The sequence below is a fragment of the Paenibacillus paridis genome, from assembly GCF_006345825.1.
Classification (GTDB): domain Bacteria; phylum Bacillota; class Bacilli; order Paenibacillales; family Paenibacillaceae; genus Pristimantibacillus; species Pristimantibacillus paridis.
On the sequence record NZ_VCIX01000092.1, the window covers coordinates 2,130,899 to 2,188,569 of the forward strand.

Here is a 57,671-nt window from a genome sequence, read left to right on the forward strand (position 1 = left end):
AGTCTCGCGGCTAGTTGCTCTGACTGCTGAACCGAGGTTGTACCTACGAGAATAGGTGCTCCACGTTGATGCAGAGCTATAATTTCCTTTACCAGACGTTGAAACTTAGCTGCCTTGGTGGAAAAAACAAGATCAGGAGCGTCCTTCCGAACGATCGGCCGATGTGTGCTTATCGGCATCACTTCCAAACCGTAGGTATGCCTGAGCTCTTCGGTTTCTGTCTGTACCGTGCCAGACATGCCGATTAAATGCGGGTACAGGCCAAAATACTTTTGAACTGTGATTGAAGCATTAGTGCGAGTTTCTTCGCTGAGCCGCAGCCCTTCTTTCACTTCAATCGCTTGGTGCAATCCGTCGCCAAATTCCCTACCTTCCAGCACTCTGCCCGTAAATGCATCGATTATATGTACTTTTCCGTCTGTAATTAAATAATCCCGGTCAACTTCCATTAATACCTGAGACCTTAAGCTCTGAAGCAAATAGTGGTAAACCGTCATTTGATCCAAATCAAATAAATTATCAATCATAAACACCGTTTCAATCTTTCGAATTGCCGATTCGGTGAACATGACTTGATTGGTTTCGACATCGCGCTCGTAATCTCTATGCTCCCGTAAGCCTCTGACAAACTTGGCGCATATGTAATAAAGGTCCGGTGCGGCTTTTGACTTGCCTGCGATAATCATAGGCGTTTTAGCTTCGTCAATAAGCACACTGTCAATTTCGTCAATTATCGCGTACGCCAGCGGTCGCTGAACCTGATGCTTAGGATCATATACGAGATGGTCCCGCAAGTAATCAAAGCCAAATTCCGACCAAGTGCCATAAGTTATTTCGCATTCGTATACGGACTGTTTCTCCTCCATACGAAGCTCTGACCTGTTAAGACCGACTGTCATACCCAAAAAATGAAACACTTCTCTTGCCTGCATGTAATCCCGCTCCGCTAAATAAGGGTTGACCGTAATCATATGGACGCCCTTGCCTTGCAGCCCGAACCAAAAAAGAGGAATGAGTGACGTCAGAGTCTTTCCTTCGCCGGTCAGCATCTCCGTGACGTTTCCTTTGATCATCATGTAACCGCCCAGTAACTGCTCATCATGCAGGATCACGCCCAACTTGCGTCTAACCGCTTCCTTAACAATTGCAACAGTCGTGTAAGTTACATGACGAGGCTGCATATGCTGGACAACCTCTTCTCTGAGCCGCTCAATCTGCTGTTGAAGTTCTGGCTCCGATAAATGACGCAGGAGTTCGTATTTTCGATTAATCAGAGGTAATGCTTTTTTGATACCCGCTTCATTGTGCTTTACCAGCCCTTTTGCCCACCATGCCCCACTCAGTCGTATGCTCTAAACCTCCCGACAAAAGAATATAGTAAAATATTCGCATATTACGAGCCTATTCGACTATCTATATACATCTATCGACCTACTACAACAATAACTTTAGAACTATAATCATATTAGTCCATAAGTTTGAAGAAATATTTTAAAAAATAACCAAAAATCATCTTTCCTTTCTTAAAAGTTAACTGAAACTATTAAATTTAAGTCTAGATTCAATTTGATTTTCTTCTAATTAAAAATAATGATACTTATTAACTATTAATCATTGAGAAAAAGCATTACTTATTAATCAGTCTCCATCAGACTTTTGGCTCAGGAGAAGTATAATACAGCCCAATGACGGCAAAATGACAAACTTTTATATAAAATCCAAATAGAGAATATAGCATAAAGAAGTGGGGACGGAGAACAACAACTGCCGTTTCAAAAAAAACTTGTCATAAACAAATACAGCCAACCTCTCAAGAGGTTGGCTGTATTTGTTTTAAGACTTTTAATTGGATGGAATGATGCGAATATCCTTATCTAAATTGGCAAGCATCATGTAATTGCGATTGAAAGTAAAGATGCGTTTTACTTGATAATAGGACATGGTCACAGCAGTGAATGCCTCGCTGAGCGAAAATCGGAGTTCGGGCCTATCCATCAGCAGCCTGCGCGATTCCCCATCAAATTCAGGGCCGTTGGAGATAACCGCCAGCTTGCCTTTACTTACCGCTTTATCGATGGCCTTCAAAAAATATTCCGCCTGCTGATAGCTGTAGTCATTGCGCAGCCATTCGTGAAGATCAAATATAATGGAATTGGTCGTCACGTAATTACGTTCTAAGTCATGCAAATCTAGAAACAGGGAACGCGCTTTTACATAACGGGGATCTTCAGGGTTCATTAAAGCGGCCAAAGCAGTTCCGTCCAGAAAAATGGTATCCTGTATATTCAAGTCGTTATCCATAGGTCAGCACTCCTTAATCCACTATTTTGCAAATGCCATCCAAATAAAGTAGTGGGTTATCTTCTTTTTGATCCACTGAAATGGTGGTTCTTTCATCAGGGATACTTGCCAGGTATTGAACAATGATTCCATTTACGATCGCTTGTACGGTCGTTTGCTGCTTATCAGCGATTGATTTCAATTCAACATAATATTGCGTATTGAGTTCTATCATACTTTCTTCTTGTTCTTCACTTTTTGATGAAATGAATTCGGAAGCTGTAGATTTCGCTTTTTCGAATTGGTTCTGAATGAAGCGTTTGTAGTTTTTCACCATCGAGATTCACTCCTTATGTATAGCTTCTATAGAGATTCGTCGAATTTTGTCGATTTCAGGGGGTAATATGAAAATTAATGCCTGCAGCTACTTTGAAACAAAAAAGATTACCCGTTCGCGAAAATGCAAAGTACCGCCCATAGAGGTGGGCGGCGCTAGGTTATATAGTTATGCTTTTAGTAGACAAGCTTACAGTGATCCCTTAGCTGCTTATCTTTGGACAGTTAGAGCAGTATTCTTTAATGCTGGACACTTCATAATAGAAGCAGCAGGTTTTGCGAATACGGATGGGCGGATTAGAATCAGATGAACAAGTCCGTTTGCCATAGAAGCGGCTGAGCGGGTTTTTCTTTTCCCCGAATAAAACGCCAGGAGCCTGATGAATTAAATACTGAAAGTCGGCTTGGCCGTGGGAATGCTCTCGCATTTCTTCCCTTACCCCGATTCGCTTCTCGTAAAGCGAGAATACCCGAACTGCAACATTTTCCCATAATATTGATTTTGGTACGTTGGACACTCTGGACATGACTGCTATTAACTTCCCAATGTTCCCGGCAAAAAGAGCTAGAAGAACCTGATCGCGCCAAACATGCCGATCGATCATTTCCGGCATTGCAGTGCCAATATCGGTTAGGCTGACATGCTCAAGCCAAGACTGATTCGGCGAAGATTCAAGATAGCAATTCTCCGCAGACAGATCCAGTCCCTGGTTATACACGGACATCGCATACAACAGCGGAACGGAAGTTACGAAGGCGTACCTTTTAAAAAACTGCGAAGCCGTGATCATCCTCGACGGGGATTGTAGAAGCACTGTCAGCCTGTCTAAATAAGCAGAGCATATCTCCGCGTCGAGCAAGTCTGCCGCTCTTATCGAATAATCAGGACGGGCTGAACCATATTCACTCAAGCCAAATTGAGAGTTTAAATAATCCCATTCTTCCTGCATGATTCGTGACTGCTTGTTCATGCGCACCCCCTAGCATTCTCTGGTCAACAGGAATTAGTTAAGTGCATCAGCGATCTGATCGACAATCAAATTGATTGCTATTGGCCCATAATAACCGATCCATTGCGCTGTATTCTCTGCATATACTTGGTTTTCCTTAACTGCTTTCTGACTTTTCCAGATCATCGTATTCTGAAATTCAGTCGTGAGCTCTACATTCGTATCGTCCTGAAGAAGGAACAAATGATCAGCAGCTAGATCCGGGAGAGCTTCAAGCGAAATCATCATACTTGAATCTTTGCTGTTGACTGCCATTTGGGGTGGAGCTAGGCCTAAATCATCATATAAAATCTGAGAAGTCCGATGCGATGAAGTTTGGAGACGAATCATTGCATCCCGTGGCCTGATCAATGCCACCGTTTGGCCCTTCATTTTGTCTGTCAGCTCCGCTTTTAGATCGCTTACTTTTTGTTTGTAACCATCAACCAGCGCTTGCGCCTCTTGGGGCTTATTCAAAATTTGCCCAAACTTCAACAGTACGGTTCGCCAATCCTCATTGCGTTCCAGTACAATCGTCGGTGCGATTTTGAGTAGATCTTCGTAGATATCGTCATGGAATTCCGTTGCGATGATAAGATCTGGCTCTATCGCAATGATTCCTTCCAGATTCGGTTCGATATACGTTCCGAGTAGCGGGATATCTCCCATTTTATCGCCCAAATATGGCGGAAGTCCGTTATCGGTTTCAGCAATTACGCTGCCCGCGGGTTGAACGCCCAGAGCCAGCATTTGATCTGCGTACTGCACGTCCAACACGACAATTTTCTCCGGTATCTTCTCAAGCGTTATTTCACCTTTTAAATGCTGGATAGTGACTGGTGGTGCGAGGATGGGCTCCACAACAGCGCTGCTATTTGTAGACTGCTCATTTGTTGCTTGAGGTTGATTTGTCGTTCCTGCTCCAACGTTATTGCTTTCTTGTTTTGAGCTGTCTGAGCATGCGCCTAGAAGTATGACTAAACATACGAACAGGCTAAAGGTCCATGCTAATTTAATCTTGGGATACATATGTGTAATTCCTCCGTTTCTTAATTGAGAATGACACTCATCGTCACTTACAACACTATAACGACTTGTTCCGTTATCATCAATGGATATTTGCGCCAAAGACACTGGATTATGACGACAAAAAAACACTGCTGCTCGGATCGGAATATCCGCAAACAACAGTGTTAGTATAAGAAATAGATGAGCGATGCACTCGTAGTTCCCTATGTTTTAAGGTAAAACAATTTATTTCGCATCCAAGAAAACCTCAGCCACTTGATCAACCACCTGATTCAATGCGATAGGGCCGTAATAAGCAATCCAAATGCTCGCTTTGGCATGGTAGATTTGATGATGCTGAACCGCACGCAAACTTTTCCATGTCGTCGTTGTCTGAATCTCATCCGACCAAGCCTTACATTTATGGTCGGTCAACAAAAAATAATGATCTGCATCGAGCTCCGGCAAGCCATCCAAAGAGATGAGTGAGCTGGTTCTTTTACGGTCAACCGCTAGTTTCGGCGGATATAGACCCAGATCCCGGTATAGAATCGCTGCCGTCCGATGAACGGATGTATGCAGCCGAATGCTATTTTCCCGCGGCCGAATCAGCGTAACGGACTGACCATGCAGCTTTGTTGCCAGTGACGATTTCAGGCCGCTGATTTTGTGTTTATATTGCTGCAATACCTGTTCCGCCTCATGTTTTTTGCCCAAAATTCTCCCAAAGATTCGCAAGGTTTCTCTCCAGTCGCGATTTCGCTCAAGCATAATTGTCGGCGCGATATAGGTAAGGCTTTCATATATGTTTTTCTGAAACTCCGTGCAGATGATTAGATCGGGCTCCAAATCACGCAGTGCATCGAGATCGGGTTCATCCAACGTTCCCAAAGGCTGGAACTTGCGCAGCTTGCCCATCAAATACTCCGGATAGCCGGTAAGATCCCCGGTTACCATGACGCTGCCGGCAGGTTGCTCGCCTAGTGCCAGCATATGGTCCAAAAACTGAGGATCGAGCACCGCAATTTTCTCAGGCCGATGCTGGAGCACTACCTCACCTTTAAGGTGAATGATCGACCGCAGCGATCGACGAATAGCAGCATGCAACGGATCTGACGACCCCTGATTTTCTCTGTCAACTGCTTCCCAATTAAATGCGTTTACATCCATATTCTCCACTTCAGTACGTCTAGCATGCTGCATCGAATCTCGGTACGTACTTGGCGATACACCCGTGTAACGCTTAAACAATCGGCTAAAGTAGTAGCTGTCCATATAACCGATGGCTTCGGAGATATCCTTAAGCCCTTCATTCGTGCGACTTAGTAATTCCTTAGCCTTGTCTATACGGATCTGCATCAGGTAGTCAATTGGACCAAGCTCCAGCCGCTTGTTGAACATTCGCTGTATGGTCCGCGGGCTGCAATTCAATAACGCTGCAAGTGTATCTGCTGTAATCGGATCGGCATAGTGTTCATCCATATATCTAGCAGCCTGCAGTACCAAATCTGGCGAAGCCTGCTCCAATTGCTGCTGCTGCAGTTCTCCCATCAGCTCGCAAATGAACTGATAAAACCATGATTTCACCTGCAGCTTCGCCATTGCTTCCGGCCGTGCCCATTCCTGCTCCATACGAGACAGGGACAGGAGCAGCCGAGCAGGATGGCTGACCACGAAACCGTAGTGGATCTCAAACGGTTCGGTGCTAGTCATTAATTGAAGCAGATCTGGACTGCATGGCTGAGGTAGAGAGGCGTTATATTGAATCGCATAATATTCCAAATGGTCGGTAATGTCCAAAATCGTAAGCACCGATCCACTGCCGGCATGGAAAACATATCCATTCCCCATTTGGTGCTCAACCCCATCTACCATAAGTCGCGCACGACCTCGTATCGTATACAATAAAGTACTGTACGAGAGCTCATAAGTATGCGAATTCTCGTCAATCGGATGCATAGAGCGCTGTACGTTCATTATATTCAAAGTTACCTGGTTCCAAAGGGTAAGGTGATTTTCCACAATCATAAGATGATGTCAACTCCCAAGAGATTCTGTCGCTCACTTGAAGACTAAAGTCAGTCTAGTCAGCATACCATCATTTTTGACGATTTCAAATCACACTATCGAGCGTTAGATAGATAGCTTCATTGGATTAATTCCATTAACTCATAGAAATATTTAGAGTCATGAGTCTTATACAGACCATACCATGCATCTAATGTTTCTATGGAAAACACACCCAGAGCTTTCAAGACATGAAACGAAAATTCCAAAGGAGCTATCCCAGAAGCAGTAATCAGAGTTCCATCCGTTACAGCAGGCTCCATTTTGTATTCCTTTTCGCCCGTGTACGCAGGGCAAATCATTTGTAAGTATCCGAGATCATTGCTTGTATGGCTGCGCGAATTCAGCAATCCTCTCTGAGCAAGCGCGGTTGTAGCCCCACAAATCGCCGCAACTACTATCCCCTCCTCAAGACACCTCTCAGCGAATGCTAAAATGGGTTGATGCGTTATTTCTGTCCAAGTATTTCCACCGGGTAAAATCAATGCGTCTGCGCTTTCTATGCTGCACTCATCCAGTTGAATATCAGGCAATATTTTCAATCCGCCCATGGTTGTGACAGCAGTCTTCTCCAGTCCCACAGTAACTATTTTTGACGGGCTTAGACCCTTTTTATAATATCTTCCCGAGTTCAGTTCGGCAGTCAAGTAACCTATTTCCCAGTCTGCCATTGTGTCAAACACATAAAGATATACCATATTATTCATTTGCAACTCCTCCTCTTTTTCACCATTCTGCACGCGATACCAGCCCTCGAACAGAAATCAATGACTATTATCATTATAAAATAGCTTCACTGACAGCTGCTGTCAGTGAAGCTATTAAAGTTGATAATATTCCAATAGCTCCGACGCAACGGCAGCCAGCTTCACTTTTAAACTCTGTGGTTCGATGACTTGAATGGATTTTCCATAGGATAGGAGAAAATGAGGAACATAAGCATGAAGGGACTCTTCCTCCAGTTGGAAGACTGCTTGATTGGATGTCCGCTCTTTCAAATAATGCCCCATAAACCAATGCAAGCATAAATCATCCAATGCCTCTGATCTGCCTGTGATCGTTACAGCAATTAAACCATCCTTGCCTGCTAAATCAGGCAACAGATTTTTCATAAATAATTCACGCGCAGAAAACGCTTCTGAACGTTTAAACAGGATTGGTGTACGTTTGATTTGTAAAATCCGATCTGCCCGAAAGCTGCGGATCTCATTTCTAAGGTGGCAAAATGCAACGGTATACCATTTATTTTTCCAATATACGATTCCATATGGGTCTATCACCCTTTTCTTCGGTTGTTCGTCACGGCTGGTGCGATAATCCATGTCGATTGCGTATTCATTAGCTACGGCCTGCTCCAATTCCGCCAGTATCGGCTGAATGGAAGGATCTCTTTTCAGGTTTATAACTTCAAATCCGGCTACATGATGGCCGAGCATACTTTCTTGCTCTTGATTCGAATACATTTTTAGTTTTAACGTCGCATTGCCTAACGCCTCGCTCAAAGGATATCCAGCCTCTTCTGCAAATGCAGCAGCATGAAGCAGTGCCTTTTTTTCTTCCATATCAAATAACAGAGGCGACTTAATAAATGTATTCAGCAGGCTATATCCGCCATGATGACCTGAATCAGATATAATCGGTACTCCACTCGCGTTAAGCGCATCCATATACCGATATACGGTCCTTATATTGATTTCCAACTTTTCAGATATTTGCTTTGCGGTTATTTTCACACCCGAATTCAGCATCCACAGAATGGCCAGCATATGATCGTTTTTCGGCATTGTTTCCTCCCTCGAATGCATTTCTATTACACCTTAACGATTCAAAAGAATCATAGATGGTTGTCAATTATTCGTATCCTTTGTAAAGACTTTGTCCAAAAATACATTCCCATGCCGAATAAAGTTACCATACCGCCTAAGAGCTGAAATAAGGATATGGTTTCTCCTAACAATAGATAAGCAAGAATAATAGCTAGGACAGGTTCTCCAATAATGCCAACCGAAACGGTAGTTGCCCCAATTGATTTCAATAATAGATTAAATAAAAATTGCCCAAAAATAGTTGGAATAATGGCAAGCATCAAAAAATATGTCCAATCGGATGAGCCATACTCCGTTAGAGAGTAGTTATTTATCAAACTATAGACGAGCAAGACGATGCCAGCAATAAAAAAAACGATAATACTGTACACATTTGCATCCATTTTGCCGCTTACCTTCTGCCCCGCCAAGAGGTATATGGAAACAAAAATTGTGCCGATTAATGATAAGAAGTCTCCGAATAACGCTTCTTTCGAAATGCTTATATCACCTGAAGCGATAAGGATTGAACCAAGAAGTGCAGCGATCAGGCAAGAAATAGTTAGTAAATGAACACGTTCTTTGAACAAGAAGTACGAACCGATCACTACAAATAACGGCTGTAAAGCGAGAATGACCATGGAGCTTGCGACCGAGGTATAGACCAATGATTCCATCCAGAATAAAAAGTGCAGCCCTAAAAAAATGCCGGCTAACATTACGATACTCCAATCTTTTTTATTCATTTCTATGGATCGAAGCAGCCTCCAAGGTACAAAAGGCAGCAGGATAACGACGGAAATAAACAATCTGTACATCCCAGCCACAGAAGTAGGCGTATCCGAAAACTTGATTAGAATGGATGAAATAGAAACGGACAATATACTGATAAATAACAAAATAAACGGATGAGATGACAAAATTGATTTCGCTGACTTTAACATAATTCCTCCATACGAATAAACAATTGCCTGTGCACGGAATTGTAAAGGTACGCTTAAGCTGGATATAATAATATCATCACGGATGATTATTTTGTGTAATTATTTCTTTCTTTTATATCGAAATATCGCCAACATAAAGGAGCATTGCTTTGAGCAAACAATTATACGAGGCCATTCAGTATCCTGACGAGACATTCCCCTACATCATGTACACCCATACTCTTCATAAATCGATTCCTGAGGGCAGAGGTTTTAACGATCTCCATTGGCATGAAGAATTACAAATGACATTAGTGTCCAAAGGGCACTTAACGATACAAATTAATGGAATGGATTATGATTTAAAAACGGGTCAGGCTATTTTTATTAATAAAAGCGTTCTACATATGGTTACACACCTTACTCATGACGGTGAATATGTCAGTTTTAACTTTCCTGAAAAGTTGCTAGCCTTCTACTCGAATAGTGCCATGGAAAAAAGCTATGTTCTTCCTTTTACCAATTCTTCTTTATTGTCTTTGGAAATCAAAGGAGAAACCGATTGGCATAATCATATTCTGCAAATTCTTTGGTCCATGAAAAAAGAATTTGAGATGAAAACAAACTGGGGATGGCAATATGAGGTTTCCATTAAGACCGTCCAGCTTTGGTTAATTTTAATCTCAAACATTTCGCTATCTTCCGAAGAGTCCACTAAATCTAACAGACTTCAACAAGAAAGACTTCAATTAATGCTTAGCTATATTCATCAAAACTATTCAACGGATATGACTTTAAAAGAAATTGCCGACACAGCCCATCTGAGCGTTTCGGAGTGTGCTCGCAGCTTTAAGAAGAGCATTCATATGACTCCTTACTCCTACTTGATTAAGTACCGTATTAAGAAAAGCTGCGAGCTGTTAGAGTCTACGGACTATACAATTACCGAAATTGCCCGAACCGTTGGTTTTAATCATGTCAATCATTTTATCCAGTCCTATAAGAAGCATCAAGGCATGACTCCTAAGGAATTTCGTAAAAATAGAAATAGCAAATAATAAAGGGAATTCGGTTTTTAGATGCTACGAAAACAAAAACCCCGCTAAAGTTAGCAAGGTCTTATTTAAATTCGCTTTATAAATTTATCCGTTCGCGAAGCTCCCTCTTTCTGTATTGGCTTGGCGATTCGGCCATTAGACGTTTGAATAAAATGGAAAAATAATTCGCATTTTCATAACCAAGCAAATGGGCAATCACCGATATTTCCAGCTTGGTTGCAACAAGCAATTGTCTGGCTTCGGCCATGCGGCGATGTAAAATATAATTGATTGGCGAGTCGTTGTACTTTCGATGAAACACATGAGAAATGTAAAATGGGCTCATATGAAACTCGGTTGAAATATCCTGTAGCGTGAGATGGCGCAAATAGTGAATATCCAAATATTCTTTTATTCCAATTGCAAGGGTCTCTGCATTCCTCACTTTATCGAATATCGTATTTTCTTTATTCAACCGATGAACCCAAATGACCAATACCGATAATAATTGATAGGCGGCCAGCTGATACTGGTCCCGTTTGTGCTGCGCCTCTTCAAATAACAGGTCAAATAAAGAGTGCACGGTATTTATGTGTTCCTTTGTTTTCATGACTGGGCAGCTTTCCAGCGGTATTAACATTTCCATATCCGGATGTATAATGCCGCAGTAGTAAAGGCCCAACGGGTTATTTTGGCTTGAATACTCCTCATGGATTACGCCTTTATTGTATACCAGCAGGTCTCCCTCCTGCACTGCGTAACGTTCACCCGCAATCGTCACAACACCTTCGCCCTTCGTTACAAAAATAAGCTCGCTGAAGTGCCCGTGCTGATGTGTTGGAAAATTCCAATCCGGCCGCTCCAATACTTTTCCGATATAGTGTAAGGTTACATTCATAACTATTCTCATCCTCAGATCTGACTGTGCTTGCTCTAACATTATTATCTTTTATCCAAGTAGAAAAAAGCAAGATCTATCACATTTAGCTGAAGGAAGCCAAGATGTTGCATTGTAATTTCATTCATCAAAAATTATGATTATATCCTGCATAATAAATAGAGAAAAAGACAGGATAGGAGAATTTTATATGTTAAACCCACAATCCCTTGCTGGCGTACAGTCGCAGCCAAAGGAGAAGATGCCGGCCTCGCTTGCATGGTTAACGATAGGAGCCTTTGCCATTGGCATGACCGAATTTTTAGTCATGGGACTGCTGCCTAACGTAGCTTCCGATCTTAACGTAACCATCCCTCAAGCCGGCCAAATTATTACGAGTTATGCTCTGGGCGTTGCAATCGGAGCACCCATTTTGACCATTTTGACGCATTCCGTCGCGAAGAAAAAACTGTTGCTGCTGCTTGTGCTCATTTTTATTCTGGGCAATGCTTTTTCCATGATTGCGCCGACGTATCCCTTGCTCATTATTGCAAGAATCGTGACTGCGCTTGCTCATGGTACGTTTCTTGGCGCAGGAACTTTAATCGCTACCCATCTCGTTCCTCCTCACAAAAAGGGAAGCGCGGTAGCGCTGGTCTTGGCTGGACTTACAATTGCCAATATTGTTGGCGTACCCTTCGGTACCTTTATCGGTCAGGAATTCGGTTGGAGGGCTTCATTTGGGGTGATTACGGTTTTGGGCATTATTGCGCTAGCTGGTATCTGGAAGCACATCCCCATTATTACCGAAAGCCACAATGCCAGCGTAATGCAGGAGATTAAAGCCGTTGTAAAACCACAGGTGCTGCTTATGCTCATAGCCGGCTTATTTGGATGCGCAAGCCTGTTCGCCTTATTCACCTATATCTCGCCAGTGCTTCAGGAGATTAGCGGGTTTCAAGAACAAAGCGTTACCTGGATTCTTGTCATTTTCGGCATATCCGTTACCATCGGCAATTTAATTGGAGGCAAGCTCGCGGATTGGAAGCTGCTTCCCGCTCTAATGGTTAACTTCGCATGTTTAAGCATCGTTTTGGCCGCTTTTTCGGTTACCTTACACAATCCCGTTTTAGCGATAGCAACTTTATTTATTTGGGGAATTGCCGCCTTCAGCATTATGCCGGGCATTCAGCTCCGTACCATGACTTTGGCAAGTGAAGCTCCCATGCTTGTCGCGACCTCCAATCACTCTTTTCTTAATATGGGGAATGCCTTTGGCGCCTACATTGGCGGCGTCGTCATTACGCATTCTGGCCTAGGCGGCTTGCCATGGCTCGCAGCAGGCTTAGCTTTAATCGGCTTCGTGCTAGTCATCGTCATCATCCAGACTGATAAAAAGAGCGGGCATATCCAGACGGATCAATAAAACATAACGTAAATCAATAAGCATATTCAACCCTATTGAAACTTTAGCTCCTCCAATTGGCGCGGTGTGCCTACTTGGGGGAGCTCTTTGTAATCAATAAGTCTTTATTTTGTAGAAGAACCATAATCCGTAATCGTAAGTTTAATCTCAAAGGTAACCGGAATTCGACTAAATTCCTCATCCCAGTTTTCTTTAACTTTTTTCCATTTCTGAGGATATTTAATAGAAAGATTTTTCCCGAACCCCGCTACGTCCACTTTGTACTTCGACTGCATTTTCCACATCAGATTATTTATCATTTTTGTTAAGCGTTGTTCGAAAACCATCTCTGCCGCTTCCAAATATGTCAGCTCGGATGGGTTTTCATTGATATCCCAATTCTCAATTAATCTTCCTTTCGATTCAATTGATATATGAAAGGATAAATCATCGCCTTGTAATTTTGCAGTCATTTTACTTTTCATGGATTTAATCTCATAGGAAATCGTTTGATTTCTCCAGTCATAACCTTTGATCACTCCTCCATGACCAGATCCTTGAATCCAAGATAAACTCTCCACATTTTCCTGATTCAAATCGCCAATCCACTTGCTTTTATCCCCCTTAATAATGCCTGCGCCTGAGAATTCGATTTCCCCATTTGAAGAAATGATATTTTGCAGCAAGAAGCTTTGTTTGGAGTGGATCAGGCCATCCAGCTGAGTGAGATTGACCTCTTTCATTACCTTATTGGTCCTGTAACTATTTTGAGTCATCGAGTTAATTCGAAATGCAGGAACTTCTTCCGGTTGGTCGCTCAAAAACGTGTCATAGGCTCTTCCCTTGCTAAAGAACACCCTGCAGCTTGGGCGTATATCATTATCACGAAGCACGAAGTCCATCAGTTGATCCATATGCTGCTGTTGAGCCAATTTTGTTGATACCACAATCACTTTCAGATGATGACCGATGACTGGGCGATCACGGCGGGTGGAGTATTGGCGCATAATTTCAAATATGGAATCCCCCGTCAATCTTAAATTTGAATATTTTAATAACTGCTTCTCTTTGGATTTCTCTTGTCTTTCGAATGATTTAATCGGAACGATTTGTACGGTCGCTGTGACTAGATTTTTTTTGAAGTAGTTTGCACCTTGGCTTTCCAAGTCCCGTTCAATATCAACCCGTTCGCCTACATCTAATGCCAGCCCCGTATAAACACTTAAATCTTCGATTTCTTTACTGCTCCAGCATCCTTGTATGACAACAAGAGAGGATAGGAGAAGCATAATAAGCATCTTTTTTTGTCTATACATGGTGTTTTAAAACCTTCTTTCTAAACAAGAAAATGACAGATAGCAGGACCGGTACTAGGAAAAAGATAGCAATGCCCATCATGCCTATTGAATCACCCAACTTAAAAACTTCATTTATTCGCTCGGGGAGCAGCGCCGTAATAAAGATAGCCGGTATTAATCCAAATATTACTGGAAGAATTCTAACACCAAATACCTGAGAAATGCCTAACGATGCATGATAATAAAAACTTGTGAAATTGCAAAACAGTTGCATCATCCAGATGACCAAAAAAGGAAATTCGAATCGTTCAAAAATCAATCCTGCGATTTCAAAGCTCCGAAGGAGATCAATGGTAGGCCATGTGCTATTCATAACCGAATCAATAGACATTCCTCCGATCACGACAACTACGGTCATAAGGTAGAGCACAAGAGGAATTCCTATTCCTGCAAAGGTCGCTTTGACGGCCCGCTCCGGATGCTGCATGTGAGCAACGAGAATCATGATGACCTCACATCCTGTAAATACGAGTACAGTCGACTTCAGCCCCTTAAATACCGGCAGTAAGCCTTCACTTAAAACAGGACGTAAATTATCGATTTCAAACAATCGGATACTTAAGAAATAAGAAAGCACCAATATTAGGATACTGATCGGGAAAATAATCTGAAATACCCTTGCAATAGAATTAATTCCTCCCAAACAAATATAGGCACCTACCCAAATGAAGGGAATCACAATGGCCCAAATAGGCGTTCCTTCCAACAAAAAATAGATAGTAACCTCTGCGAATACCCTTACCTCGAATCCCGCAATCACAATGAAATAAATAATTAAGCACACGCTTAACATCCCGCCAGGGACAGTTCCGACAATTCGTTTAGCATATTGGTACACCGTGTTATTCGGAAATTGTTGGCTTAATTTCACCATGACTAGTGATACCATTAGAACGATAAATCCGCCTACTAATACAGATAGCCACACATCCGGTGTTTGCGCGCTTTCAATTACACTTCGGGGCAAGGTTAAAATTCCCGCCCCAAGTACTGAATCCGTTATAAATATCGCAGTTTGTCTTGTCGAGATTTTATCATCAGTACGTGTAAACATGCTTGCTCCTCCAATCTAGGCAGCTAAGATATTCGCTTCTTGTCTCGAGTCTTCATCATTTTCGGTCGTTTCTTCATTAAGGGCAGCGGAGCACGCACAAATAAATCCTTCCAATCGCTAAAGCGAACTGGTGAGAATGGTGTAACATAAGGGACGCCAAAGCTTTTCAGCTTGCTTAAATGACCGCAGATCAATAAAAAAAACAGGATCGTTCCGAACATCCCTAATACTGCTGCGCATAACATGCCCCCGAAACGTAAAATTCGCAATGTAATGCCTGCACTGTACACAGGTATTGAGAAAGAGGAGATAGCAGTCACCGCAACGACTATGACCAAAAAGGGACTTACAATTCCTGCCTGTACAGCAGCCTCTCCAATAATCAAACCGCCAACGATGCCCATTGCGGGCCCAATCGGCTTAGGTAAACGAATTCCTGCCTCACGTAATATTTCTATAGATATTTCCAGAATCAACACTTCTATTAATGAAGGAAAGGGTACGCCTTGCCTTGTTTCAATAATCGTAACGGCTAGCTCTGTCGGTATTAAGCCTGGATGAAAGGAGATAAAGGAAATATATAAAGCTGGTGCCATTAAGGCCAAAAATGCTGCGAAAAACCGCAGCATTCGCAAAAAAGTTCCTGGGAGCCAACGGTCATAATAATCCTCAGGCGACTGCAGCAGCATGCCAAAGGTTACGGGAACAATTAGAGCGAAAGGAGTACCATCCAAGAGAATAGCTATCCTTCCTTCTAATAAACTGTTTATGACACGATCGGGGCGCTCTGTATTTTGAGTTTGCTGAAATGGGCTTAGGTAATTATCTTCGATGAGTTGTTCGACATAACCAGACTCAGCGACGAAATCTATATTGATTTTTCCAATTCGGTCTCTAACCTCCTGAAGTAGGTCTTGATTCACGATTTCCTTCATGTAAGCAATAACTAATTTCCTTTTAATTCGGGCTCCTACCTCATACATATTTATTTCCAGATCATCGCTGAAGCCTTGTCTGCGCAGCATAGATGTATTCTCGCTTAATACCTCGGTAAAACCGATGCGAGGGCCGCGAAGCAGAGCTTCAGAGCTAGGTTCGTTAATTGCCCTTGACTTCATATTTGACGCGTGGATCAGCAGTGCATTTGGCATGCCTTCAATAAGCAAGGCCGTACAACCCTTCAAGATGGATTGATTTAAATCATGAAGATCTTCAGCTTCATAGGCCTCGCACACGGGCAAAACATTTTCTAGAAGATAGGTGGATAACGCCAGAGGATTTATGCCTGTTATATCCCTCTCCGTATCAGACATTAAAATTTTCATTACATACTCACTAATCAACTCTTCATTCTGCATCCCGTCTACAAAAATAAGCGCAGCCCGAGCATGAATGACCGTTATTTGAAATTCACGAAAATGAACATCACTATTACTGCTAATAGCTTGTTTGATTGCATTCAAATTCTCATCATAATCGGCAGACAAATTCGACTTAACAGCATGCTCGTTTCCGTTCTTATCTTTTTGGGTAGAAGCATCCTTTTTTGTAACTAACGACCCCAGATATTTGTTTAGAAAATAAATACCTATGGCAATCAACATACTGATGAGAGCCTGCGCACACATTTTCCAATCGGGAAGGTTCGATGTTATAAAAGTCCACAAGGTAATCATTCCTCTCCAAAATACCTTTGGTTTAACTTGTCCCATTATTTTCATTTAATGCACAACGATCAATGAACATTTATGCACAATTGAACGATAGTCATTACCAAATGATGAATAATGAAAGATTGTCAAAACTAATCAAAAAAAGATAATTAGTTGCTTCATCATATAAAAAAGAGTTGTTCCAAAAGCCTCCTTCCAACGGGAGCTTAAGAACAACTCTTTTTTTAGTCTTGCTATTCCCTTATTCCGACTATTTCACCTCAATGACGATACTGTCAATAAGCTTGCCTCCAACGAAAGGAAGCAGCCGCCATATTCCGGTTTCCGGCAAAGACATCGAACTAGGAATGCTACGGTCCGCACCATTCAACGTCCCTCCTAAGCTCGGTCCTGAGAACACTTCGATCATATGATCATCCCCCTGCTTAACAGCCATTACATTAAACTTTCCATTCAACTCCTGTTCGGCTTCCCATAAATGCCACATATACTTATTGGACTTGCCCGCTATGAATCCAGGGTCAATGAATCCTACGTTCCTCTCCTTTCCCCTTAACCAATAGTTTTCTGACTTAAACAGAGAACTAAGCTCCCAAGCAGGTTCTCCTACCGATAAAATCACATCCCCATAAGACTCACCGCCAAGCTCTACCTCCAGTTTCCACAAACCTCCAAGCGGAAGGGCGAATCTTGCGGTAAAACGCTCTAAGTCCGTGTATCCGCTGCTCGGTTCGGTTATTTGTACGCTTGGAACAGCTATAACTTGCTGACCCGTATGGATATGGGTGGCATGGATCAAGAGCTCTTTTCCTTGGTATTTGGCAAACGGCTCCGAGAACTGAAAGATATACCCTGAGGGGATTCCAGCCTGCAGGTCTGGTTCGGGAAAAACTTGTAATAATAGCTCCCCGTTATTATAATAGGCAGTTCGCTCATGAGTAGGTCCGGGATTCATTGTTTTTTCATCTATGATATTGAGATACAAGAAAATCGAGCTTAAGGCTGCCGCAGCAAGGAAGATAACAGAAATCCCCAGCCTGCTCTTGCTTTTTCTTTTCGTTTTTTGCCGGATCTGCGACTTTAAAGCTTCTGTAAAATGCAATTGATCAAATGGCGGATCTTTCAAGAGCTCAGCCCATTGTGGTTTTTCCATATTCGCCATGACGATCACACCCCCTCCCGTTCTCTATCCAACAGCACCGTCATTTTTTTCTTCGCCCGGTGTAAACGAGACTTCACCGTTCCTTCCGAAATTTGAAGCGCTGCAGCAATCTCACTAACTGGCAGCTCGAAATGATAGTCTAGAATGATCACTTCTCGGAACTTCAATGGCAGCTTCATCACATGATCCCAAACAGCTATAGATGACAGATGGTCTAAAACGACCTGTTCGGCCGATGGAGACTGGCCACTAGAATGCAGCATGGTATCCATCAAGGTAACTTTACGAATAAAGGCGCTTTTCAAATAGTTGAGAGCTTTATTGCGTGTAATACTCAAAATCCAACTTTTAATCGAGCATTCTCCGCGAAAGGTATACAACCGGTTAAATACAATTAAAAACACGTCTTGGGATATATCGTCTGCTGCATCCGCCCGGCGGGTCAGGAAGAAGGCGAAATTCCAGACATCCTCGCCATATGTGGTCATAAGATCTTCCAGCACAAGACTACGGTCGTAACCTGCGGCCAAATCCTGTATATATTGCTTCTCCACATCCATTCACCTCTACTAATAAGACCAATCAGCGCCGTAAAAGTTCCCGAATTTTGATTTTAATTTACCTAAAGCTGTTAGTTTATTGCTTCTCTTACACCTTCTGAACAGCAGGCGAGTAAAATACGTCACTATGCATATGCTGCATTTTGTCCCAGTTGCCAGGATTGGTGGTGTCTGGTGAGCGGTGCTCCAGAATGGCTTGATATAGAGCGGTTTTTTCTTCCAAATGGGCAACATGCAGTTTGGCTTCTTCAAGCTTAGCAAGCGCCGCTTCTTTATGCTCCATCATGAGTGCGGAGCGTTGTGGAATAGTCGAATCTCCTTGGAGACAGAGATCGACGTACTCTTTTATGACACCAATCGGCATTCCGGATTGCTTGAGGCATCGGATGCCATGTAGCCAGTTGATCGATTCTTCGTCGAACATCCGAATATTATTTTGATTGCGCTGCACGCTTGGCACCAGGCCTTTATCCGTGTAAAAACGTATAGCGTGCTCGGTTAGTCCTGTTATTGTCGCGGCTTCTTTGACCGTATGCATGTGAATCCTCCATGGAAAATAAATTTTTGAAATCACCTTGACTTCGTGTAACACGAAGGTCCTAAACTTATTGTAATGCAAATGAGCTGTAAGAGGAATCTCCCTCTGCATTACCCAAGTCAGGGGATCGCGCCGTTTGCTATTAGACATTTGAACAACAGGAGGAATTACAATGCAAACCGTAATATTAAACAATGGTGTAAAAATGCCGATCATCGGCTTTGGTGTCTACCAAGTACCGGATGCTGAAGAATGTGAGAGTGCGGTATATGAAGCGCTGATGGCCGGTTACCGCCTGATCGACACAGCCGCCGGTTATCTGAACGAGAAAGCGGTGGGACGTGCGATCAAGCGCAGCGGTGTACCTCGCAAGGAGCTATTCATCACGACTAAGCTTTGGGTTCAGGATGCCGGTTACGAGAGTGCTAAGCTGGCATTTGCCAAATCCTTGAAGAAGCTACAGCTCGACTATCTCGATCTATATCTTATTCACCAACCGTTTGGCGATTACTACGGCGCTTGGCGTGCGATGGAAGACCTTTACCGCGAAGGCAAGATCAAGGCGATCGGTGTCAGTAACTTCTTGCCCGACCGGCTGATGGACCTCATCGTACATAACGAAATTGTGCCTGCGATCAATCAGGTCGAAACTCACCCTTTCTACCACCAAATCGAGAGCGCTGCATTTATGAAAGAGCAAGGAGTACAGCACCAGTCATGGGCCCCGTTTGCGGAAGGACTTAACAACTTGTTTACGAACGATGTGCTGGCCTTGATCGCAGAGAAACATAACAAGTCCGTAGCCCAGGTCGTGCTGCGATGGCTGGTTCAACGTGGAATCGTTGCGATTCCAAAATCGGTGCGTAAGGAGCGGATCGTCGAAAACTTCAACATTTTCGATTTCGAGTTGAGCGCGGACGAAATCGAACAAATTTCCGCTCTCGATACGCGGGAAAGTCTATTCTTATCGTACCGCGATCCGGAAGTCGCCAAGATGATGGGCAGCTGGAGAGTCGATCTGTAAACCTTGACCGAACCGTAGCCGCACTATGCTTCCCCCCTATTGGTCATTCATTTGGATACCATAGCCAAAAACACCTCCAGGTTGTACGATTATATGATTATAATCGCAGCTACAACTGTGAGGTGTTTGAGGTTTCATATCGATTTTCTAGCTATATTTCATTGACATTCGCGGTATCTTCGTCTAACTTCTGTAAGTTTCTATCGAGCGATTCGCTCGCTTTACTTACTTCCAGTCAGTGCTTGCACAACATCATCGATTTTCATGCTCTCGGCGATAGGCCCGTTAAGCATCCAATGCCTTGCTGATATTTTATAAACATGATTTTGCTTCGCTGCGGACATTGCTTTCCAAACCTGCAGCTTTTCCAACTCTTTTACATTTTCCAGTTCTTTTTGAATATCGCTTTCCAAAGCTCCGGAATATCCCGCAGTAACAAACAAATAATCCGAATTCAACTCTGGCAGCATTTCTAAGGATAACGTGAAACCCCAATCTTCTTCTGTTTTCTTCTGAAACTCAGCAACGCTTGCCGAAGGGGTTAATCCCAAATCATTATATAATACCCCGCCGTAAGGGAAACTTGGAAAGAACAGATCTGCTTCCTTTTCAGAAGTGCGAATCAAAGCAACTGTCTTATCCGATCCAACCGTTTGAATAATCTTCTCCCGGGCTTGCTTTAATTTATCATCATACGCTTGAATGATCGCGTTTGCCTTCTCCTCACGATTAAGCGCTTTGCCGATTTCAACGATAGAAGCTTTCCAGCTATCACGGTCGTAGGCAAGCGTAGGGGCAATTTCAGATAGCTTCTTATATCCCGCTTCATCCACATATCCATTTATAATGATGATCAGATCGGGTTGTGCAGCCAATATGGCTTCAAAATTCGGTGTGGCTGAAGAAGTAATGACAGGAATGTTCTTCTCTTTGAGCTTCTCGTACAAATAGTCGCCTTCATTACCTCCGGCTTGCACCAAAGGTGCCTCTAGAGACAAGAGCATATCTTCAAGTCCGATACTAACGATATGCTTAGGCTCCGCTGGAATTTCCACATCACCGAGCACCGTATTGACTATCTTGGTACGTAGCTCATTTCCTGCAGTTGAATTTGAATCTGTTTTGTTATTGCCATTCTTGCTGGCATCACCGTTCGTTTGCGATTGGGATGGCCGTTCGGTTGCTGTAGATGTGCCCCCATTTGTGTTCGCATTTGAGCTTGTCGCACTGCTGGAGCACGCGCCCATCAGTAAAGTGAAGCACATAAGCAAAATGGCAAGCGTTGATGACTTTCTATTCCTAAACATAGATGAATCCCCTTCTCTCGAATATAGATAACGATTATCATTATCAATATATCGTCTATTTCTTTGAGGGACAATGGACAATCTTTTAGTAATAAAAGCATTATCTTTTACCGCTTTCTCCGCATTTGCTCTGGATCTGAACTTTCCAGGTGAAATCCCCTTTTCCTTTTTGAAAATACGACTGAAATAATTCACGTCCTCATATCCTATGCTCGCTGCGATCTCATGTAATGCTGCGTCCGTGGTGAGCAAAAGATCTGCTGCCACGGAAATTCGAACTTGAATGAGATACCCGATCGGACTAAGTCCTATTTTATCTTTAAATTGAATGGATAAGTGCGACGAGCTGTAGTTCAATCCCTCCGCCAGCGATTCAAGTGTTATCGGCATCGAATAATATTCATGCATATACCGCACGGCCTGTGCGACAAGCTCCGGTTTTTGCGTCTTGATGCTTTGAGCTTCCAACTGACAGAGCAACTGATATACGAATTGATAAAAGGAAGCTTTTACATGGAAATGCCCCAATGGTTCCTGCAGCCGCCATCCTTCTTCCATGTCTCTAACCTTATGTAATAATGAAATCGCATGCTGTGGAACAAAACCATATTGAATATGAAACGGACGGTTCCTCTCTATCATGCTTATGATTTCCTGACGGCAAGGCATTGGCAGAATCGCTCTATAGAAAACGAGATAGTACTCAAAATCTCCGCTGGTCAGCAAGATGTCCAGAGATAGTCCTTTTCCTCCATGAAGTACATGAAAGCCATCCGACATATACTCTGTCCCATTTAGCAAAATACGAGCACTGCCACGAACAGAAAACAAGAAACTGCTCGCAGGGAGATGGTAACCACGTAATTCGTCACCTTCTATCATGTGGGCATGGCGAATGTCCAACACTTTAATGGAAGCATAATTCCATGACTTAATATGTTCATCCAAATTCATAGGTTCCACTCTCATATCATTATCGCAGCGTTCGCGCGATTTACTGTATTGCAGTTATCATCCAGTTAGGTGCGGACAGGTTCATTTGTAAACAGCCTATCAAAAATTATAGTATTCGATAACCATTCTCACTGTCAATCAAATATCGAATTCAATAGTAATTCTATCTTAATATCATTATTTAAGTACGAGCAAATATAAAAACCTTGAAATAAATTTCAAGGTTCATCGATACGTAATTAATATGGAGATGTTTAAAAAATAGTCGGCACCATTCCCCCATCCATACGGATTGGAGATCCTTTAAAGGCGGACGCGTAAGGACTACAAACAAATGCAGCGAGCCTACCTATCTCATAAGGTTTAATAAATCGTTGCAGTTCAGATTGAGGCAGGTTTGTCCTCATAAAATGCTTCTCTTTTTCAGAGAATGCCATATCTTCATTAGAATAAATCCCCTCAATGATTTGATGTACATTTTCAGAGAGTGTAGGTCCTGGCAAGATCGTATTAACGGTAACTTCCGTTCCTGAAGTTAATTTAGATAAGCTTTTTGACAACGATAACAACATTGATTTTGTCATGCCATACTGTGGCATTTGTCCGGAAGGCATGATTGCTTCCTCGCTCGCGATAAAGATGATGCGGCCATAGCCGGCTTTCAACATTTTGGGCAAATAAAATTTAGATAGTCCATTCGCAGCCAGCACATTAGTCCGGAAGTATTTTTCCCATATTTCATCGTCAACGTCCTCATATTTCATGATTTCATAAATCCCCGTATTGTTAACTAAAATATCAAGATCAGGGTACTTTTCGAACAATGCTTCCCTTTGATTCCTATCCACAATATCGGCTGTTGCATGTTTAGGCGAGGTATCTGGAAAATTCAACTTTATTTCGTTAACCGTTTGTTCGACCTCTTCCTTATTTCTTCCATTAATCAGAACATTGGCGCCTTCTCTGGCAAGCTCAAAGGCAATTGCTTTACCTATCCCTTTTGTTGATCCAGTAACTAAGGCTGTTTTATTATATAATCCCATATCCACAATACATTTCTCCTATTCATCTGCTATCGTATTTGCTCTCCGGATAGTGATTATATTACCTTGTCTGGGATGTTCGGTAACTAGCCGTCTGCGCCAAAATTCTAGTACAACACGCCAAATGATAAAAGTTAATGGTTTGTGCCTGCATATTGATTACGCCAATGGGTTGGAGTATTGCCTTCCCATAGGCGGAAAGCGCGGTAAAACGAGTTTTGGTCTTCATACCCAATCAGAAAAGCCACTTCTTTAATATCAAGCGTAAGGTCTGCCAAGTACTCTCGCGCCTGCTCATGACGAGCCTCTGACAATAGCTGCTTGAAATTCGTCTTCTCATCCGTAAGCCGACGCTGCAAGGTACGATCGCTCATGCCCAATTCCCTTGCTACTGCCTGGATATCGGGACGCCCCGTTGCGAGGCTTCGTTTCATGATCCATTTTACCTTCTCAGTAATGGAAAGGCTGCTTTGCAGGTCATCCAACGATCGATCCAATGCGGGAGTAAGGATCTCCAGCAATTCCTCGTTATACGAGATGAAGGGTCGGTCCAGATCTCTTCGGTCAATCGTCAACCGGTTACAATGGGCACCAATCCGAACAGGGCAGCCGAAGTATGCTTCCAAGATCTGTACATCACCCATTGAGTTCGTAAATTCGACGAACCGTGCCATCAACGGTTGACCTGTACCCCGGCGCCCAAGCTCCAGCAAACATGCCAGCGTGATACCAATCAGCATGGGGGGACCTGATACCTCGGCATTGAGCCATTCCAGTTCGATTGTACAAATTTCGCCCTCCTCGGCGATCCGCAAGCTTTCCGGAGGACAAAGTTTTTTATATCTAGCCATTCGGCTAAGAGCGTCGCGATAGTTACGAGCGTGATAGGTTGCTAAGACGGATGGCGGGTACAAAGCTGTGTCAAAGACGGTCGCAAGTCTGATGATCGCTGTGGCCGTCTCTCCAATAAGATCGGAATACGCCTGCCAGATGGCAAAGTATTGGGCTGTGGTAACGGTTGGTTCTGTAATTATAGTGAGCGGCAATCGTGCTTGAAGAGCAAGGTCTTGGGCCGCAATTCCGAGTTGACGTACGCCTTCCCAAAATCCTGGCGGCATTTTAATACGGTTAGTGGTATGAGACTTCATGCTATATGGTGCTCCTTTAGATGCGGTTTATGATAGACGCCGTCTAAACAGACGAGCAACTTGTTGTAAAGCTTCAAAATCATGTCCTTTGATTTAACCAGCATAGCTCATAAAAAGAGCAAAAGAAAGCCACCTGCAAGGGTGGCTTTTACTTCAAACAGTGAAAAAATATAGACAACCTCGATCCTACCTTACCACAACTAATAAATAAAGAAGTAATCCCAGCGCCATAATTGCTGCAAATTTATAATTAGGCTTAGCAACCTCAAACACGGACTTCTTGAGTAAACCAGCCAGCAAGTTATTTACTGCCGAGGCCGGAGAAATGGGATTGGATAAAGCCCAGCTTCCGAGCAGCAGCACAGCGAAATAAATGGGGCTAATCTGAACGCTCGAGGGATCAAAGCTTCCCGCAAATATGGTCACGGGCACAATCGGATGAAGGCCTATTAAAGAAGTTCCCACAATAAAAGCTACTGTCAGAAACGAAAATGTGATGAAAACCGGCAGCGGCACCTGCTCCAGCAAGCTTGGAACCATTGCTCCTAGATTCGTGACGCCGATTGACCCGCTGAAAAAACCCGCAGCCAGAAATAACGTAATTTCTTTCTGCAAAGCAGGCAATGTGACCGTTACATGGTTCTTAATTCCTTCTCTGTATACGGTCATTTCTCCCTTGATAAGGCACCAGAGCAATGGGAATGCTAGTGCTGCTAAACAAATTAATAAGACCATAGGGAGCTTGATCATACGTTCCATGGTTAAGATAACAATAATAGCAGCAATTAAATATACCCCAAGCCCAAGAGGGAAAAGCGCTCGTTCCCTTTTTTCTATTATTTGGCTTGGCTCCTCTGGCTCGGCCTGAAGCAATTCCCGAAAATCGACCAGCCAGCTTACGGCAAGGCTTAGAACAGCCATTCCAAGCATATATGGCAAAACCGAAGACCAGGACAGACCAAGCGCAGAGGTCACAAGCGTCATCGCAGCAAAATACGGAGACCACAGAATCGCTCCCGCAAAGCCGCGGTTCAATGCGTTGGCGAGCAGTTGATTCATGCCTGGTTGCGGCCTTACATAAACCATTTGATAAACGACTGGAATCGAACCGACGTTAATAAATACTCCCATGATTTGGGTGAGAAGCTGCGTTCCCACAAATAAAGCGGACTTGCTTCGCAGGTTAACCTCATAGAACCGTTTCAAAGCCATAACGTATGCTGGAAGGCGAACCGGGATCCCGAACAAAGGCGCGAATAGGAACAAGGTAACGATGGTCACGTTTATCCCGGCCGACTCAAACCATATTTTTGTACTCACTTTCTGAAGCATCAGAAGGACGACTCCGGTTACTAAGAAAAAAATCGTAAGCCATAGCGTCATCCCCTTAAGGTTCGGCAGCAGAACGAGAATGGCAGCAAACACCAAGCCCCCCAGAATAAAGCTCAGCATCTCAAACTGAGTCAGTTGCAATGCAATATAAACCGCGGCAATACAGAAAATCAGCGATCTCTCCATTGCCGCCTTCACTGCGGATGTCATGTAATCCGCCCTCATTTCCTAGCTTAATTAAATTGCCAGCAGCTTAAGCTTAGGTTGCCGTATTGATAGCTGCGATGAAGAAGCTTCGCTTTACGCTGGGCATCACCCGTGCCCATGGCGAGAAGAAGCGGAATAAAGTGTTCACTCGTTGGCACAGCGTCCATGGCATGAGGAGCCTGCTCGCGATAGTGAAACAATGCTTCTGTATCCCATGATTCTAGCTTACTTTGCAGCCAATTGTCGAACTGTTCGGCCCATGGCTCGATACCTTCGGACTGCCAGTTCAATCGTCTTAAATTATGGACGGTGCCTCCGCTTCCAATGATAAGGACATCCTGCTCGCGAAGTTCTGCCAATGCTTTGCCGATTTTGTATTGCTGCTCATTAGGTAAATAACGATTTACGGATAGTGCAATGACTGGAATGTCCGCCTCCGGGTAAAGCAGCTTCAGAACGGCCCATGCACCGTGATCCAAGCCTCTTCTTTCATTCTGCACGCTTTGAACCCCATGCTTTGCAAACAAAGAGTGAATCTTCTCCGCAAGCGAACGATCGCTTTTGGCCGGATAGGTCATTTGGTAAAGCTCATCTTGAAATCCGCCAAAATCATAGATCGTTTCATACTCTTCGGCAGCACTGACTGTCTGGACCTCTTCTTCCCAATGAGCGGAAAAGAGTACGATCGCTTTTGGCTTAGGTGAATGTTCCTTAAAGGTTTTTAGCAATTGCGTATATTCGTTATTCTCAAGCACGATCGACGGAGCGCCGTGTGCGAAAAAATAGGAAGGCATCATTTGTTTTCACTCCTTATTTGTATTTACTTCTGCGTCTGTCTTAAGCCAATTCATGAAATCTACTTGGTTCTCTTCTGATACGCCATGATCGGTCGGATATATTTTGAATGTCAGCTGATTCATTTTTTCATGCAAATATGCAGCCGTTTCATGGCCGATCCGTACTGGAAAAACCGAATCAAATTGTCCATGAGAAATAAATGCCGACACATCGTTAACGTTTCGAATAGCATACTCCGACTTCACGAAGTTAGGAATGTAACCGTTAAGCGCTACGATTCCCTTTAACCCATCACCCATCACTAGCGAGAGCGTCATGGATAAAATAGCACCTTGGCTAAAGCCAAGTACATATCTTTTGCCTGGATCAATCGGATATTTATCCGTGGCATAATGAATAAATGCTTCGAGCTCAGTAACTGCTTCATCAAACATCTCCCGAATCGGATTACCTAAGCTTTTTAAATCGTAATACTGATAACCAGCGCCGAGCGGCAAATTGCCGCGTATGCCAACGATGATAAATTCTTCCGATAACGGGGCGACGAGACCAAACATATTTTTCTCATTCGAGCCTTTGCCATGCAAGGTGAAAATGGTTGGGTACGTTTTGCCCGGCACAGGGTTAGCTGGCATGTGAATGTCATATGGATACATGGGATTCAAATAAAACCCTCCTAGTTTAGCAAGTTATACGGCGCGTTTGTTCATAATAAAACGGTCAACCGACAGTGGCGTCTGATCGGAAACGACTAGATACAATGAAATCAAAACAAGTCCGAGATCAAGCTCGTAGCCGGCCATTTGACCGTCACCAAGAAGTCCTGCCGACAACTTTGTCGTGAAAATTGCGCCGATAAGCATAATGACAAATAATCCCGATACATAACGAGTGAATAATCCGAAAACAAGCATTATGCCGCCGATCAATTCAAGTATCGCAACGACATAAGCCAAAAATCCCGGAATGCCAATCGAGCTGAACCATGATTCCACTTGACTAAGTCCCATCTGAAACTTATCTGCACCGTGAAAAATAAATATAATGCCAAGCACCACTCGCATCAAAATCAAAACAACGCTATTCTTTGTCATTCTTATTCTCTCCTCCTACGAAATATTAGTTATAAAGAAATAAATTTTATATGAGTAATTTAACGCAGGTCACATTGACTTGTCAATACGAAAATTGTTAATATGTAATTATAATTCATATTACTAATATTTAAGAGGTGTTTCAGATGGATATCGGATCCACGATACGAGCGATTCGGAAGCGCAAAAATATTACCATTGCTCAAATTTGCGACACTACTGGTCTGTCCCAGGGCTTCATGAGTCAAGTTGAAACGAATAAAACATCTCCTTCTATAGCGACTTTAGAAAACATCGCGAATGCCTTGAATGTACCTCTAGCCTACTTGCTTCTAAAAAAGGAAGAACGGATGAGTTTTGTTCGGAAGGATGAACGAAAAGTCACAACTAGCGGTCCAGAGAATCTAAAAGTGGAACACCTGAGCTCCACGAAGAACGTTAGAATGATGCTCGTAGAGCTTCCTCCCGGCGCTTCAACAGGAGCCGAACCTCACGCGCATGAAGGCGAAGAGGTTCATGTCGTCATTGAAGGGAACGTATACGCAGAACAGGGTGAAGATGCGGCTGAGTTTGAAGAAGGCGATTCATTCAGCTGGAATGCATGTACCCCCCATTTAGTAAAAAATATAGGCGAAAAAACGGCGATCGTTCTGATTTCCATCTATACAGAAAACGAGAACGGACAGGACCTGATTTAGGCTCAAATGGTTTGAATCAAGCAAACAAACAACGCCCATACTAGACGCAAAAAAAACCGTCTATGCATCGATCGCATAGACGGTTTTCAACGGCTTTACTTCAGTTGGTTCAATAATCGATACAGCATAACCGCCGCTTGCGCTCTTGTCGCAAGCTCGTTAGGATAAAATTTATTCCCGCTCCCCTCGATAATCGCTGCGCTCTGCATCGTACTCACAGCCTCATTGGCATAGCCTGCAATAGCTGCGTAATCGGTAAATTCATTCGGATTCTCGGTAACATGTAGCTTTAGCTTCAGCGCCTGAAGCATTCGATAGGTTATAACTGCCATATCCTGACGGGTGATTTCCACATCCCCTCCGAAACTGCCATCTAGCCTTCCATTCACAATACCCAGACTTTGTGCCGCTGAAATGGAACGATAGTACCAATCATCGGGAGAAACATCCGTAAACTCGCCTTCTCCTATTTCCTTATCCAATCCAAAAGCACGCATTAGCAGCGTTACGAATTCAGCTCTGGATACGGAACGGTTCGGCATAAACTTATTCTCTCCCGCTCCTTTGATAATACCGCGTGCAGCTAATGCTTCAATACTCTGGTTCGCCCAAGTCATAGCTTCGATATCACTAAAAATTACATTATTATAGTGAATAACATAAACGCCTAACTGCGAAGCCTTAAATTCCATTTGTCCTGTAGCAGCATCATAGGCTCCGTTAACTTGTACCTCAAGCTCGCCTTCAGCGTTGACGTAACTTATAACCAGCTTATGTGCGGCTTCTCCCGGCTTCAGCGAATACGCGATAGCGACGGAAAGCTTATGGTCACCTATTTGATCAATCACCTTGCCATCTAGCTTTGCTCCAAGTCGATAAACGCTGCTATCGCCAACGGCCTTTAACATTTTCTCTGGCAGTTCAGAGAGCTGAATTGGAGTCGTCGTTGCCTTGAGTTTATCGTTTACATTATCCGCTGGCTTATCTTTAGGCCCAGACGGCGTTTCTCCGCCTCCGGAGCCACCGTTCGAGCTTGATTGCACCGAAACGGCGGCAACAGCTGAAATCGTTGTGCCAGCGACTTCACCATTGACGTCGAAGGTGCCAGGATGTGAATACTTCGACTCCTGAATAACCTCCCATATAACCAGAAGGGTGGACGTGGACGAATCGCTGTAAGTCACGAGTACTCCAGCCGGCAATAACGGTGCCACTCCCACAGCAGTCGACACATGAACCTTCTCTATGCTTGTTATTGTTTTAGGGTTAGCCGCTACAGTAACATGGGCTGTTGCGCGTAAGTGGGTGCCCAGGACAGCCCCCGTGATATCAAAGGAGCCACTCTGCAGGTAGAGCGATGTGTCGATGCTATTCCAAATAACAGCTGCCGTTTCCGTTGTACCATCATCGTAAACTACGCTTATGGTAGCTGGCAAAATGGGAGCCACACCTGCCATAGTATCAACGTCTACTGGTACTAGCGTGGCAATAGCCGGCTCAGGCGGCGCAATTTCACCGTTCCCCATTTTCACGTGATCAAGATCAATATGAGCGAACGATGCGGAATCCCCTCCTATTTTTATAAGCGGCGTTCCCGCCCCCAAATTGTGAGCATCCTTCCATACACGTTTGCCATCTACATAGAGGTCATATGTGTAATCGGAATGGGTGACAACGGTATACGTGTGAAAAACAGTTGTATCCAAAACAAAGGATTTGCTTGGGTTGGACGTCTTGTTCTGCACTTTCCCCTCTGTCCCATAGGTTAAGTAGAAACTGATGAGATATTGATCGCTCCTAACGGAAAACTCGTTCATAGTCTCGGCTGCGCCCGCTCTTGCCTGCACTTCAAATGAGAATGCTCCCGTCGGAGCTGCAAAGTCTTTCCTGATCAAATAATACGCCCGATCACCTTGGTCGAGTATCGTAACAAAACCTTCCTTTTGTGTCACGGCCCCCGCCCCGGTGCCTTGGCCATACCAGCCCGCCGTAAAATCGATCAAATGATCATCGATTAAATTCCAATTTGCCTCGATTGGTTCAGCTATCAGTTCCTCTGAGCTAGGCCCTTCCCCGTACTGGTTATAAGCTGATACGGCAAAATAATAAGGAGTTCCCGCAGACAAACCATTTACCGTAAAGCTGCTTTCCAAACCTAACGGAATCCTATGCGAATATTCACCGCTCGCCGTTCCATATTTCACATAATAGCCTTTCGCGCTACCGACGCCGCTCCAGCTCAAGGTAGCGGATTGGTTGCCGCCTCTAACTTCCTTTATTGTCGGAGCATTCGGCTTCTCAGATGGTGGCACGACGTTAAAGCTCGCATGGAAGGTTGCCCCGCTTGCCCCAGCTGCATTTACGGTAAACTTAATTGTAGGGCTCAATCTAGTAATCGTAATTCCCGGGTCAATCGAATGGACTCCTGTTGCTTCCGCATTGATCTCAATGTCGATTGTGCCGGTATTGACGTGGGTCGGATCGGCCACGGATACATCCAGATTACTCGAAGTTTCTCTCGTCATCACGGATGCTTTTTTGTTACTCGAAATCCAAGAGACTCCGTCCACCATAACCGTCGAATCCATGTCCTTCCAGAAATTCGCTCCTACGATGCTCAGTTTGCGCTCCTTAACTGCCTGCACCTCTTCCGTGTTTTCCAAAACTACAATATCTGGATTCTCAGCGTAATCACCCGTCTGCTGAGCAGAGAAATTCGGCAGCGTTACATACTGATAGGTCGTATTGGAAGGACTGAACCCATGGTCGAACCATAAGGTTAGATAGTTGCTAGTGATCGGCGTGTTAGGTGTGCCGCTCCTATTGTCAATATCCGTATATTTGCCTGTACGCGCTTCGCGCAGACCCTCCACGGAAGCCGCTGTTGGAAAGTAGTAGCCGATATCGGAGCCTGCAATATTCCCCTGCAGATGCCCCCAGCTTACGTCATTCATCTTTTCTTTCCAGCCTACGCTGGACGGCTTAGCCGTTCCGTTGACGGTAAATACGTTATCTCCGCTTATCTTGCGGTTTTCGACAATCGTTTCTATGGCCCTATTGTCCGTACTCGTAATCCCCGAGCCTAACGAAACAATTTCATCGTCGAAAACAAACCATGACTTTTTCGCCGTCAGCGTACTGTATAGCCCATCCAATTCCATACCCGACACACCAAATGTGCCGGACATTTCCGTTCCGCCGGTCCAGTCATATTTTCCGACCTTATTGCCGCCGGTGCCATTAGATCTGATCAGAGTATCCACTGTCGTTCCTGGCAATCGATAAGGGTTAACGGTCGGCCAAAAATCATCGCTAAACTGGCCAAGATCACTGTTATACAAATACGTCATGCCGTCTCCGGTATGCCAGCCTTTGAGATTCTCGCCATTACCGGTCTCAAAGTTAGAGGTGCGGCTAGAGAACATCTTGAGCCCCCAGCTAAATTCAGGACGGCGAACGACCGCTTCATCCATGTTCGCAAATTGCCAAAATTGATTCGGCGCCTCTCGAGCAATCAATGAAGTATCGTTTGCAATGCTTTTGCCCAGTACGATCTGGTCGATCGGAAGATTCAAATAAAAGTTCACATACGTATTGGCCGTAATCCAATGCTTGACCATGCTTTTAAAGTTTGCCGCATGCTCCGGCGGTGCCATCTGCGATATTCTAATTACAGCTTGCGTCACTCTGCGGCCAGCCAAATGATCGGTTGCGTAGGAGCGAGAAATTTCCCGTCCTCTTGTCATATCCATGACCAGCCCTTTGTACATCAATGGCTCGAAGGAATCGTAAATCCATTGATACACGTGATTAACATTCGGATCGGTGACTTCCCAAGTCGAACCACCCAGTACGTACATCAAATCGGACAAGCTGAGCAGCATCGTTGCGCCGTAACCCCCGTTGTATGCGGTAATTTCATGCTGAATGAAAGATCCATCTTTATAGAATCCATCCTTCGATGTCACATAGGTCAACACATTGCTTAATCCATCCCGAGCGTGTGCGATTTTCGCTGCATCCTTCACGATAATTCCGCGAACGGCGACAACCTGGCTTTGCCAGACCCGGTTTGCAGCGGTCATATCAACCTTCGGCGTGAAGCGGTTAACGGCATTCATATAGTTCGTAATCTGCAAGGGGGATAGTTGATCATAGAGGATAACAACCGTTTCATTTAGCGCAATTGGCGCGCCAATCCACCAGTCCCACCAGTTATCGTATCGAGTCACGACCATATTGTAACGGTTCGTATTCATCCAATCCAGGGCGCTTATCATATCCGTCAGCAGCGTATCATCATGATACAAACCTGATCCCGGCGTCGAATATGCGATAGCGAGCTCCTTCAATCGGGTATAAGTGGCCGTAATGTGAGCAGAAATCGTCGTACTGGCAAGATCGCTCCATAAATAAGTTCTCCCCGTTGATTTATCCATAGAGCTCCACTGCGCTTGGGCTTTCGAAGTCAATGCCGTTATTTGCAGCGCAATATCCGGATCGTTCTGATCGATAGAAGTACCTCCGGTTAGCATAACCTTCAGTTTCTCCCTCAGCGTATCGAATTCGTCGGCTTGTTCGGCATATACGGTAACGTGTGCGACAGCGGAAATTGTCGTGCCCTCCGCAACGCCGTTAACAGAGAAACTTCCCGTTTGCATATAGCTGTTCGGCGGTATCGCATCCCATACCACTGGCACAGAACTCGAGGAACTGTCGCTATGTAAGGCGGTTACAACAGCCGGTAAGGTTGGCATCGTTTTGACAGGAGTGGTCACATTTACAGCCTCAATGGCTACGATGGGAACGATTGCAGCAGTAACCACAACGGTTGCCATAGCTTGATGTGCCGTCCCAGCTACATGGCCTACTACATTAAAAGTTCCTTCCAGAGCATAATGGGACGGGTCAACATTGTCCCAGACAACGGGAACCTGCTTCTCGGTAAGATCGTCATACACTGCCGTGACGACTGAAGGCAGGATAGGCGAAACCTCAGGAGTGGTATGGACAACGGAGGGCAGAATCGTTTCGACGATCGCCGCGCTAGGCAACATTTCTCCCGTTCCGAGCCTTACATAGTCAAGATCGAGATTAGCGCTCGACAGTGAGTCTCCGCCTATTTTAAAAACGGAAGATCCTGTCCCCGTCAGCTTTGGAGCGCCTGACCACGCTTGGATGCCATCGACATACAAGTCGTAGGAGTAGTTCTCGTGGACAACAATCCGATAGGTATGGTAGACCGTTGTGTCCAGCGTAACCGTTTGGCTTGGGTTAGACGCATTGCTTTGCGCCTTGCCGGCAGTCCCATACGTTAAATAGAAACTAATTAGATAGCTCCCGCTCCGAATCGAAAACTCGTTCAGCGTATTCGCCGCATTTACTTTTGCTTTAACCTCAAAGGTAAATGCACCAGTTGGCGCAGTGAAGCTTTTTCTCAGCAGATAATGGGCTTTGTCGCTTTGATCCAGAATCGTCACATACCCGTCCTGCTGCGTAACCGATCCAACGCCGGTTCCAAAGTTCTCCCAATGGATGGTATAGTCATTCAATTCGTCGTTGATTAAATTCCAAGGAACAGGAGCGGCACTTGCCTTATTGGGCTTCATTACGAAGCCTGAGCCCATCGCAAGCGTAAGGCATATGAAGGCTATGAACCATTTTCTAAACATGTTCAGCTTCCTTTCTGCTCTGTATTTGTTAAGCGCTTACATTTGTAATTATAAACAAAAAAATCGCGCCGCAGTAACGACACGATTTCCAGAAAAGGTTTGAATTCGGAAGGTATTCACATTTTAGCTATCAGATTTCCCTTCCGCAGAGCCATCCAGCAGCTTCATATAAAGCAACTTGCCTTCACCCGGATAATAGTAATCAGGCAAATGACACATAAACTTAAAGCCGTTGCGATCAAACATTTTCCGTGCGCTTTCATACTCAGGCAAATCACAGGTAAACGTCTCAAGGTATCTGCCGCTTCTAGCTACGCAGAACTGAATCAATGCATCCATCAGCTTCCAGCCTAGCCTACGCTGGCGATATGAACGGTGCACGCCGAAGTATTCAAGCCGATAACCACCGCTCCGATGCTCATTCTCTACAAAAATAATAGCAGAAATAATCTGTCCTGCTTCTTCTTCATACCAGCAAAACACATGCTGCTCCTGCATGCTCCTAATCGGTAGCCACCTGAGCTGCTCGGTCTCCCCAGGCGTAAAACGCTGATCATCGAAACAATGCTCACTAAGCAAGAAATCCGATACCCTGCCTGCTTCAGTACCGCTCGTTACCGGCTTAATTTCACGATAACCATGTCCTGCAAGTTCCTTCCCAACTTGAAGCATAAGCTCCCCCCTCCTTCACTAACCACTAGGAAATGCGAAGTGAATGATTCCATTCTGACGTGACACCTTTTTGAAAATGATGATCGCATTCAAAGAAGTAAAGCTTGGCAGCAAGATCATAACGATTTTTCTTCACAACAGCGACAAAGCCTTCTCTCGCATCATAAAATCTTCCTAACCGATAGGCTTCTACAGCAGCTTCAAATTGTTTCTTCGTCTCATGCTTAAGCTTGCGGATATGCTCGGGGTCAGCTTCATACCAATCATACAATTCAATAGGACCATTCTCCTCATCTATTTGAAGAATACCGAGCTTACGATATGATCCTAGCTTATCCGGGTTAATGGCCTGCATCGTTTCCTCTGTTAAAAGAACCGTTACGCCCAATTTAGCAGACGCTTTCTCCAAATCCAACGTTAACTGTACATGATTAGATACTACGCTGCCCTCCATCCGCTGTTCTTCACCAATAATGCCTAACATTACATCGCCAGAATGAATGGCTATGCCAATATCGATTGGTTCTTCCTGGTTACGTATTCGCTCTGCATTGTAGGATTCCAGCGTTAAGCGAAGTTGAAGCGCTGCTCTCAGTGCCGCACTGGTCTCATTCGGGAACATGGTAAGCATCCCTGGACCGAGGTATCGACTAGTGAAACCAGCATGTTCACGTATGATTGGCCCAAATTGCTTGAGAAATGAATTTATGAACTGAAAATTTTGCTCCGTCGTTAATTTTGCAGAAAATTCATTGAACTGACGCATGTTGCATACCATAATCGTCATTCTGCGATTTTGCTGCTCACCAAGCTTGATTTGTGTCATATTCGTTTTTCCCAGTACTTTTAGAAATTGCTGGGGCACGAATCGGAAATAAGAATTGCTAAGTCTCGTCATTTCATTAATATATTGCTTAATCGAGCTAGCCATCATGTTAAAGCGTTCACCTAACTCCTCAACCTCATCGCGCGTTCGAATCTCTACCTTAACATCCCATTCCCCGCTGGCAATAAGATTTACGTTAGAGCGGAGCGTTCGTATGGAGGACAGCAGGTATGCCGTCATGATCGTAATCACAATTAATAGAACGATACCGATTAATACAAATATTTGAATAACGTCTGATAAAATACTCATCGTGCTTTGCTTGATTCCAATCATATCTTTGCCTGTTTCGTAGATCCCGATAATATCGCCGTTCGAATTGTAGAGCGGCCCTAGCGCATACATCCATTCTCCGCCAGAATCTTCCCATTCACCTAAAATGATTTCGCCTTGCTCAAGCACTAGGCGGTTCTCGTCATTGATCTCGAAAGGCTGAAACATCGTGACACTATCGTCATCATCCATAACAATATAAAGTTCACCGTCAATATAGCGATAGATCGTATTATACAAGCCATCGCGATCAGCACCTGCCCGAGAAAACACCTCATTTACTCGTTGCTTAATCGTGATGTAATCCTCACTTTTGTAGTCTAGTGGAGAGTTTAATTTTTCCAAGTAATCGCCATCTACTAGATATTTGCCATTGCCTGCAAGCAGCTTCAACTGCTTATAGGTATCATCCTTCATTTCTAAGGCAAAGGAGGAATATACCGAATAGGATAAGCCCCCCATCGAAATAAGGACAACGGGCAAAATAACAGCTAATTGCTTTAATAATAAGAACATCTTGCGTTTCATAATATCCACATAGATAAAGCGTACGGTATAAGCGAAAACCGCGGTAAGTACTAATAGAAGCAGCCAATAACCGATTCTTTTTCCAATTACTAGATAGGTATAACGGTAGGAGTCTTGTACATCAACAATGGCACCATTTGGGTCTAGTTGGATTACCTGATCGGAGGTCGAAACCATGATATGCTCTTTGTCGATTGAAATGTGGGTGAAATCAGACCATTCTATCTCAGGTGAGCGTTCAACGAGCGTATGAAGCGTCAATACGTCTTCAACCGGGTTCCCTTCAGCAGCAGTATTCACTCTCTTAATTGCACCGTCATGATAATCAATGAAATAGAGATTAACATCATCCGCTGTCACAATTCCGACCGGGAAATTAAACTGCCCCTCCAGCGATTGCGGGTACAGCTTAGCGATCTCGCCATTTGTTACAGCAAACAGGAGCCCTCTCTTTGATGTGAAATAAAATTGTGATTCCTGGTTTCCCGTTAATTCATTTAAATAGCGGTCCTTTGGCAGTTCGACCGTTGATATCGTTTCTGGCGTTGCAGACGCAGTTGAGTTCCCATCAAGCAAAAGCTTCAATAAGGAAGCTGAGCCTTCCTCTTTCCGGAAAAAAAACAGCTCATTGTCTTCGATAGATAATGATTGCAATTTACCGACACGCAGCAATTGATCCTGTTCTTCATAATCAATATTATAAAGAATGCGAGACTTTGAGCCATCTGCAGATATTTGTACAATTTGCTCTCCCGATACTTTCAAGCCGTAAGAATCCAGAACGGTAATTATGGCGTATGCATTGCCCTGACGATCGGCTGCGATCGAATTAAATAGCTGGACCGTATCGGCTTGCGTGTTCTTGCTGCTGAAATACGAATAAACCATTTTTCCGTCTTTATTGACTTTATGTATAACCTTCTTGGAATCTGTAATGGTATATAATGATCCGTCAGTATCCGTCGTTATGCGAGAGATATTAGAGTAAGCTTCTTCTGTCTTAAAAGGCTGTAGTGTCCATGAATCTCTCATAATAATCAATAGGAACACTACAACTATGATCAAGCTAAACAACATCACAAACTTCGATCTCAACATAATCTCTCCATTCGACTCCCTGGTTTTCATTCACATTAAGAAATATATGGATTTTGGATATCTTCATATATTTTACTATAAAAATGTCGTCTTGTGTCTGATCGCGAGATATTTATTGCCGTATATTAGCAAGAATAGTAGAATTAAATCAATTCGTGTATGAAGGGTGATTATAATCGGACAAATCGTTTGTGCAGGCGCGAATTTACAATGCAGCTTCGGGGTAGCACCCAGTGTTTTGATGGTGCTGCCTATGAATCGAGTGATGACCGCTCTGCCCATTGCTAATATTATGGATAATAAGCCTATGGTGAATATACTTCCGTTTGGCATGTGCAATTCACTAGCTAATCCCACGGTTGCAGCTGCGACAGCAGCAGCTTTAGGCGCATTGACTCCAATGCCCTGCATACCCGTAACGTCTGCTCCATGGGTTCCCGGTTCCCCCACCGTGATGGTTGCGAATATGCCTGCTTTGAATAATACTTCCAAATGCTTATGTAATTGGGGCGGAACGATTCAAATCATGAATCCTGGCCAAATGACCATTCAGGTTCCATAGTTAATCGCTGCCTGTTCCTTATTTGGAGCTGCAGCTAGAATCAATGATCCTACAAAGGAGTCGTGTTTCTTGATCGAGAAAATCGTCAAACCTTTTATTGCTCCAATACAACGTAAAATATTAATGCCTCTCAAAAGGGCTAAAAACTGGCCTAAACTGCTTGCAAAGTGGTTGAAAAAAAAGTTTAAGGATATTTTAGGCCAAAAGGAAATCACTAAAGCGAGCTACATTCCAATTGGAAATTATTATGTTTCAAAAAAACTCATTGTGATCGTCATCTTAGTCCTGCTCATCTGTTACTTCTTTCTATTTATTCGCCCTCCTAAATTCATAAATAAGCTATTTAATCGAAAACCTGCTATTTCCGTTACTTCAAATGGAACTGCGCCAAGCTACTCTGGAGCGGCAAAGCTGTTCGATGAAAATAAGGTTTTGCTCTATGAAGGGGATTTAGTAGGCGGTCTATATGAAGGAAAAGGAAAGCTCTATCAGGCGGTTGGAGTTTTATTGTATGAAGGTGACTTTGTTGGTGGGCAATACGCAGGCAACGGCAAACTGTTCAGCAAGGAAGGAACGCTGCTCTATGAAGGCGCCTTTGCCGATGGCAAATATGATGGGGCCGGCAAGCTTTATACCGAGGACGGCACGCTTCTGGAGCAAGGGACGTTTTTGCAAGGCGTACTTATTCAAGGAAGTCAATACCAGTCGGATGGCATTCTGAAGTATACCGGTGCTTTGGCTGGTAACGTTTACGAAGGAGAAGGCAATCTTTATTATCCAAATGGCAAAATAAAATATCAAGGCGGCTTTAAAACTGGTGTTTCTCATGGACAAGGACGCTTATTTACCGAAAATGAGGAGCTTATTTACGAAGGCGGCTTTTCGAATGGCGTTTATGCGGGTGAAGGCACGCTTTATGAGGGTGCAAATCTTATCGTTTATCAAGGACAGTTCCTTGCAGGGCACTATAATGGTATGGGCAAGAAGTTATTTAGAAACAACTTTATTGAATACGAAGGTGAATACAGTAACGGAAAGCGTTCAGGAACAGGAACCGAATACTTTGAATCTGGGAGCGTGAAATACAAAGGCGAGTTCTTATCCGATCATTATCATGGAACTGGAATTTTATTCGACGCAAACGGAAAAATGCTCTATAGCGGCGGCTTTCTAAACAGTGAATATCACGGAAATGGCGAGCGCTACAATGCTGAGGGCTTGCTTGAATACAAGGGCTTCTTCGTTCGAGGATTGTTAAATGGTGTTGGCACCTGGTTTAAGGATGGTACTCAGCCCCTCTATATTGGTTATTTCAAGTCGGGCAAGCTTGATCTCGCCGCTTATATGGAATTATCCCCAGTCGGGCGCGAAGAGCTCCTTGGCAAACCATCAGGTACAGAGATGATTTATGATCCTTTACCCGAGTCTCTTTTCGATACGGAAGATAGCGGAACCGAAAGCTCCGCAGATGCGAATTTAGGAGCTTCTAGTGCTGGAGGCACTTCCCTAGACGAAACCGCTGTAGAGGAGATAGCACTTGACTTAGAAGCCACTCCACGAAGCGGCACTTTAACTCTTCGTTATCAGGAATTGGGATTAGTGTTTGTTTCTAAAATGGAAGACACCAGCTCCGAGGATGCCGAGCTGATAGAGATTCAAGTGAATAGCGGCAAGGTTCTCGACACCTTATTCAAGCAGCTAGAAGATCAACTATTAGCGGAACCAGCAAGCATAAAAAAAGCAAACAGCGGACTAAATCGTATGTACACCTGGAATAATTTTATTTATACCCTTACGCTAAATCAGACTAACGAAGTTCAGTCAGCCATAATAACAAGGACGGGATAACTCCCGTCCTTGTTTTTTTCGTTTTATGCTGTTGTGGTTGCTGCGCTGTTGATTCCATTTTCAAGCTCTTCTAAAGCAAGTTGACCAGAACCATTGTCCTCGAGCGCCTTCACTGCCCACCAGCGAATGCGAATGCGAATACGCTCTGTTTTTTGATGAACCCGTATGCCAATCCGGAATGTGCCTTTCTTCGAGTCCTGTATGAACCCAATCGAAATATTGGGATAATTCGAAGTAAACTCACTGCCAGCGAATACATCCTGCGCTCCCGAATAAATAAAATTGCTGCGTTTCCACATTTCCGGAACCGGAATGTCGGAGGTTTCCTGCTCATCGGAAATGCCCGCGGTCAAGAAAACAGCCGCGCCAATGCCTAATCCATGTTCAATTTCTTCAGAGTAGAAGTTCTTCTGACGACGCTGATACCATTTCTTCGTCTCTTGCGGGACGATCGAAATTTCTGTAATGCCAGCTGATACCTGTTGCTCCGGCGCTAACGGAGCCTCAGGACCAAGCAAAGAGATGAATTCCTGCTTAATATCCGGAAAAGGAGAAACAGGCGCGAGAGCCGGTTCTTTCACTTCTGAATGGGCAGCGGTTTCCTTATGGCTAATATCATCTTTTTCTGCAGCGGAGATCAGCTTATAGAGCATCGTAGGATTAATGACGTAATCATTGAATGGCAGCGATTCTACACTATCAATGACATAACTTGCGCCCATTTGCAGCAGATTGATTTTCGCAAGATACAAGCATGGTTCCACAGGTGTTTCAATGGCCCGGTCCAGGGAACGTGAATAGAAGGTGTCTAGAATCCGCTCCTGTGCAGACTCCTCGCTTACTTCGACCGTTTGCTTAATATGCGACAATTCATAGATCAGCTTATCCCCGATCACTAGTCTTGCCGTTCCTGCTTTAGCTGAAATGGAGGCATTTTGTTTAGCTTCTCCTGCAGCTAACGGCAGCGCCCGCAAACGGATCGCTTTCGTATAGCTCGTTGCCCCGCCGTCCGTAGGCTCAGAGAAAATGAGCTTTTCCTCTCCTTCTACCGATTCTGCTTGCACCATTTCCAGTTCATATTCGAACGAAATATGAGGAGTCTGCAGCGTCTTCTCGATGCTAAGCTTCAACTCGAAGCTTTGGCCAGGTTCAATATAGCGCGGCACGCTCTGCAGCACGCGTACTTGACCATCGTCGTACCAGATCGATGTATCCTCAATTAAATAATCATATTCCTGTAACGCGGGTGCTGGTGGCTGCTCACGAACGAACAAGCGATAGCTTTCCAAAATACGATTATGCTCGCTTACATCCTCACTGCCGCCTGAGGCTCCAGCTACGGTATGTACCGGCTCTTTGCCCTTTTCATTATACTCCAGGCAAAGGTACACATTTTTGGCATAATCATTATTCATAAAGCCATCGACATTAGAGAGCTTAACGGTAAGAGGTGAAGGAACGATGATCTCGCGCCCCATTTGGTCAAGCGCAGCTCCCGTTTCGATTGAAATGGATTTATCATCAACAGCAACGACCTGCAAGCCGGCTATCACGCCGCTTCCGAACAACAAACGATTCGTTAATCGACGTTTATCAGAGAAATAAGTCTGCTCCGACATAAAATCTCTAACGGTTAATAGCTTTCCATAAAAGTACCGATTGCGTTCAAATGGAATGTACCTCGATCTATTCATCCTAATTTCCTCCCTATTCTGACTACTCCAAACGAGAATCCAAGCCTAGTCTTGTATGTTGGTCGATTCGATTATCTTGCCCTACATCGATGGTAATGGTATGATGCGGCATCGATGACCGTCCGTCCAAATGAAGCAGAGTTGGCTCAGACAATACCGTATTCATACCGAGATAGGAGTGCAGATCCATGTATACCCAAGGTTGTAAAATAATCAACTTACACGTTGCAAAAACGGGCTTATAAGCTTCAATAAGCTGCTGCAGCGTCACTCTTCTCATTTCTGTATCCGCGTGCTCAGCCTTTACGAGCACATTGAAGACATGAGGATCCGCCGCATATAGTCGATCAGCTACTTCACCTAATTCCGGATTTTCCTTGAGCGGCTTAACCTGCTCATATTCCAGAATAATCGGCTTCTCTCCCGTGTAGATCGAAATTAACGTCTCCATCGCAAATTTCGTTCCGCGTAAGTTGTATAAGGTAGGCGCTACCTTCAACAGCTGCCTTAATTGCTCCTCAGACCAATAATCCTCTGCGTTAATGCCAAGCCAGCCTAACAACCAACGCAGCGATGACCCCGAAGCGTTATTGGCTTCAAGTGTACGTGTGACCTGCCCAATCTTATGATCGGTGTCCTCAATCATGGTCTGAAAAATACTCAAATAACGAGCCAAGAAGTCCTTTGAGCGTTCATCCCGCTGATAGATGGACGGGAGGTATTCTAAGTACGAGCTTCTTGGAAAATGGATCTCCAAGCTCTGAATTACCGGGGCATGCGGGGCTGAACCAATCAATTCGATAAACAGCCATAGATATCGGCCTTTTGCTTGAATCAAAAGCGCATCCTGCGGATCCTTGAGAGGCTTAGACCATAATGGAGATAAGGATGCCAGCTTCGTTTCTGGCGGAATCTCCTCGTTCGAAACATATTCATCAAGATCGACATGGTCCTGATCCATAAAAACCTCGCGTTGATCCGAGGCATAATATCGGATATTGATTTGAGTATCATTTTGCTGATTCGCTTCAAGCACCAGCTTATGCCATTCCATCTCATATACTCCGCTATCCAAGCCATCGCTCAGCCATACCCCCATTCGAGAGCCAAAGGCTTTCCAAATGGCGGTTTCAGATATAGGCTCGATCTTGTAAACGCTTCGTTGTTCCGAATTCCAGATATATAGGCACTGCTTGCCAGGAAACAATGCATTGCCGCTTGCGCCGCTTGCGAAGCCTCTTTTCACAATCTCGCCGCTCTGCAGCACTGCAATGAGAGAGAAGCCCTCACGGACACGAAGCAAGCCCCAGAACGTATCCAATCCGCTGTAGCATAGAGAGACCAATTCCTCTGCTAATGGGTCAAGCGGTAACGAGAATGGCGTGACCACGTTCGTTAACAAATTCAAAATCATGATCCGCTGCGTCTTTTTATCGAGCAGCCAGCACTGCTGCTGGCTCCCAAGTGTCAATTGGTAGCGATGATGTTGACGAGCTGCTCCCTCTTCATCAGCTAGCTCCGTTCCATCTCCAAACCAGGGAAGCGGTATACGTACCGTCGGAAGCCCTGCAGGGTCAAACCTAAGCAGCTGCACCTCACGCTCCTGCCCAATCGTACCAATAACCAGCAATCCATCATCGTTATCTGCAATGATTGCTTCCGCATGAAAGATCTCACCGTACCAATCCTTTGTTGACCACCTGATTTGCGCACGATCGAGTGACATTGCCTGAATGACGCTACTTGGTCCATCAAGAATCACAACTACTGAATGACCAGTAATAGCTATTAACGTTGGGTGAAGCTCATCACTATTTTCAAGCTGTATAATATCCTCCACATGTGTGCTGGCTAAGTCCGTTCGCCATATCATCCCTGCGTTATCCAACATAAACCATCTTCCATTTGGATCGACCACTGTATCGATAAGCTCTCCGGACATTTGTGGGTGAGTGAGCTCAAAACGATTTAAATGACGATATACTTTTTCACGTACAATGGTTAGACCATCCTTCATGCCTTCAAGCTGATACGAAGTACCTCGTCTCCAGTCGGGAGGCTTGCGAAATGAGAAAAATTTTGGATTACTCATATCTCATTAACCTCCTATCCATTCGAAATGATGAATTCAATATCGTGATCGCCCGAGATGGCAAGCCCATTTGGCGGAATTCGAATATCCCCACCTTCTTCATGATTCACATTTCTGCCTTCTGCTTTGAGCCATACGTCTTGAATATATTGGACACCCGGAACACGGTGGACGATATCATATACGTCACTTTTATAAATCGATTTACCAAACTCCCAACCCGTGGTTGCATCATCGCCATATGGCTGCAGCCACTTATCCAATATCTGCTTCACATCATGCTCTCTACCCTCATAGCGAGGGTGAACGACAATGATCGCTCTCACCGTTACTCTTATGTATTCCGGCGGAATAACGTGAAGTGTGGTCGTGAGCAAGCGATAAGGCTCAAGATGTGTCCGTATGGTTTGAATCATGCCAATACTTGGACGCGGCAAAGGCTTACGGCTATAAGGCACAATCACTAATGAAAGATGACCAAACGCGCGTTCCTTGGGATAATTTTTGATTGAAGTGTTATATCCGGGAATCGCTTTGACCCGAACAATGCGCAGCCCTGGTATTTCCATTGCTCGCTTCTCCATGTCCTCAGCTGTAATCCCGCACTTCGGATCGACGACACTCAGCTTCGCTCGATGCATGGCTTCATTCAATGTTTCTGCCTCCGCACCGCCATATGCCGGATACAGGTTCGTCACATGAAGAGGATAATTGAAAAAATCAAACTCATGAATCATATCCTCTTTCACATTGCCTGCAACGCCCGTTCCTGTGCGGTAACTGATAATCCTAATATTAGGAACGGGAGAAGCCGGCGGAGCCACGCCATGTACACCATCTGAGAAACGAATAACTCCCTCTGCCTCGTCAATGACATAATGATGGCAATCTGCGGTTGACTCATCGAAATCCCAGACTCGTTCCCAGTCATGCCAGACCATGGCACTCTGGTCCTCTGCCAGCCAGCCTACCTGGATACGAAGCATATCAGGTAGCAGCTGTTGAATGGGAAGAAGAAACTCTTGTCCAGAAATACCTGTTCCCGTACCCAGATAGATATGTTCATCAAACCCCTGTGACAAAGCAATCACCCGTATGCTTTGCTTGCCTAAAGGCAGCTTAACATGAGCTGGAAAGGTTACAAGCACTCGATTAACAGAAAGCTCCGCCTTATACTCAGACTCCAGCACATCTCTCCAGCCACCCGCAATTCCCGCTTGCTTAAACTGAACCGCGAGCCTTCCTTGTTGAAACAACGCATGTTCAAGCTCAATATGCGGAGCTGCAGCTGCTTCAGCCGGAATGGCCGTTGCTGCCTCCTCTAGTCCATCAAAACATTCCGAAATACATAAACTCTGTCCCTGTTTCGCGAATACCTCATTCCACACGAGTCGCCGAATCCGAGGAGGATCATTGTATTCCCCGGCTCTCAGTACCGCTCTAATTTTCCGTACAGGCATCGCCCCTTGCGGAATCGTGAACAGAATAGGGCCACTCTGATGCATGCCATAGGTCTCATCGCGTTCTAGCATGACTGGAATCCAGCTTCCTGAAGGGCTTGCTTCTCCGTCTTGCTCTTGCCAATAGCTCCATTCCACCTTGCCCGAAGGAGTAAAATGCTTATATCTGGCAGGTATTCGATGCTCCGGATTTTGATCTTCTAATTCAATCCATAGCGATAAGGGCATTGAATGAGGCAACCCTTTTAATAAAGTGATAACTATACTCGCCCCGATATCACCATTCTCACCAAATGGAAAGATGGTGACGCGGCCCGAGGTCATATCGTCATCGACGATAACGGAATCTCCGTCAATCTTATGTAATGAAACCTGCTGCTCCGAGTCAGGCAAGACAGAAACAGCGCGTACCGTTTCGAAAGGAAGCTCACCCACGCGCAGTAAGGTGCCAAATGGGATGAGAATAGGCTCGGATGCTCCCGAAAAACTTAATGACGTTGTAGATGGCACACGATCCTTTGGCGTTTCGCCCAACAGCTTTAGAAATTTGCGATCATGATTCAACGTTAAACGATCCAATTGAAACTGCTGCATTTCAATATGCCAAGCCAGCATTTCTAGTAGAGTAATCCCTGGATCATGCGCATTTTCATCGGTCCAATCAGGAAATATGCCGGGAATAAGGTCACGCGCTTCACGAACAAGCTGTTCGAAGTTCCGGTCGTCTAGGTTCGGTAAAGGTAACATGGCTCTTCAGCTCCCTTCTATTTGTGCAACTCTACGATCAATCGATGCTGTCCAGGCACGACAACGCTATGAGGTAAATCTACTATTTTTTCCGGATTCCACTCGACCCGTTCTCCATTCTCAACCTTATATACATCTAATGATAATTGCGGAATATGTACGACAGGCCCTACGGATTTCAAAAGTGCATAAAACATGGAATGGTGCACAATCTGCCCAATGTTCCAGCCTTTTCCATCCGCGTTTCCTGTTAATGTATCCAGAAATTGATTCAATTTGCGTGTCAGCTCCCGTTCAACGGGTACAACATCGTCCATATTTCTGACCCATACCGTAGCTTGTATGCCAATTTCAAGCAAGGCGGGCTCCATAACCTGCAAATTGCCGAAGAAGGCGATATTCGAAGCCGTTTTCTCCAATAGGCTTGCTTCAACCTGACGCTTAAGCTCCTGAAAATGAGCTCCATTCCCTATCCCCGATTTTGGCAGAACGACAATTGAGAGCGTACCAATTTCCTTCTCTAGTTTTACATTCACATTAGGCAAGCATTTAACCTTAGCCACATTAGGATGCGCTTCACGTGTCAGCCATTCGAAATCCTCAGCAATAACCGCGCGATTGCGATGAGTGAATCGTTTCGGACCACGGACAACGGCTTCTTCTATCGTTCCTGCATCACAGCCACCAGCAGCAGCATATAAATTGGTAACCCCTTCAATAAATGCAATCGAGCTTTGCAGCGTGTTAATCGCACCTGCAGGCACATTGCCCCGTTTGCCGCCGCCGCTAGTATAGGTCACACGCACGAGATCCACGCCTGTTCTAGGCAGCGCTTTGCCTAATTTGCCATTGCCGAAGCTTAATCTGCCTGTTGCATGATCTATCATGTAATGCCGGTCTGAAGATCCTGAGCGCAAAAATTGCTCTACACGCCGATAACAAACCCATACACGTAAAATTTCTTGCTCTGAATCTTCCATGATATTCAATTTGATTCCCGTTTGTTGTAATAACTCAATCTCATTTAGAGTTAAATGCTCGGTCTCATCAACCCACACTTCCTCTTCCAGCACAGGAGTGGCAGCAAGCACGTAATATTCTGAGGTTTGTTCTTGTGCTGTATCATAAAATTCCATCTTTCGAGGAAGCTCGTGAACGATCGTGTTCTGCTGAACCGCTAACGTCGTATTTAATGCCAAATGCAGAATCCTAGGCATCATCGTCGATTCCGAATCCAGATTATATCGGCCATCGCGATTAACCGCGCGAATCCAATATCTTTTTTTGCCGAAGAAAGTTTCATGCGCAAAATCCTGTGGACCAACAAACTGTATATCTCCGCTTCGAGTAAACCCATTCGTATCATCAGCTACTGCTAAAGGCGCCCAGATAGACGAGCCTCCAACACTCTTTAAGTACTCCCATTCGATAAAAGGAACATCACTTGCCGTCACCTGGCGCTGCTTCAATACGACAAATAAATTAATCGGTCCACGCTGGGGAGGAATGTCAAATCCGAGCCATACCGCAGGCGCTTGGCCTCCAAGGGATAGGAATGGTCGAAATGGCATGCCGCCGGAATGAATTTCGTTGGTACGGTCCTTCAAATCCAAATTGTTGATTGTTAATAGCCTCTGAGGCGAAAATAATGGCTGCTCATAACCAAAACGAATGCGCAGCCGTTGAATCGCTGGCGCATAGTAGATGGCGTTTGGAGAATAAGCATTATTGATTTGAACGATACGTCCACGTATCCAGTAATTCTCCTCGGCATTGACGACAATTTCTTCTATATCCTCTGGACATACAAAGGCAAGCTCTCGTTTAGCTATTCCATCCCATGGTTTATCGAACATTTTTCTTGCTTCTGATTCGATGGGAAGCATTGCCCATGAGCGGCCATTCCAATATTCCCATTGAATGCTTGCTATCGTGACTACATCAGGAATATCAACCTTATCCACGATCTCACGCTTCATCACAGGCTTCCAGTTAATTGCTCTCGGCATATCCGGATACAGGCGATGCTGTAGAAACTCGGCATCAAAGCTCAGCTTAAGCTGTGCGCCTCTTTTCGAGAAGGCTTCTTTGTTAGCTACATAGAACAAGCCGTATTGAGCAAAGAAATCACCAAAAGGTTCGCAGCCATTCTCCGCATTCAATTGAATATCATTGAAATACAAGCGATCAGGTATTATCCCATCATCGTCTGTTGCTGCTGCAAACTCACTCTTGATTAGCATTCGCTCGAATTGTACCTTGCCCAGCTCTGAAGCACTCGACTGCTCAGCTAAAGTAAACGCTCGACAACGTATCCAATACCCCAAAGACTCATCATATTCAAACGGGTCCATCCGCTTATGGTTAAGCTTAATAAGACGAATGACTGAGCCATGCCCATACACACGATCGAATGCATGCCAGGATCCGTCGCTGTAATATTCCCATTGCACCTTTTCGACGTCTGAGAGCCATTTCACTGTCTCCATAGCTGCCCCTTCATGCTGTGCATGAAAAAAAGTGAATTCAAAAAAAGCAGGATGCTCAATTAAAAACAGAAAATTATGCTGGATATATATGGTGTGCTCCTGCAAATTTTCTCCTTCATCGCCAAATAGTGCATAGCCCTGTCCATTGTTTGAAAGCGAAGAACCATCCTCACTAAGAATGACAATTCGATCCCGTTTCGGACTAATCGCTAATACTTCAAGCAAATCTGCAGTAGTTAATAAAATGGTACGAGCCGTCTCGAATCGAATCGGCTCCGTCTCTCCCGCTATATCAGCCGCTAGCTGAATTCCTTTTTCCACTAGGACTGGCTCAGGTGTACCTTCGACCAACTTAAACGTAATCTGTGCCAATGCCGGTCTTGCAGGCGCAAGCTCAACGTTAAAATGGTTCAAGAAAGCTAAAAAGCTTTTGTAAGGAACTTGGTTTAGACGCTTAATATTCCCCTCAAGCAAATGAGCGAACATCAAAGAAAGGGCTGTGCCCGGATCTGGCTCCTCGGGCCGAAAGCGCCACTCCGAGGTATAGTAGGGAGCCATCTTTTTAATTTCTTCAATTAGTTGTGCTTGGGTTCTATTATCGATTATTGGGGAATGGTTTCTTGGTTCCATCCCAGAGCCATGGTTAATCATTGATCTCTCTCCGATGGTTTAATTTGATCCTTCATATAAATAGAAGGGATAAACCTGATTGAATAGGTTATTCGTTGTTCTAACCTCATACTGTACATGAATCAACAGCTTCTGTTCGTTGGCCTGATCACGTTCAACGGTAACCTCTACCTCATGTACGCGAGACTCCCACATGCGAATGGATTCTTCCACCTCTGCTTCGATTAAACGTAATGTCGTATCATCATTACCTTCGAATAAATAACGATCAATCCCGCAGCCATACTCTGGACGCATAATTCGTTCGCCCTTAGGCGTCCAAATGATGATTTTGATGGCCTCTGCAATATCTTCCTCGTATTCTGCATGCTTAATGCGGCCAGTAAGCTCATCCACTTCGATGGGAAACTTCCAGCCACGGCCCAAAAATTCCTTAGACATTGCAAGCCCTCCGAACCTACCTTATTAATTAATTTTCACGATAGAGCCCTTTATCGTAATTAGCCCATCGGACTTAAGATTCAAGGCTGCTGATGCCTTAAGATCAAGCGTTGCAGCTGCTTCGATTGCAATTTGTGTAGATTTCAGCTTAATGGCTTTGCTGCTTTCAATGGTGGCGTCTCCCTTATTGTTGATTACAATTTTGGTCGTTCCACTTTTTACTTCTATTTCATTGCTGGAGCCGCCCTTTATCGTAATGATGGTTTGACCATTTTGCTCCTGCAGCTTTATCGTATCGTCCTTCTCCGAGATGACCAGCTGCTGCCCTTTTTTGGTCTTCATCGTAATTTTGCCATTCCCATCCGTATCGTCAAACATCATCTCATGCCCAGCCCTTGACGTGATTTTACGGATATTATTTTTTTCATCCTTGCCAGAGGGTGGTGGTCCTTGCTTGTTCCACAGGCTGCCGATCACGATCGGTTCTCGAATATCTCCCATTTGAAAGGCAACCAGCACTTCATCGCCTACCTCAGGCAAAAACAAAGTACCGCGACCGCCACCAGCCATTAATGTTGTCATTCGTGCCCAGTCAAGAGCATTCTTGTCATCAAGGATCGGTATCTTCACTTTTACGCGCCCCAAGTTTTCCGGGTCCTTATTGTCCGTAACAATCCCTACGTATACGCCTTGAACGAGCCCTAGCAATCGGTCATTCATCGAATTAAGTGATTCAAACATTTCATTCATGCCTACACCGCATTTCCTTGCACCCTGAACTGGGTTGTATAACCAGATTCGTCTATCGTATGGGTGGCGCTATTTATATAATAAGGCTGGTTTAAACGTTTACCGAGTCCATCAAGCTTGATATATCTTCCAGCGCGAATTTCAGGGAGTCCCAGACATTCCGCATTGCCAGAAAGTAGTCTCATTGCCCGTTCGTCCATCGCTGCTTCAGCCTTTTCTTTTGCATCTTGAGTATCTTCTACATTTAAATATAAAAATTCCTCGAAATCGCCTAATGGCTTAAGCAAATCGGGACCTGTCTTTGAATTCGAACCTATTTTACTGACAGATGTCGAGGAAGCCTCGATAACCTGTTGATTTTTTGCATCCCAGCTCTTCACCGTAACCTTAGTCACCTGGTCTGAAATGTTCTGCTCTAGACTAAAATGCATTAAATGTTTGCCCCAGGACAATGTCATCAGCGGGGTCTTATTTACGTTTTTTTTGCGAAAATACAATGTTTTGCCTACAATATAAAACTCATAGTTTAAGCTTTGTGCGAGATCTTGCAAAAATTGATAGTCATTTCCCGGTTTTTTCGGAAAGCTTGGGATAACCTTTGTTGTTGCATCAATGACGAAGCTATTTGCTCCATATTTTTGTCCGAGCTCCTTGACAACGTCCGATATTTTTTTGTTAGACCACGTTTTCGCATTGCGGCCTCTCATCATTTTGAAAGATAAATCCATTCCCGTTACTTTTAATTTTGGCGCTTCTCCCCGTTGAAACTCTATATCGACAGATGTGATGTAGCCAAAAAACATAGGCGTCATCCGATCGGTATAGCCCATATGAACCTCAATCGATGTTCCAAGCACTAATAACTGATCCAGCCATTGAAAGTCTCTGCTAATCAAGTTATAAGCATTAACAATCGTAAAGCTGATCGTATCCGATTCTTGCGAGGTTGTCGTGTCGACGGATAACGAATGAATGGCCATGCCCTCGCGTACTGCATCCTTATCATTGATAAGCAGCTTAAAGCCCGGTGCGATAAACTTTCGATATTTCGTTTCAAGCTCATCGAAGGTATGCTTTTCAGTTCCTAATTTCAAATTGCTCATGGTCGATATCACTCACCTTATCCGTACAAGCGTGGAATCTTAATCACTGTTCCCGATTCAAGCCGTTTTGGATTCTCGATGCCGTTGGCACGGGCAATTTCCCTCCACATTCCCGGATCCTCGTATTCCTCTGCAGCAATATGCCATAATTGATCTCCTTGCTTAATCATTCGTTGCTTGGTGCGGTCGGCGGATTGGCGAGGAATATGCTTGAATTGCTCTGTGATGCTCTGAACCGCTTTGAAGGTAACATTCAATGTGGCTCGTACCGGAATTCCAGAATCAAGGAACATGGTATACTTCTGGGACACCTTCTCAACAACGCCTTTAAACTGCAAGGTTCCCCATACAAATTTACATAGCGGAGGCGCGTGCAAATCCTTATCCACGTCCAGTAAGCCGGCGATTTGAGCCGTATGCTTTCTAACATCCGTTCTTTTCTCATAGGAGTCAAAAAACAAATCCATACTCAACGTCGTAGCTTCTCCGCTTATAAATTGTGCGATTGGCTGCGATAATCCCGGAATTGTCTGCCAAGAATATTGATTGGAGGATTCCATGACATACTCGTTTGGATTAAACAATACATCAATACGTTCTGTGGTAGGCCCATAATGGACCAAGATCATTGCTTTCTTAAGTGCCAACTTCAATCTCACCTCTATCTATTTAAAAATAGAACTAGTGCCCTCTTCGCTGCTGTTCCAATCGAATGCGGCTCGAAAACTCCCTATACATTTGATCCGTTAGTCGTTTCATATCCAAGCTAGGCTTGGACCATTGTACCTTCGCCTGATTCAGATCACTTTCCACTGTTCTAATCGCCGACTCCAAGCTTTTAATGATTTCCTTCTCAGGTGCTTCTTTCGGTGCCGGCTTTAACACAACTTCAAGAGGAACAGCTTTCATAGGCTGCATCTCCTTGGTAAGCAGGGTCGATCTAACCTTTAGCCGATCCATTTCGCGCTGCGCCGTTGGTGAAGCTTCGCCTCTTTCGACAAGCTGAAACCGTTGCAAATTAACTAATGATTTACGATTCTTATTGATTTGGCTGGCGACCTGTGCATGATTCGTTGAAGTCGTAATATTTTTTGAAATCCGCTCATTTATTTGGTTTGTTATAAGAGTTGAGTTGATTCTATTCGTCACGTTATTTGTACGATTCACAACATGGCTCACTTCATTAGTCTCATTGCGTTGTTGACGTACCACATTGGCTACTTGGCGTTTCTCATTCGTTTGATTAAACTCATTTCTTTGATCCGTTGAATGTGTATGAATAATCATACGGTTACGGTTCGTTATCCGAATTTGATTCGTCAAACGTGCTTCATTCGTTACGTCATTCGTCCTATTTATTATATTGCTGATCTGATTCGTCTCATTCTGTAGTCGACGTACCACATTCGCTACTTGCCTAATCTCACTCGTTCGATTCAGCTCACTAGACTGATTCTGTTTAGTCCCCTGATTCGTTGTTTCTGTTTGGTTTGTCTTACGCGTTTGATTCGTTATACGATGTTGGTTTATCACTCGTGCTTTGCTTGTCACGGAATAGGTGACATTATTCATCCGATGGAGGACATTGCTGATTTGGTTCGACTCATTCCGTAGTCGACGCACCACATTCGCTACATGTCTCGTCTCATTCGTTCGAATCAGCTCATTAGACTGATTCTGCTCATTCTTTTGATTCGTTGTTTCTGTTTGATTTGTCTTAACCGTTCGGTTCGTTATGCGTACATGATTCGTTAAACGAGCTTCATTCATTACGTTATTCGTCCGGTTCAGGACATTGCTAATCTGGTTCGACTCATTCCGCAGTCGACGCACCACATTCGCTACCTGTCTCGTCTCATTCATTGGGTTCAGCTCATTGGACTGAATCTGGTCATTTTTTTGATTCGTTGTTTCTGTTTGATTGGTTGGTCCTATTATTTTTGGCTGACGGATGTGATTCGTTATACGATGTTGGTTCATCATTCGTGCTTTATTCGTCACGGTATACGTCACGTTATTCATCCGATTCACAACAAGACTCACTTGGTTCGTCTCATTCCGTAGTCGGCGCACCCTATTCGCTACCTGTTTCGTTTCATTCGTTTGATTCAGCTCATTAGACTGATTCTGGTCATTCTTTTGATTCGTTGTTTCTGCTTGATGAGTTGGTCCGATTACATTCGTCTGATGAGTTTGATTCGTTATACGATGTTGTTGATTTATCACTCGTGCTTTATTCGTCATCGTATACGTCACGTTATTCATCTGATTCACGACATGGCTCACTTGGTTCGTCTCATTCCGTAGTCGACGCACCACATTTGCTACCTGTAGAGTCTCATTCGTTCGATTCAGCTCAAAAGGCTCATTTGGGCCATTCTTTATATTTATTGGATATGTATGATTCGTTTTAACCATTCGGTTCGTTAAGCGTATAAAATTCGTCAAACGTGCTTCATTTGTTATGTTATTCGTCCGATTCAAGATATTGCTGATCTGGTTGGTTTCATTCCATAGTCGAGACACCACATTGGCTACCTGTTTCGTTTCATTCGTTCGACTCGGCTCAACAGACTGATTCTGATTGTTCTCCTGATTCGATGTTTCTGTTTGATTCATCTTGAGCGTTTTTTTCGTTATAAGATGTTGGATTATCACTCGTGCTTTATTCGTCACGGAATAGGTCACGTTATTCATCCGATTCAGAACATTGCTAATCTGGTTCGTCTCGTTCCGTAATCGACGCACCACATTCGCTACCTGTCTCGTCTCATTCGTTCGATTCAGCTTAATAGGCTGATTCTGGTCATTCTTTTGATTCTTTGTTTCTGTTTGATTCGACTTAACCGTACGATTCGTTATACGTACCTGATTCGTCACGCTATTCGACTGATTCACAACTTGGCTCACTTGGCTCGTCTCGCTCAGTTGTCTACGCACCACATTCGCTACCTGACTCTTCTCATTCGCTTGATTCAGCTCAACAGGCTGATTCTGGTCATTCATTTGAATCTTTGTTTCTATTTGATTTGACATACGAGATGGATTTGTTATTCGATGTTGTTTCATCACTCGTGCTCTATTCGTCACGGAATACGTCACGTTATTCATCCGATTCATAACATCACTGATCGCACTCGCTTCATGGCGTTTTCGACGCACCACATTCGCTATCTGACCAGTCTGATTCGGTTGTCGCAACTCATTAGTCTGATACTGGTCATTTTTTATGTTTGTTGTTTCGGTTTGATTTGTCTTAATCGTTCGATTCGTTATACGTACCTGGTTCGTCAATTGAGCTTCATTCGTCACATTATTGGTCCGATTCACTACATGGCTCACCTGGTTCGTCTCATTACGCTGACGACGTACCACATTCGCCACCTGACGCTTCTCCCTAGTGTCATTCAGCGCTTGGGTTTGGTTCGTCGTACGGTTTTGATTCGTCAAACGAACTTCATCCACTACCTTATTCGTCCGATTCACAACATGACTCACCTGGTTCGTTTCACTACGTTGACGACGTACCACATTTGCAACCTGACGCCTCTCGCTGCCTTCTTGTAGCTCAAGCACATGCTGTGATGCCACATTCCTACGCTTCGCATTCTGATTTTCTTCAAGCATGCTCGGATGACTAGAATGCTGGATCCTCTCCAGCGTTCTTGCACTTTCTATGAAATCCGCATGTCGCCTGATGCTCTCAGGAACGGTTAAAGTCTTCTGCACCTTCTGCCTTTGTGGCAATTGGTCGGGGGATTGCGAACTAATTAGTGTAGGTGTTAAGCTTGCTGAAGGCAGCCTTTGCAGCTTATCAAATTGTTGCTTTACAGTCTGGAGTGTGTTCACGATTGCTTGCAGATGCAGGGGAACGCGAATACGATTGATCGGAATTATAATTTCTTGCTTGGCGGATCGTAGATCCACAAGTGAGACTGCTGGAATTTTCACGGGAACGCCCAATAGCAACTCTTTTTCTGCTTGCACTTTCCTACCCGTAAGCAATTGCTCCGCTTGTTTGCTGCCTTCCTTCAACAGCACGGTAATCTGTCTATTCTGACGGATCATCGATGTTGCCATAGCCCCATTGATCCGTTGAAAATCCGAATTTAAATGAATGACTCGATTCATTTGAGTATGAATAAAGGTCAATTTAACGTGCAATGGCATCACTGGATACGTACGTGATATCGATATTTGAATGGGGCGATCTCTGAATGCAGCTTTCCGAGCACCAGCCGACTCCACATGCACCATACCGCTCCGATTAGTGGCTTGCCCAACAACCCAACCATATTTCATCGATAAACGATCTGCAAAAGTGCCGTCTGTCAAACGAATCGATTTTAATGGATTAGATGATTTCATTGCGTTGGCAACCCCCTTACCTACTTATCAAATATGCGATTACAACATTTTAAATCCATTATGTGTTAACTCTATTTGCTCTACCGCAACTTCACTAGCCGTAGCATTCATCTCCGGCCCCATCCACTTGGTTGGGTAAGCATCATAGAAATTCCAACGCCTGAACTCCTGATCGCGCTCATTATACAAAATAATGGAGCCGCTTTTTCTCGCGATTTTGCCCTCGACGACATCGTAATACCAATTCCATAACTCATTCGACAGAGTCATTCCCCGTTTTAACGAAAGAGGTACCAGTTTAGTGCGAGTGGGTAAACGATGAACATATTGATTCAAGCCGCCTTCTGCTACTTCTTCCACCTCTGTCTCGACACTAAGCCCACTTACCTCTGAGAACCCTGCGACCAGCATACCGTCGAGCTCAACCATAAAGCGATACGCCCCAACTACATACGGCCGTACTTGATCTGTTCGTTGATTCACGCGAGACCCCCTACTTAAATACATCGAAAGGATTATGCCGATCTGGCTCGTCGCTCATCTTTCGATTAATCTTCGAAATTTCTTCACACCACTTGCGGCGTTCTCGGTGTTCCATATCCATAATGACATCATGGGACCAGTGGAAGTAGTAAGCTATAAATCCGGTTTCTTCATAAAGACGACTCTCCGGATATAAGCTTAAGCCCCTTCCATCTCGGATAAAAAAGAGATATCTACCTCGTGTTCATGCTCACACTTGGGGCAAATTGCTTTTACTGACAGCTTCTCTGTCTCATTGATCTCACGGTACAGATTTTGCAAAAAAGCCAGATCAGCCGTAAAAAGTTTTTCAATCGTCTTCGTATCTACAGCGCGTAGATCACCAAGCTTAGTAATAACGCGAGCTAATAAAATGATCGTCAGATAACCTGGGTTTTGTTGTACGCGCTGATCTCTCATCGGTAGAATCTCATCGGCAGCCGTTGCCAATCTCATCGTACCCCTGCGATGCAAATTCCCATTTTCATCGACATATCCTCTAGGCAACTCAAATTCATATTCTGTTTTGAAAGACATGTTGTCACTCCTCTTTACTTTATTCATTGCAAAAAAAGATAAGAAACGGACGAAGGAACAACGATAAATAACGTTGTTCCCCTGTCCTATTTATTATTGTGTACGAAGCATTCCTTCATGGGCCAGCTCTAATAGCTCAATTGCCACTTCAGATGCAGTAGCATTAAAGTCCGGTGCCGTGTATTTGGTTGGCCATGCTTCAATAACCTGCCAAGTGGCTACGTCTTCGCCCTCTTCATCGATGGCAATAATAGTCACTGTTTTTCTCTCAACAGTTCCTTCTACGACACAATCTTGGATCCACTCAAATAGATCCATCGTTTCAGTAGCGCCCCATTTCAAGGAAATGTTGCCATACTTCGCAAGTCCAGGTAGTTTCCGTGGAGTAATAACATCCGTACCCTCTCTGTACTCAATAACATCAAGAGACGCATCAAAACCAGATACTTCGCTAAAGCCTGCTTGCTCAATGCCTTCTACCTCAACACGAAATCGAAACTTGCGGTATGGATCATTACGTTCGCCTGCCATAATCTATACTTCCTCTCCTATCAAATAGATTTAATTAATTATTGTTCATTCGTTTTTTGAGTAATGCGGAAGACAACGAACTCAGCTGGCT

The 57,671-nt window shown here is 44.2% G+C and carries 46 protein-coding genes (2 of these 46 running past the window's edge); 6 read left to right on the forward strand and 40 right to left on the reverse strand.

Features of this window, described 5'->3' with window-relative positions; all coding sequences use genetic code 11:
- The 9 genes from FJQ58_RS31340 to FJQ58_RS31380 all read right to left on the reverse strand — a co-directional run.
- Positions 1 to 1,349, reverse strand: the 5' portion of a protein-coding gene (locus FJQ58_RS31340; RefSeq protein ID WP_338016196.1) for a preprotein translocase subunit SecA. Its footprint begins 1,009 nt before the window's first position; 1,349 of the gene's 2,358 nt are visible here — the first part of the coding sequence; the start codon lies at positions 1,347 to 1,349; its stop codon lies off the left edge, out of view.
- A gap of 493 nt (positions 1,350 to 1,842) precedes the next feature.
- Positions 1,843 to 2,301 carry a hypothetical protein gene (locus FJQ58_RS31345; protein WP_139999681.1) on the reverse strand — a complete coding sequence of 153 codons (459 nt, stop codon included), beginning with the start codon at positions 2,299 to 2,301 and terminating at the stop codon, positions 1,843 to 1,845.
- 13 nt (positions 2,302 to 2,314) lie between these two features.
- On the reverse strand, positions 2,315 to 2,617 hold the full coding sequence (locus tag FJQ58_RS31350) for a hypothetical protein (protein WP_139999683.1): 303 nt from the start codon (positions 2,615 to 2,617) through the stop codon (positions 2,315 to 2,317).
- 202 nt (positions 2,618 to 2,819) lie between these two features.
- The gene (locus tag FJQ58_RS31355) at positions 2,820 to 3,587 is read right to left on the reverse strand and encodes an IucA/IucC family C-terminal-domain containing protein (RefSeq protein WP_140000270.1); all 768 of its coding nucleotides are present in this window, start codon (positions 3,585 to 3,587) and stop codon (positions 2,820 to 2,822) included.
- A 33-nt stretch (positions 3,588 to 3,620) separates the two neighbouring features.
- Positions 3,621 to 4,634, reverse strand: a complete 1,014-nt coding sequence (locus FJQ58_RS31360) for an ABC transporter substrate-binding protein (RefSeq protein ID WP_139999685.1) — start codon at positions 4,632 to 4,634, stop codon at positions 3,621 to 3,623.
- A 225-nt stretch (positions 4,635 to 4,859) separates the two neighbouring features.
- Positions 4,860 to 6,641, reverse strand: coding sequence for an AraC family transcriptional regulator (locus FJQ58_RS31365; protein ID WP_139999687.1), 1,782 nt, complete (start codon positions 6,639 to 6,641; stop codon positions 4,860 to 4,862).
- 119 nt (positions 6,642 to 6,760) lie between these two features.
- On the reverse strand, positions 6,761 to 7,387 hold the full coding sequence (locus tag FJQ58_RS31370; protein WP_139999689.1) for a type 1 glutamine amidotransferase family protein: 627 nt from the start codon (positions 7,385 to 7,387) through the stop codon (positions 6,761 to 6,763).
- Positions 7,388 to 7,501: 114 nt separating this feature from the next.
- Positions 7,502 to 8,464, reverse strand: a complete 963-nt coding sequence (locus FJQ58_RS31375) for a helix-turn-helix transcriptional regulator (protein ID WP_139999691.1) — start codon at positions 8,462 to 8,464, stop codon at positions 7,502 to 7,504.
- A 50-nt stretch (positions 8,465 to 8,514) separates the two neighbouring features.
- Positions 8,515 to 9,429, reverse strand: a complete 915-nt coding sequence (locus tag FJQ58_RS31380) for a DMT family transporter (RefSeq protein ID WP_139999693.1) — start codon at positions 9,427 to 9,429, stop codon at positions 8,515 to 8,517.
- Between the two features lie 149 nt (positions 9,430 to 9,578).
- Between FJQ58_RS31380 and FJQ58_RS31385 the strand changes: the two genes are divergently transcribed.
- Positions 9,579 to 10,466: an AraC family transcriptional regulator gene (locus tag FJQ58_RS31385; protein WP_139999695.1), complete on the forward strand. Its 888-nt coding sequence runs from the start codon at positions 9,579 to 9,581 to the stop codon at positions 10,464 to 10,466.
- A gap of 76 nt (positions 10,467 to 10,542) precedes the next feature.
- Here FJQ58_RS31385 and FJQ58_RS31390 read toward each other — a convergent pair whose 3' ends face one another.
- Positions 10,543 to 11,343, reverse strand: a complete 801-nt coding sequence (locus tag FJQ58_RS31390; RefSeq protein ID WP_162341891.1) for a helix-turn-helix transcriptional regulator — start codon at positions 11,341 to 11,343, stop codon at positions 10,543 to 10,545.
- Positions 11,344 to 11,533: 190 nt separating this feature from the next.
- Here FJQ58_RS31390 and FJQ58_RS31395 point away from each other — a divergent pair, with 190 nt between their 5' ends.
- On the forward strand, positions 11,534 to 12,748 hold the full coding sequence (locus FJQ58_RS31395) for an MFS transporter (RefSeq protein ID WP_139999698.1): 1,215 nt from the start codon (positions 11,534 to 11,536) through the stop codon (positions 12,746 to 12,748).
- A gap of 104 nt (positions 12,749 to 12,852) precedes the next feature.
- On the opposite strand, the gene FJQ58_RS31400 is transcribed toward FJQ58_RS31395, so the two are convergent.
- From FJQ58_RS31400 to FJQ58_RS31425, 6 genes are all read right to left on the reverse strand, one after another.
- Entirely contained in the window at positions 12,853 to 14,043 is a 1,191-nt protein-coding gene (locus tag FJQ58_RS31400; protein ID WP_139999700.1) for a Ger(x)C family spore germination protein, read from the reverse strand.
- Positions 14,036 to 15,139, reverse strand: a complete 1,104-nt coding sequence (locus FJQ58_RS31405; RefSeq protein WP_139999702.1) for a GerAB/ArcD/ProY family transporter — start codon at positions 15,137 to 15,139, stop codon at positions 14,036 to 14,038. Before FJQ58_RS31405 ends, FJQ58_RS31400 begins: the two co-directional genes overlap by 8 nt.
- Positions 15,140 to 15,162: 23 nt before the next feature.
- Positions 15,163 to 16,815 carry a spore germination protein gene (locus FJQ58_RS31410; protein WP_139999704.1) on the reverse strand — a complete coding sequence of 551 codons (1,653 nt, stop codon included), beginning with the start codon at positions 16,813 to 16,815 and terminating at the stop codon, positions 15,163 to 15,165.
- A 247-nt stretch (positions 16,816 to 17,062) separates the two neighbouring features.
- Positions 17,063 to 17,974, reverse strand: a complete 912-nt coding sequence (locus FJQ58_RS31415; protein ID WP_139999706.1) for a DUF4871 domain-containing protein — start codon at positions 17,972 to 17,974, stop codon at positions 17,063 to 17,065.
- Positions 17,975 to 17,979: 5 nt separating this feature from the next.
- Positions 17,980 to 18,528 carry an RNA polymerase sigma factor gene (locus tag FJQ58_RS31420; RefSeq protein ID WP_238404413.1) on the reverse strand — a complete coding sequence of 183 codons (549 nt, stop codon included), beginning with the start codon at positions 18,526 to 18,528 and terminating at the stop codon, positions 17,980 to 17,982.
- A gap of 94 nt (positions 18,529 to 18,622) precedes the next feature.
- Complete coding sequence (locus FJQ58_RS31425; protein WP_139999708.1) at positions 18,623 to 19,072, reverse strand: MerR family transcriptional regulator; 450 nt, start codon at positions 19,070 to 19,072, stop codon at positions 18,623 to 18,625.
- A gap of 172 nt (positions 19,073 to 19,244) precedes the next feature.
- Between FJQ58_RS31425 and FJQ58_RS31430 the strand changes: the two genes are divergently transcribed.
- Positions 19,245 to 20,096 carry an aldo/keto reductase gene (locus FJQ58_RS31430; RefSeq protein WP_139999710.1) on the forward strand — a complete coding sequence of 284 codons (852 nt, stop codon included), beginning with the start codon at positions 19,245 to 19,247 and terminating at the stop codon, positions 20,094 to 20,096.
- Between the two features lie 221 nt (positions 20,097 to 20,317).
- Here FJQ58_RS31430 and FJQ58_RS31435 read toward each other — a convergent pair whose 3' ends face one another.
- From FJQ58_RS31435 to FJQ58_RS31465, 7 genes are all read right to left on the reverse strand, one after another.
- Positions 20,318 to 22,357, reverse strand: coding sequence for an AraC family transcriptional regulator (locus FJQ58_RS31435; protein ID WP_162341893.1), 2,040 nt, complete (start codon positions 22,355 to 22,357; stop codon positions 20,318 to 20,320).
- A 254-nt stretch (positions 22,358 to 22,611) separates the two neighbouring features.
- A complete protein-coding gene (locus tag FJQ58_RS31440) occupies positions 22,612 to 23,406 on the reverse strand; it encodes an SDR family NAD(P)-dependent oxidoreductase (RefSeq protein ID WP_139999714.1) in 795 nt (264 codons plus the stop codon).
- Between the two features lie 128 nt (positions 23,407 to 23,534).
- Positions 23,535 to 24,548 carry an AraC family transcriptional regulator gene (locus FJQ58_RS31445; RefSeq protein ID WP_139999716.1) on the reverse strand — a complete coding sequence of 338 codons (1,014 nt, stop codon included), beginning with the start codon at positions 24,546 to 24,548 and terminating at the stop codon, positions 23,535 to 23,537.
- A 186-nt stretch (positions 24,549 to 24,734) separates the two neighbouring features.
- Complete coding sequence (locus FJQ58_RS31450; RefSeq protein WP_139999718.1) at positions 24,735 to 26,090, reverse strand: hypothetical protein; 1,356 nt, start codon at positions 26,088 to 26,090, stop codon at positions 24,735 to 24,737.
- Between the two features lie 23 nt (positions 26,091 to 26,113).
- On the reverse strand, positions 26,114 to 26,884 hold the full coding sequence (locus FJQ58_RS31455; RefSeq protein ID WP_139999720.1) for a DODA-type extradiol aromatic ring-opening family dioxygenase: 771 nt from the start codon (positions 26,882 to 26,884) through the stop codon (positions 26,114 to 26,116).
- Between the two features lie 6 nt (positions 26,885 to 26,890).
- Positions 26,891 to 27,541 carry an alpha/beta hydrolase gene (locus FJQ58_RS31460; RefSeq protein ID WP_338016197.1) on the reverse strand — a complete coding sequence of 217 codons (651 nt, stop codon included), beginning with the start codon at positions 27,539 to 27,541 and terminating at the stop codon, positions 26,891 to 26,893.
- Positions 27,542 to 27,574: 33 nt separating this feature from the next.
- Positions 27,575 to 27,979 carry a DoxX family protein gene (locus tag FJQ58_RS31465; RefSeq protein ID WP_139999724.1) on the reverse strand — a complete coding sequence of 135 codons (405 nt, stop codon included), beginning with the start codon at positions 27,977 to 27,979 and terminating at the stop codon, positions 27,575 to 27,577.
- 146 nt (positions 27,980 to 28,125) lie between these two features.
- On the opposite strand from FJQ58_RS31465, the gene FJQ58_RS31470 reads away from it, so the two are divergent.
- A complete protein-coding gene (locus tag FJQ58_RS31470; RefSeq protein WP_139999726.1) occupies positions 28,126 to 28,677 on the forward strand; it encodes a helix-turn-helix domain-containing protein in 552 nt (183 codons plus the stop codon).
- Positions 28,678 to 28,772: 95 nt separating this feature from the next.
- Here FJQ58_RS31470 and FJQ58_RS31475 read toward each other — a convergent pair whose 3' ends face one another.
- The 3 genes from FJQ58_RS31475 to FJQ58_RS31485 all read right to left on the reverse strand — a co-directional run bounded on the left by FJQ58_RS31475 (position 28,773) and on the right by FJQ58_RS31485 (position 37,806).
- Positions 28,773 to 34,349: a polysaccharide lyase family 8 super-sandwich domain-containing protein gene (locus FJQ58_RS31475; protein ID WP_139999728.1), complete on the reverse strand. Its 5,577-nt coding sequence runs from the start codon at positions 34,347 to 34,349 to the stop codon at positions 28,773 to 28,775.
- Positions 34,350 to 34,472: 123 nt separating this feature from the next.
- On the reverse strand, positions 34,473 to 35,021 hold the full coding sequence (locus FJQ58_RS31480; RefSeq protein ID WP_139999730.1) for a GNAT family N-acetyltransferase: 549 nt from the start codon (positions 35,019 to 35,021) through the stop codon (positions 34,473 to 34,475).
- 25 nt (positions 35,022 to 35,046) lie between these two features.
- Positions 35,047 to 37,806 (reverse strand): adenylate/guanylate cyclase domain-containing protein, encoded by a 2,760-nt coding sequence (locus FJQ58_RS31485; protein ID WP_162341895.1) that lies wholly within the window; start codon positions 37,804 to 37,806, stop codon positions 35,047 to 35,049.
- 166 nt (positions 37,807 to 37,972) lie between these two features.
- On the opposite strand from FJQ58_RS31485, the gene FJQ58_RS31490 reads away from it, so the two are divergent.
- Positions 37,973 to 38,368 (forward strand): DUF4280 domain-containing protein, encoded by a 396-nt coding sequence (locus FJQ58_RS31490; protein ID WP_274382348.1) that lies wholly within the window; start codon positions 37,973 to 37,975, stop codon positions 38,366 to 38,368.
- A gap of 69 nt (positions 38,369 to 38,437) precedes the next feature.
- Complete coding sequence (locus FJQ58_RS31495) at positions 38,438 to 40,216, forward strand: MORN repeat-containing protein (RefSeq protein ID WP_139999733.1); 1,779 nt, start codon at positions 38,438 to 38,440, stop codon at positions 40,214 to 40,216.
- Between the two features lie 23 nt (positions 40,217 to 40,239).
- Here FJQ58_RS31495 and FJQ58_RS31500 read toward each other — a convergent pair whose 3' ends face one another.
- The 14 genes from FJQ58_RS31500 to FJQ58_RS31565 form a co-directional block, all read right to left on the reverse strand.
- Positions 40,240 to 41,910 carry a hypothetical protein gene (locus tag FJQ58_RS31500; RefSeq protein ID WP_139999735.1) on the reverse strand — a complete coding sequence of 557 codons (1,671 nt, stop codon included), beginning with the start codon at positions 41,908 to 41,910 and terminating at the stop codon, positions 40,240 to 40,242.
- Positions 41,911 to 41,932: 22 nt separating this feature from the next.
- Positions 41,933 to 44,002 (reverse strand): phage tail protein, encoded by a 2,070-nt coding sequence (locus FJQ58_RS31505; RefSeq protein ID WP_139999737.1) that lies wholly within the window; start codon positions 44,000 to 44,002, stop codon positions 41,933 to 41,935.
- 14 nt (positions 44,003 to 44,016) lie between these two features.
- Entirely contained in the window at positions 44,017 to 46,209 is a 2,193-nt protein-coding gene (locus tag FJQ58_RS31510) for a putative baseplate assembly protein (RefSeq protein WP_139999739.1), read from the reverse strand.
- 17 nt (positions 46,210 to 46,226) lie between these two features.
- Complete coding sequence (locus tag FJQ58_RS31515; RefSeq protein ID WP_162341897.1) at positions 46,227 to 49,256, reverse strand: baseplate J/gp47 family protein; 3,030 nt, start codon at positions 49,254 to 49,256, stop codon at positions 46,227 to 46,229.
- Positions 49,257 to 49,367: 111 nt separating this feature from the next.
- On the reverse strand, positions 49,368 to 49,769 hold the full coding sequence (locus tag FJQ58_RS31520) for a GPW/gp25 family protein (protein ID WP_139999743.1): 402 nt from the start codon (positions 49,767 to 49,769) through the stop codon (positions 49,368 to 49,370).
- 24 nt (positions 49,770 to 49,793) lie between these two features.
- A complete protein-coding gene (locus FJQ58_RS31525; protein WP_162341899.1) occupies positions 49,794 to 50,519 on the reverse strand; it encodes a phage baseplate assembly protein V in 726 nt (241 codons plus the stop codon).
- Positions 50,520 to 50,521: 2 nt separating this feature from the next.
- Positions 50,522 to 51,622 (reverse strand): phage late control D family protein, encoded by a 1,101-nt coding sequence (locus FJQ58_RS31530; protein WP_139999745.1) that lies wholly within the window; start codon positions 51,620 to 51,622, stop codon positions 50,522 to 50,524.
- Positions 51,623 to 51,639: 17 nt separating this feature from the next.
- Complete coding sequence (locus FJQ58_RS31535; protein ID WP_139999746.1) at positions 51,640 to 52,269, reverse strand: CIS tube protein; 630 nt, start codon at positions 52,267 to 52,269, stop codon at positions 51,640 to 51,642.
- 34 nt (positions 52,270 to 52,303) lie between these two features.
- Entirely contained in the window at positions 52,304 to 55,990 is a 3,687-nt protein-coding gene (locus FJQ58_RS31540) for a YfhO family protein (RefSeq protein WP_139999747.1), read from the reverse strand.
- Between the two features lie 39 nt (positions 55,991 to 56,029).
- Positions 56,030 to 56,473 (reverse strand): phage tail protein, encoded by a 444-nt coding sequence (locus tag FJQ58_RS31545; RefSeq protein WP_139999748.1) that lies wholly within the window; start codon positions 56,471 to 56,473, stop codon positions 56,030 to 56,032.
- A 10-nt stretch (positions 56,474 to 56,483) separates the two neighbouring features.
- Complete coding sequence (locus tag FJQ58_RS33345; RefSeq protein WP_140000278.1) at positions 56,484 to 56,693, reverse strand: DUF6760 family protein; 210 nt, start codon at positions 56,691 to 56,693, stop codon at positions 56,484 to 56,486.
- Positions 56,672 to 57,049, reverse strand: a complete 378-nt coding sequence (locus tag FJQ58_RS31555; RefSeq protein ID WP_139999749.1) for a phage tail assembly protein — start codon at positions 57,047 to 57,049, stop codon at positions 56,672 to 56,674. The genes FJQ58_RS33345 and FJQ58_RS31555 overlap by 22 nt, the downstream gene beginning before the upstream one ends.
- Positions 57,050 to 57,142: 93 nt before the next feature.
- On the reverse strand, positions 57,143 to 57,580 hold the full coding sequence (locus FJQ58_RS31560) for a phage tail protein (RefSeq protein WP_139999751.1): 438 nt from the start codon (positions 57,578 to 57,580) through the stop codon (positions 57,143 to 57,145).
- A 38-nt stretch (positions 57,581 to 57,618) separates the two neighbouring features.
- Positions 57,619 to 57,671, reverse strand: partial view of a phage tail sheath family protein gene (locus FJQ58_RS31565; RefSeq protein WP_139999753.1) — the final stretch only. Its footprint extends 1,633 nt past the window's final position; only the last 53 of its 1,686 coding nucleotides appear in the window; the start codon falls outside the window, past its right edge; the stop codon is at positions 57,619 to 57,621.

Excerpts from the sequence above, each read along its gene's own strand:
- FJQ58_RS31435 (WP_162341893.1), bottom strand. The coding sequence starts at position 22,357 with ATGAATTTGGATGAACATATTAAGTCATGGAATTATGCTTCCATTAAA.
- FJQ58_RS31400 (WP_139999700.1), bottom strand. The coding sequence starts at position 14,043 with ATGTATAGACAAAAAAAGATGCTTATTATGCTTCTCCTATCCTCTCTT.
- FJQ58_RS31395 (WP_139999698.1), top strand. The coding sequence starts at position 11,534 with ATGTTAAACCCACAATCCCTTGCTGGCGTACAGTCGCAGCCAAAGGAG.
- FJQ58_RS31485 (WP_162341895.1), bottom strand. The coding sequence starts at position 37,806 with ATGTTGAGATCGAAGTTTGTGATGTTGTTTAGCTTGATCATAGTTGTA.
- FJQ58_RS31515 (WP_162341897.1), bottom strand. The coding sequence starts at position 49,256 with ATGGCTCCCTACTATACCTCGGAGTGGCGCTTTCGGCCCGAGGAGCCA.
- FJQ58_RS31345 (WP_139999681.1), bottom strand. The coding sequence starts at position 2,301 with ATGGATAACGACTTGAATATACAGGATACCATTTTTCTGGACGGAACT.
- FJQ58_RS31410 (WP_139999704.1), bottom strand. The coding sequence starts at position 16,815 with ATGATTACCTTGTGGACTTTTATAACATCGAACCTTCCCGATTGGAAA.
- FJQ58_RS31405 (WP_139999702.1), bottom strand. The coding sequence starts at position 15,139 with ATGTTTACACGTACTGATGATAAAATCTCGACAAGACAAACTGCGATA.
- FJQ58_RS31465 (WP_139999724.1), bottom strand. The coding sequence starts at position 27,979 with ATGACAAAGAATAGCGTTGTTTTGATTTTGATGCGAGTGGTGCTTGGC.
- FJQ58_RS31355 (WP_140000270.1), bottom strand. The coding sequence starts at position 3,587 with ATGAACAAGCAGTCACGAATCATGCAGGAAGAATGGGATTATTTAAAC.
- FJQ58_RS31470 (WP_139999726.1), top strand. The coding sequence starts at position 28,126 with ATGGATATCGGATCCACGATACGAGCGATTCGGAAGCGCAAAAATATT.
- FJQ58_RS31360 (WP_139999685.1), bottom strand. The coding sequence starts at position 4,634 with ATGTATCCCAAGATTAAATTAGCATGGACCTTTAGCCTGTTCGTATGT.
- FJQ58_RS31500 (WP_139999735.1), bottom strand. The coding sequence starts at position 41,910 with ATGAATAGATCGAGGTACATTCCATTTGAACGCAATCGGTACTTTTAT.
- FJQ58_RS31365 (WP_139999687.1), bottom strand. The coding sequence starts at position 6,641 with ATGATTGTGGAAAATCACCTTACCCTTTGGAACCAGGTAACTTTGAAT.
- FJQ58_RS31450 (WP_139999718.1), bottom strand. The coding sequence starts at position 26,090 with ATGACATCCGCAGTGAAGGCGGCAATGGAGAGATCGCTGATTTTCTGT.
- FJQ58_RS31460 (WP_338016197.1), bottom strand. The coding sequence starts at position 27,541 with ATGTATCCATATGACATTCACATGCCAGCTAACCCTGTGCCGGGCAAA.
- FJQ58_RS31540 (WP_139999747.1), bottom strand. The coding sequence starts at position 55,990 with ATGAAATCATCTAATCCATTAAAATCGATTCGTTTGACAGACGGCACT.
- FJQ58_RS31455 (WP_139999720.1), bottom strand. The coding sequence starts at position 26,884 with ATGATGCCTTCCTATTTTTTCGCACACGGCGCTCCGTCGATCGTGCTT.
- FJQ58_RS31560 (WP_139999751.1), bottom strand. The coding sequence starts at position 57,580 with ATGGCAGGCGAACGTAATGATCCATACCGCAAGTTTCGATTTCGTGTT.
- FJQ58_RS31370 (WP_139999689.1), bottom strand. The coding sequence starts at position 7,387 with ATGAATAATATGGTATATCTTTATGTGTTTGACACAATGGCAGACTGG.
- FJQ58_RS31510 (WP_139999739.1), bottom strand. The coding sequence starts at position 46,209 with ATGTTACCTTTACCGAACCTAGACGACCGGAACTTCGAACAGCTTGTT.
- FJQ58_RS31530 (WP_139999745.1), bottom strand. The coding sequence starts at position 51,622 with ATGAGCAATTTGAAATTAGGAACTGAAAAGCATACCTTCGATGAGCTT.
- FJQ58_RS31350 (WP_139999683.1), bottom strand. The coding sequence starts at position 2,617 with ATGGTGAAAAACTACAAACGCTTCATTCAGAACCAATTCGAAAAAGCG.
- FJQ58_RS31375 (WP_139999691.1), bottom strand. The coding sequence starts at position 8,464 with ATGCCGAAAAACGATCATATGCTGGCCATTCTGTGGATGCTGAATTCG.
- FJQ58_RS31390 (WP_162341891.1), bottom strand. The coding sequence starts at position 11,343 with ATGAATGTAACCTTACACTATATCGGAAAAGTATTGGAGCGGCCGGAT.
- FJQ58_RS31380 (WP_139999693.1), bottom strand. The coding sequence starts at position 9,429 with ATGTTAAAGTCAGCGAAATCAATTTTGTCATCTCATCCGTTTATTTTG.
- FJQ58_RS31520 (WP_139999743.1), bottom strand. The coding sequence starts at position 49,769 with ATGTCTAAGGAATTTTTGGGCCGTGGCTGGAAGTTTCCCATCGAAGTG.
- FJQ58_RS31445 (WP_139999716.1), bottom strand. The coding sequence starts at position 24,548 with ATGAAGTCTCATACCACTAACCGTATTAAAATGCCGCCAGGATTTTGG.
- FJQ58_RS31555 (WP_139999749.1), bottom strand. The coding sequence starts at position 57,049 with ATGTCTTTCAAAACAGAATATGAATTTGAGTTGCCTAGAGGATATGTC.
- FJQ58_RS31480 (WP_139999730.1), bottom strand. The coding sequence starts at position 35,021 with ATGCTTCAAGTTGGGAAGGAACTTGCAGGACATGGTTATCGTGAAATT.
- FJQ58_RS31415 (WP_139999706.1), bottom strand. The coding sequence starts at position 17,974 with ATGGCGAATATGGAAAAACCACAATGGGCTGAGCTCTTGAAAGATCCG.
- FJQ58_RS31430 (WP_139999710.1), top strand. The coding sequence starts at position 19,245 with ATGCAAACCGTAATATTAAACAATGGTGTAAAAATGCCGATCATCGGC.
- FJQ58_RS31525 (WP_162341899.1), bottom strand. The coding sequence starts at position 50,519 with ATGAATGAAATGTTTGAATCACTTAATTCGATGAATGACCGATTGCTA.
- FJQ58_RS31425 (WP_139999708.1), bottom strand. The coding sequence starts at position 19,072 with ATGCATACGGTCAAAGAAGCCGCGACAATAACAGGACTAACCGAGCAC.
- FJQ58_RS31505 (WP_139999737.1), bottom strand. The coding sequence starts at position 44,002 with ATGAGTAATCCAAAATTTTTCTCATTTCGCAAGCCTCCCGACTGGAGA.
- FJQ58_RS31475 (WP_139999728.1), bottom strand. The coding sequence starts at position 34,349 with ATGTTTAGAAAATGGTTCATAGCCTTCATATGCCTTACGCTTGCGATG.